Origin of the sequence: Halalkalibacter alkaliphilus (genome assembly GCF_023555415.1) — a bacterium.
Lineage (GTDB): Bacteria > Bacillota > Bacilli > Bacillales > Bacillaceae_D > Halalkalibacter > Halalkalibacter alkaliphilus.
Genome location: NZ_JAKRYL010000013.1, coordinates 1 through 57,671, shown reverse-complemented (window position 1 = coordinate 57,671; position 57,671 = coordinate 1). Strand labels below are relative to the sequence as shown.

Annotated in this window: 52 protein-coding genes, 2 tRNA genes, 1 riboswitch and 2 other annotated features (1 of these 57 running past the window's edge); of the genes, 4 read left to right on the top strand and 50 right to left on the bottom strand. The window is 39.0% G+C overall.

Translation table 11 applies throughout. The features are described from left to right. The 10 genes from MF646_RS13300 to MF646_RS13255 form a co-directional block, all read right to left on the bottom strand. A protein-coding gene (locus MF646_RS13300; RefSeq protein WP_250096994.1) for a hypothetical protein crosses the window boundary here: on the bottom strand, positions 1-832 show its 5' portion. Its footprint begins 824 nt before the window's first position; 832 of the gene's 1,656 nt are visible here — the first part of the coding sequence; the start codon lies at positions 830-832; the stop codon falls past the left edge of the window. Continuing rightward, positions 825-1,391: a hypothetical protein gene (locus tag MF646_RS13295; RefSeq protein ID WP_250096993.1), complete on the bottom strand. Its 567-nt coding sequence runs from the start codon at positions 1,389-1,391 to the stop codon at positions 825-827. The genes MF646_RS13300 and MF646_RS13295 overlap by 8 nt, the downstream gene beginning before the upstream one ends. Positions 1,392-1,412: 21 nt before the next feature. Continuing rightward, on the bottom strand, positions 1,413-2,528 hold the full coding sequence (pilM, locus tag MF646_RS13290) for a type IV pilus biogenesis protein PilM (protein ID WP_250096992.1): 1,116 nt from the start codon (positions 2,526-2,528) through the stop codon (positions 1,413-1,415). A gap of 10 nt (positions 2,529-2,538) precedes the next feature. Continuing rightward, positions 2,539-3,513, bottom strand: coding sequence for a pilus assembly PilX N-terminal domain-containing protein (locus MF646_RS13285; protein ID WP_250096991.1), 975 nt, complete (start codon positions 3,511-3,513; stop codon positions 2,539-2,541). 18 nt (positions 3,514-3,531) lie between these two features. Beyond that, a complete protein-coding gene (locus MF646_RS13280; protein WP_250096990.1) occupies positions 3,532-4,020 on the bottom strand; it encodes a PilW family protein in 489 nt (162 codons plus the stop codon). After that, a complete protein-coding gene (locus MF646_RS13275) occupies positions 4,010-4,486 on the bottom strand; it encodes a type IV pilus modification PilV family protein (RefSeq protein ID WP_250096989.1) in 477 nt (158 codons plus the stop codon). Before MF646_RS13275 ends, MF646_RS13280 begins: the two co-directional genes overlap by 11 nt. A 12-nt stretch (positions 4,487-4,498) precedes the next feature. Continuing rightward, the gene (locus MF646_RS13270) at positions 4,499-5,257 is read right to left on the bottom strand and encodes a prepilin peptidase (protein WP_250096988.1); all 759 of its coding nucleotides are present in this window, start codon (positions 5,255-5,257) and stop codon (positions 4,499-4,501) included. Positions 5,258-5,323: 66 nt separating this feature from the next. Further along, complete coding sequence (locus tag MF646_RS23445) at positions 5,324-5,662, bottom strand: type II secretion system protein (protein ID WP_338035497.1); 339 nt, start codon at positions 5,660-5,662, stop codon at positions 5,324-5,326. Between the two features lie 140 nt (positions 5,663-5,802). After that, positions 5,803-5,886: riboswitch (cyclic di-GMP riboswitch) on the bottom strand. A 225-nt stretch (positions 5,887-6,111) separates the two neighbouring features. Next, positions 6,112-7,407 carry a bifunctional folylpolyglutamate synthase/dihydrofolate synthase gene (locus MF646_RS13260; RefSeq protein ID WP_250096987.1) on the bottom strand — a complete coding sequence of 432 codons (1,296 nt, stop codon included), beginning with the start codon at positions 7,405-7,407 and terminating at the stop codon, positions 6,112-6,114. A gap of 152 nt (positions 7,408-7,559) precedes the next feature. Further along, positions 7,560-10,202: a valine--tRNA ligase gene (locus MF646_RS13255; protein ID WP_250096986.1), complete on the bottom strand. Its 2,643-nt coding sequence runs from the start codon at positions 10,200-10,202 to the stop codon at positions 7,560-7,562. Positions 10,203-10,247: 45 nt separating this feature from the next. Next, positions 10,248-10,483 (bottom strand) — a binding site (T-box leader). A 173-nt stretch (positions 10,484-10,656) separates the two neighbouring features. On the opposite strand from MF646_RS13255, the gene MF646_RS13250 reads away from it, so the two are divergent. Beyond that, complete coding sequence (locus tag MF646_RS13250; RefSeq protein ID WP_250096985.1) at positions 10,657-10,872, top strand: hypothetical protein; 216 nt, start codon at positions 10,657-10,659, stop codon at positions 10,870-10,872. A 118-nt stretch (positions 10,873-10,990) separates the two neighbouring features. Here the strand turns inward: MF646_RS13250 and ysxE are convergent, their stop codons facing one another. The 9 genes from ysxE to hemA form a co-directional block, all read right to left on the bottom strand. After that, positions 10,991-12,019: a spore coat protein YsxE gene (gene ysxE, locus MF646_RS13245; RefSeq protein WP_250096984.1), complete on the bottom strand. Its 1,029-nt coding sequence runs from the start codon at positions 12,017-12,019 to the stop codon at positions 10,991-10,993. After that, positions 12,016-12,927, bottom strand: a complete 912-nt coding sequence (locus MF646_RS13240) for a hypothetical protein (protein ID WP_250096983.1) — start codon at positions 12,925-12,927, stop codon at positions 12,016-12,018. The genes ysxE and MF646_RS13240 overlap by 4 nt, the downstream gene beginning before the upstream one ends. A 16-nt stretch (positions 12,928-12,943) precedes the next feature. After that, positions 12,944-14,164: a stage VI sporulation protein D gene (spoVID, locus tag MF646_RS13235; RefSeq protein WP_250096982.1), complete on the bottom strand. Its 1,221-nt coding sequence runs from the start codon at positions 14,162-14,164 to the stop codon at positions 12,944-12,946. Positions 14,165-14,316: 152 nt separating this feature from the next. After that, positions 14,317-15,603 carry a glutamate-1-semialdehyde 2,1-aminomutase gene (gene hemL / locus MF646_RS13230; protein ID WP_250096981.1) on the bottom strand — a complete coding sequence of 429 codons (1,287 nt, stop codon included), beginning with the start codon at positions 15,601-15,603 and terminating at the stop codon, positions 14,317-14,319. After that, positions 15,603-16,598, bottom strand: coding sequence for a porphobilinogen synthase (gene hemB / locus MF646_RS13225; protein ID WP_250096980.1), 996 nt, complete (start codon positions 16,596-16,598; stop codon positions 15,603-15,605). Before hemB ends, hemL begins: the two co-directional genes overlap by 1 nt. After that, positions 16,595-17,386: a uroporphyrinogen-III synthase gene (locus tag MF646_RS13220; protein WP_250096979.1), complete on the bottom strand. Its 792-nt coding sequence runs from the start codon at positions 17,384-17,386 to the stop codon at positions 16,595-16,597. Before MF646_RS13220 ends, hemB begins: the two co-directional genes overlap by 4 nt. Next, complete coding sequence (hemC, locus tag MF646_RS13215; RefSeq protein WP_250096978.1) at positions 17,383-18,318, bottom strand: hydroxymethylbilane synthase; 936 nt, start codon at positions 18,316-18,318, stop codon at positions 17,383-17,385. Before hemC ends, MF646_RS13220 begins: the two co-directional genes overlap by 4 nt. A 386-nt stretch (positions 18,319-18,704) precedes the next feature. Further along, positions 18,705-19,520 (bottom strand): cytochrome C assembly family protein, encoded by an 816-nt coding sequence (locus tag MF646_RS13210; protein WP_250096977.1) that lies wholly within the window; start codon positions 19,518-19,520, stop codon positions 18,705-18,707. Between the two features lie 18 nt (positions 19,521-19,538). Beyond that, complete coding sequence (gene hemA, locus MF646_RS13205; protein WP_250096976.1) at positions 19,539-20,918, bottom strand: glutamyl-tRNA reductase; 1,380 nt, start codon at positions 20,916-20,918, stop codon at positions 19,539-19,541. A gap of 385 nt (positions 20,919-21,303) precedes the next feature. Here hemA and MF646_RS13200 point away from each other — a divergent pair, with 385 nt between their 5' ends. Next, complete coding sequence (locus tag MF646_RS13200; protein ID WP_250096975.1) at positions 21,304-21,780, top strand: LiaI-LiaF-like domain-containing protein; 477 nt, start codon at positions 21,304-21,306, stop codon at positions 21,778-21,780. 63 nt (positions 21,781-21,843) lie between these two features. Here MF646_RS13200 and MF646_RS13195 read toward each other — a convergent pair whose 3' ends face one another. The 16 genes from MF646_RS13195 to ilvE all read right to left on the bottom strand — a co-directional run bounded on the left by MF646_RS13195 (position 21,844) and on the right by ilvE (position 43,445). After that, a complete protein-coding gene (locus tag MF646_RS13195; RefSeq protein ID WP_250096974.1) occupies positions 21,844-22,698 on the bottom strand; it encodes a manganese catalase family protein in 855 nt (284 codons plus the stop codon). A 145-nt stretch (positions 22,699-22,843) separates the two neighbouring features. Continuing rightward, entirely contained in the window at positions 22,844-23,431 is a 588-nt protein-coding gene (yihA, locus tag MF646_RS13190) for a ribosome biogenesis GTP-binding protein YihA/YsxC (RefSeq protein ID WP_250096973.1), read from the bottom strand. A gap of 1 nt (position 23,432) precedes the next feature. Continuing rightward, positions 23,433-25,754, bottom strand: coding sequence for an endopeptidase La (gene lon, locus MF646_RS13185; RefSeq protein ID WP_250096972.1), 2,322 nt, complete (start codon positions 25,752-25,754; stop codon positions 23,433-23,435). 137 nt (positions 25,755-25,891) lie between these two features. Next, positions 25,892-27,556 (bottom strand): ATP-dependent protease LonB, encoded by a 1,665-nt coding sequence (lonB, locus tag MF646_RS13180; RefSeq protein ID WP_250096971.1) that lies wholly within the window; start codon positions 27,554-27,556, stop codon positions 25,892-25,894. Positions 27,557-27,839: 283 nt separating this feature from the next. Beyond that, on the bottom strand, positions 27,840-29,114 hold the full coding sequence (gene clpX / locus MF646_RS13175; protein ID WP_250096970.1) for an ATP-dependent protease ATP-binding subunit ClpX: 1,275 nt from the start codon (positions 29,112-29,114) through the stop codon (positions 27,840-27,842). Positions 29,115-29,654: 540 nt separating this feature from the next. After that, positions 29,655-30,947: a trigger factor gene (gene tig / locus MF646_RS13170; RefSeq protein WP_250096969.1), complete on the bottom strand. Its 1,293-nt coding sequence runs from the start codon at positions 30,945-30,947 to the stop codon at positions 29,655-29,657. A gap of 125 nt (positions 30,948-31,072) precedes the next feature. Then, positions 31,073-32,131, bottom strand: a complete 1,059-nt coding sequence (locus MF646_RS13165) for a tetratricopeptide repeat protein (RefSeq protein ID WP_250096968.1) — start codon at positions 32,129-32,131, stop codon at positions 31,073-31,075. A 211-nt stretch (positions 32,132-32,342) separates the two neighbouring features. Then, a complete protein-coding gene (gene leuD, locus MF646_RS13160) occupies positions 32,343-32,921 on the bottom strand; it encodes a 3-isopropylmalate dehydratase small subunit (protein WP_250096967.1) in 579 nt (192 codons plus the stop codon). Between the two features lie 13 nt (positions 32,922-32,934). Beyond that, positions 32,935-34,353 (bottom strand): 3-isopropylmalate dehydratase large subunit, encoded by a 1,419-nt coding sequence (leuC, locus tag MF646_RS13155; RefSeq protein WP_250096966.1) that lies wholly within the window; start codon positions 34,351-34,353, stop codon positions 32,935-32,937. Between the two features lie 136 nt (positions 34,354-34,489). Next, the gene (gene leuB / locus MF646_RS13150; protein ID WP_250096965.1) at positions 34,490-35,581 is read right to left on the bottom strand and encodes a 3-isopropylmalate dehydrogenase; all 1,092 of its coding nucleotides are present in this window, start codon (positions 35,579-35,581) and stop codon (positions 34,490-34,492) included. A gap of 13 nt (positions 35,582-35,594) precedes the next feature. Next, entirely contained in the window at positions 35,595-37,145 is a 1,551-nt protein-coding gene (locus MF646_RS13145; RefSeq protein WP_250096964.1) for a 2-isopropylmalate synthase, read from the bottom strand. Continuing rightward, positions 37,132-38,148: a ketol-acid reductoisomerase gene (gene ilvC, locus MF646_RS13140; RefSeq protein ID WP_250096963.1), complete on the bottom strand. Its 1,017-nt coding sequence runs from the start codon at positions 38,146-38,148 to the stop codon at positions 37,132-37,134. The genes MF646_RS13145 and ilvC overlap by 14 nt, the downstream gene beginning before the upstream one ends. Positions 38,149-38,208: 60 nt before the next feature. Next, positions 38,209-38,730: an acetolactate synthase small subunit gene (ilvN, locus tag MF646_RS13135; protein WP_250096962.1), complete on the bottom strand. Its 522-nt coding sequence runs from the start codon at positions 38,728-38,730 to the stop codon at positions 38,209-38,211. After that, positions 38,727-40,454, bottom strand: coding sequence for an acetolactate synthase large subunit (gene ilvB, locus MF646_RS13130; RefSeq protein ID WP_250096961.1), 1,728 nt, complete (start codon positions 40,452-40,454; stop codon positions 38,727-38,729). The genes ilvN and ilvB overlap by 4 nt, the downstream gene beginning before the upstream one ends. Before the next feature lie 127 nt (positions 40,455-40,581). Further along, positions 40,582-40,825, bottom strand: a binding site (T-box leader). Positions 40,826-40,828: 3 nt separating this feature from the next. Next, on the bottom strand, positions 40,829-42,496 hold the full coding sequence (gene ilvD / locus MF646_RS13125) for a dihydroxy-acid dehydratase (RefSeq protein ID WP_250096960.1): 1,668 nt from the start codon (positions 42,494-42,496) through the stop codon (positions 40,829-40,831). A gap of 55 nt (positions 42,497-42,551) precedes the next feature. Continuing rightward, positions 42,552-43,445 carry a branched-chain-amino-acid transaminase gene (ilvE, locus tag MF646_RS13120; RefSeq protein ID WP_250096959.1) on the bottom strand — a complete coding sequence of 298 codons (894 nt, stop codon included), beginning with the start codon at positions 43,443-43,445 and terminating at the stop codon, positions 42,552-42,554. Between the two features lie 300 nt (positions 43,446-43,745). Here ilvE and MF646_RS13115 point away from each other — a divergent pair, with 300 nt between their 5' ends. Continuing rightward, entirely contained in the window at positions 43,746-44,156 is a 411-nt protein-coding gene (locus MF646_RS13115; protein ID WP_250096958.1) for a hypothetical protein, read from the top strand. Positions 44,157-44,189: 33 nt separating this feature from the next. Here MF646_RS13115 and MF646_RS13110 read toward each other — a convergent pair. From MF646_RS13110 to MF646_RS13065, 10 genes are all read right to left on the bottom strand, one after another. Continuing rightward, positions 44,190-44,266, bottom strand: a tRNA-Arg gene (locus tag MF646_RS13110). Positions 44,267-44,270: 4 nt separating this feature from the next. Beyond that, positions 44,271-44,341, bottom strand: a tRNA-Gly gene (locus MF646_RS13105). Positions 44,342-44,532: 191 nt separating this feature from the next. Further along, positions 44,533-45,045 carry a metallophosphoesterase family protein gene (locus MF646_RS13100; protein ID WP_250096957.1) on the bottom strand — a complete coding sequence of 171 codons (513 nt, stop codon included), beginning with the start codon at positions 45,043-45,045 and terminating at the stop codon, positions 44,533-44,535. Between the two features lie 11 nt (positions 45,046-45,056). Further along, on the bottom strand, positions 45,057-45,647 hold the full coding sequence (locus MF646_RS13095; protein WP_250096956.1) for an XTP/dITP diphosphatase: 591 nt from the start codon (positions 45,645-45,647) through the stop codon (positions 45,057-45,059). Between the two features lie 18 nt (positions 45,648-45,665). After that, a complete protein-coding gene (gene rph, locus MF646_RS13090) occupies positions 45,666-46,406 on the bottom strand; it encodes a ribonuclease PH (RefSeq protein ID WP_250096955.1) in 741 nt (246 codons plus the stop codon). Positions 46,407-46,542: 136 nt separating this feature from the next. After that, the gene (locus tag MF646_RS13085; protein ID WP_250096954.1) at positions 46,543-47,628 is read right to left on the bottom strand and encodes a GerMN domain-containing protein; all 1,086 of its coding nucleotides are present in this window, start codon (positions 47,626-47,628) and stop codon (positions 46,543-46,545) included. A 230-nt stretch (positions 47,629-47,858) separates the two neighbouring features. Then, on the bottom strand, positions 47,859-48,653 hold the full coding sequence (gene racE, locus MF646_RS13080; protein ID WP_250096953.1) for a glutamate racemase: 795 nt from the start codon (positions 48,651-48,653) through the stop codon (positions 47,859-47,861). 30 nt (positions 48,654-48,683) lie between these two features. Next, positions 48,684-49,127: a MarR family winged helix-turn-helix transcriptional regulator gene (locus MF646_RS13075; protein WP_250096952.1), complete on the bottom strand. Its 444-nt coding sequence runs from the start codon at positions 49,125-49,127 to the stop codon at positions 48,684-48,686. A gap of 176 nt (positions 49,128-49,303) precedes the next feature. Further along, a complete protein-coding gene (gene ptsP, locus MF646_RS13070; protein ID WP_250096951.1) occupies positions 49,304-51,019 on the bottom strand; it encodes a phosphoenolpyruvate--protein phosphotransferase in 1,716 nt (571 codons plus the stop codon). Continuing rightward, positions 51,019-51,282, bottom strand: coding sequence for a phosphocarrier protein HPr (locus tag MF646_RS13065; RefSeq protein ID WP_250096950.1), 264 nt, complete (start codon positions 51,280-51,282; stop codon positions 51,019-51,021). Before MF646_RS13065 ends, ptsP begins: the two co-directional genes overlap by 1 nt. Positions 51,283-51,832: 550 nt before the next feature. On the opposite strand from MF646_RS13065, the gene MF646_RS13060 reads away from it, so the two are divergent. After that, positions 51,833-52,057 carry a helix-turn-helix domain-containing protein gene (locus MF646_RS13060; RefSeq protein WP_034627048.1) on the top strand — a complete coding sequence of 75 codons (225 nt, stop codon included), beginning with the start codon at positions 51,833-51,835 and terminating at the stop codon, positions 52,055-52,057. A gap of 171 nt (positions 52,058-52,228) precedes the next feature. On the opposite strand, the gene MF646_RS13055 is transcribed toward MF646_RS13060, so the two are convergent. The 5 genes from MF646_RS13055 to MF646_RS13035 form a co-directional block, all read right to left on the bottom strand. Beyond that, positions 52,229-52,675 (bottom strand): acyl-CoA thioesterase, encoded by a 447-nt coding sequence (locus tag MF646_RS13055; RefSeq protein ID WP_250096949.1) that lies wholly within the window; start codon positions 52,673-52,675, stop codon positions 52,229-52,231. 119 nt (positions 52,676-52,794) lie between these two features. Continuing rightward, a complete protein-coding gene (gene sdhB, locus MF646_RS13050; RefSeq protein ID WP_250096948.1) occupies positions 52,795-53,544 on the bottom strand; it encodes a succinate dehydrogenase iron-sulfur subunit in 750 nt (249 codons plus the stop codon). Next, entirely contained in the window at positions 53,541-55,310 is a 1,770-nt protein-coding gene (gene sdhA / locus MF646_RS13045) for a succinate dehydrogenase flavoprotein subunit (protein ID WP_250096947.1), read from the bottom strand. The genes sdhB and sdhA overlap by 4 nt, the downstream gene beginning before the upstream one ends. A 13-nt stretch (positions 55,311-55,323) precedes the next feature. Further along, entirely contained in the window at positions 55,324-55,953 is a 630-nt protein-coding gene (locus MF646_RS13040) for a succinate dehydrogenase cytochrome b558 subunit (protein WP_250096946.1), read from the bottom strand. 295 nt (positions 55,954-56,248) lie between these two features. Then, complete coding sequence (locus tag MF646_RS13035; protein WP_250096945.1) at positions 56,249-57,601, bottom strand: TrkH family potassium uptake protein; 1,353 nt, start codon at positions 57,599-57,601, stop codon at positions 56,249-56,251. Positions 57,602-57,671: the final 70 nt, after the last annotated feature.

The following is a 57,671-nucleotide window of genomic DNA, read 5'->3' as shown; positions in this document are numbered from 1 at the left end:
TTGTATTGTTGTGATTTTTTTCAACACTTTCATTGTCGGTGACAACATCTGTACTACTCTCATTTGACTCACTCGGACTATTTGGTGTATTGCCGTTTGTTTCACCAATCTCATCGGAGTTACCTTCAGCCTGTTTTATATATTGATCTAATTTTTCTTTATCAAATGTATAATCTAATTCAAACTCATTAAGCGTTTCTATATACTCAGCAAAGTCTTCACTGTAAAAAGCTCGTATGGTTACAGTTCCATTGAACGTTTTTACTGAATTTTCACCAACACTTATGTCGTACGTATAATCTTGTAGATGAATTATACGTGGAAGGTTTTCTATTTTCTCAACGAACATGTGAACATCTTTCTCTTCTCCTGTTACATCGACCCTTAATTCAATGTAAGAAACAGTAAGCATATCAACGTCTTTGACGCGAGGTCCTAAGATTTCTAACATATCTTCTGAAAAGATATGACTCCATAAAGACTCCCCACTTTCATTTGGAGAAATCGCGGTCGAAATATTTCTAATAAAAACACCTGTTTCTAATTCTGTACGTTCAAGATCAGCTACCAACTGTTCTACATTCGGCTGTGACGGTACGCTGTTTAGCAACCTTTTTTGATCTTGTAATGTCAATGTTTGTGGCCTTAATTGAGAGATTTGAGCTTCATAATTTGAGATCTCTGTATGGATCAACTGTAACTCTCTTTGCTGAGTAGCTTTTTCCGTTTGTAAAGGACGCACTTGATATATATATAATGAAACAAGTCCTAAAAATAGCAAAATAATTATATATAATACGGGCTTTTGATTTCTATCTAACCATTCACTCATTTACTTCACCTACTAACGTTTGGAGGCTTATCGTAAATTGAGAGGTATACGCTAGGTTACTATCTTCACCAATTACAGTAATTGAATCTAGCTCTGCCCCTGACACAATTTCTTCACCAAATAAACGATTTAAAAAGACAGCTGAATCTCCTTTAGAAAAAGTGGTTACTGTTAGTTGTAAGTCACCATTATTTGTATACATATAATAATCCACAGTTGCACCATGAGGTAATAGAAAATAAATTCGATCTTTTATATCAACTGTCCCTTTATAAACATCATTTAAAAATCTGTCAATAGCCGTATAATGATCCACATAGTTGTACTCCGTTACCCCTGTTGTCATCGAGCTATATTCCAATTCGATTGTATTTCTTACTTGTGTCTGTAATGCAATTTGCTCTTCTAGCGCTTGAACTTGATTACGTGTATCAATGAATGTATATGTGAGAACAATAGCTCCTACAAAGATCGCAGCAAGCCCAGCAACTGGTATAACAGGGAAACTCCCTTCAATTGCTCTTGATCGATCTGGGAGCAAGTCAATGCTAATGTTCACGTCTCTCTCTCCAATCTACGACTATTGCTTCTTCTTTTTATTAGGCTTTTCGTTTGTCCGTAGCGCAAGTCCGATTGCCACACTACACGTATCTAGTAAATCATCGTTGAAATCATCATTCAATATGATGGAACTATAGTCGATTCGTGTAACTTCCATCGGCAACCTTTCTTTTAAGCTATTAAAGACTTTACTAGCATGCTCGCCTGTAATAATAATTCGATCGAACTCACTATCACGCTCTCCAAGCGAATAGCGGTAGAAATTTTGTGCCTTTTGTATCTCATTCATTAAAGCAGTCGTGTAATTATCTTCGTTCCAACTTAATTCGTCCTTTGTAGCAGCTATTTCACGCTCTCCCTCAACTGAATCCATGTGAAAAGACAACACTTCTTCCGCTGATGTTGAAGCATATCCAGTTACCTCTTCAGTTTCAATCGCCATTGTTCTAGAGAAAACAATCAGCTCATTATGGAAGATGTGAATATCTACATTTTCTTCTCCGACATCAATAACCATCTCTGTTCCTCTTAGCCAGCGTGGGTGGACGTTCAATAATAAACGTTGGAGCGCCAACCCCCGAATCTCTGCTGTTAATGTTTTATAACCTGCATCTTCACACGCATCTAATAAATGCTCAGACACGATACGTGAAGTAGCAAAAAACAGAATCTCACTCCTAGGAGTCTGAACGTCTCGATTGTTATATTCCTCTAACGTAAAATCTTCATGCTCTTCTAACTTGTTTCGTACTGGTTGAATCGAACCGGTTTTCACAAAATCGTAAATTGGATCTTCGAAAGGAAGGTGAATACTTTCACCAATTTGAAAACGGATGATTTTAGCCAAATCCTTTTCTTCTAAATCTGGTAGTGTATCAATCTTTCTAATTAATGTGTTTTGTGTAGGAATTGCTATGTGAACATGTCTTGAAGCAAGTTTATTATTATGCAAATAAGATCGAAGTGTATCAGATAATTGATGAATATCCATTGCCGTTCCGCTCATGATCACCTGATCCTCAATGCTCGCTTCATAAATATCTTCTAACACTGGTACATGCTTATCCATTTTCACTGTTGCAAATGTTACTTTCTTGTCACGAAAATCTATGCCAGAATACTTTTTGTTGAACATCAAAAACACCTCAATCTCTCGTTCTTAGTGTCCGATAAGAGACAACTTCCTCGTCATAATCCCATTCTTCACCATACTCAACCGTAACGTGACCAGGACGTACCTTATTGCAATCTAACTTCGTATCATTTAGCAGATCACATGGAATTCCATTGACATCCCCCGTCACCCTTAGCGGATTCCCTGGGAGTAATTCAAAATGTTTAGAGATCACGCCTGTATTAACAACAAGAGTGGGAGTTCCATTTAAATCAATTTCCTTAACGATTAATAACCCATTTACCGTGATCCTATCATTCCCTCGTAACGTTAATTTGTCTACTACATAGACTTCATTTTCTTTAATGGTCAGGGAACTTTGTCTAAGATTGGTATGTCTAAAAACGGTCAAACCCCCAAAATCAGTGTTTTTTGAATTATATTTATTCCAAACACTATCGAATTGCGGTTCTGTTATTTGAATAATATCTTCACTGCCTACTTCTACTTGTTGCCTTTCTGCGTTTAAATTTCCGCCAATAAAGTTAATCGCTGCTCCTTGTCCAAAATACCTACCGACGATTTCTTTATGCTTTGAAGCATGTAATGTTAGTTCACGATGGATTGTTGGCTCTCCCTTCAAACTAGCTGTTACGTGTGCTTTGATCGTTTCTTCCTTTTCGTTATTTTCTAAAAGATTTGATGCTATTCTCATTTCAATTGTTTCTTTTGCGATATCATACTCTCGAAATACTTTCTCTTCTGTTAGAAAATCTTTGAACATATAAAAAGGTTGTGCCTCGTCTTTTTCTACATCATCAAGAAATAAATCAATCGCACCTTCAAGCAGATAGAACTCTCTTTCAACTGAAGCATGTTGAGCAATTGTTTTTTGGCTGTATGTAGTTTGAGTTAACATTGACAGGCCAACTATAGAGAGAAAGACAATCAAAAAAAGAATAAGGATCAACGCAGCCCCTTGCTCATTTTGAATATACGTCTTCATATCATTCTTCCTTTTCGTTTAAAATCGATCGTAGTAAATATTCGTAGTGAGCTCAATGCTTCTTCCTGATTTTGTGATTTGCAATTTCACTTCCACCGGGTTTGAACGACCTGCTTCATAATTTGGGTGATTAAAATAAGTGATATGTTCTGAAAGGACAGGGCCGTTCTCTCCAAGCTTCATCGTTCCAAGACCGTTTACCACTTCATATGTTAGATACACATCAGAACAGCGAGTGCCTTCTACATTTTCTAAAACACACACTAATTCCCATTTATTTTCCGACTGAGCGTTCGTCCAAATCACATTTTTATCGCGCATCTTTTCTGTTACCCTCTCCATAATCAAACGCGCTTCTCTTTGTATATCATTTTGCACTGAAACTTCTCTTTCTGTATTCATAGCTAATGAAACCATCATGACAATTGGGGTTGTGACAGCAACCATAATTACAATAGTGACAAGAAGCTCAATTAACGTTACGCCGCGCTCGTTATTAAGATGCATCTTTCTTCACCACCGTTATTAGTTCAACCTGATTCAACTTCTTAAACATACCACTTTCAGGCCCAGTAGAGATAAGAGAATAATTGGATACCTTTACTGAAACTTCGTTAAAGCTGAGATTAGGCGAATATGGATGGACCGTCACCTCAATGGTATAGTCTCGTGAACTATCCACGTTTTCTCTATAAAGATTAGGTAAGCTATAATCAGCATCTGAGCAAGCTGCAGATCTCCCTTCACTATTCCAACAATACACACCTTCCATATGAAGCCCGCCGTCTGAGTCATTTATCCTAACCTTCTCGATTACAGTCTGTGCAATATAAGCATTTCGTGTATCTTGATCTTGGCTGACCGTACGAGAAAATGTCCCTGTCATAATCGTTAGTAGAGGAACGAGGATGATTCCAGCTATAACAATCGCCACAAGCAATTCAATTAACGTTACACCTTTCTCATCTCTCACCCTACTACCTCCTTACCAAAAGCTTGTATACCAATGCCAAATATCAGATCCAAATAAATAGGCAGCTATCGTGCCAATAAAGATAAAAGGTCCAAAGGCAATCGGTTGTTTCCGTTTCACTACTCCTGTCAGCAACAAAATTCCACCAACAACAGCACCAGCAAATGAAGCAAGCACTAGACTCATCACTGTCAGCCAAGGACCAAGTGCTACTCCAATAGCTGCATAAAGCTTTATATCGCCACCACCCATGCCGCCACGACTGGCAATTGCGATTACTAGTAACAATACAAAACCAACAACCCCACCAGCTAGATAAAACCAAAATGGCTCACTACCAATAAATATTCGACTAATGAGCAATACGCCAAGCATTGGCAATGTCACTATATCTAGAATCAGTTGTTCATGAATATCCGTTAACACGGAAATAACTAACAAAACTGTAAGGATCAAAGCAGGGATCAATTCGAACTCAAACCCAACAAATTTGTAAACAACAAAAATAGATGCAGCTGTTAAGAGCTCTCCAAATGGATATAAAGGCGAGATCCTTACGTTACAATAACGACATTTTCCTTTTAAAAAAAGATAGCTAAAAACTGGTATTAGATCAAAGACTGACAGCTTATGTTTACAATGTGGACAATGAGAAGGAGGGAAAGCAATAGATTCTTTTTTTAATAGACGAATGGCTACGACGTTGAAGAAGCTGCCGAGAAGTAAAGCTATAATAAAGACATAAATATCAAGTAACAACAATCGTATCATTCCTCCCTATCTTCCTATTTTAAAAAAGCTGTCGCTATCAAAAGACCGCGACAGCTTCTTCCAAATTTAGTTTAATTCGACACTTACTATTCCATCTTCATTAATATTAACATCATATTTTTCAGCATCTGGCCAGCTTGAAAGATAATCAGGTATCAAGTGACTAGCACCAATATTACCAAGATTATCAGGAACATCATCGCCAGTTATTATATAACGATTAACAGCATCTTGAATTAATTGTTCTTGCCGCTCTCTAGTACTCTCATCAGCTGCGTCTTGATTACTCACTACCATCGGAATAACAATCGCAGCAATAATCCCTAAAATAACAATAACAACCAATAACTCGATCAGCGTTAAACCCTTTTGATTCTTAAGACGTTTTTGAATAAGCTTTCTCATTCAATTTACTCCCCTTTTTTCAATAAATATATGTCAAAAGCAGGCGGGCCCACCGTACTTTTACGACCTTTTTCAAAATCCAAATCCACCCAATATTAGCTTATTCGGCATAAAAAAAGGCCTCATTTACTTCAAAAAGCAAAATAAAAGGCCGGTTGCACCACTTGCTCTATACGACTTAGGTGCCCACATACAAGTCGTACTTCATCGCGTTCCAAATATGTAATATTGTTAAACTTAGTGTAATTTCATAGTGTTGTAATGTCAATACTATTATCCTATTAAACGGCAATATTCCAGTATTTTCAACAATTTTGTCAATGTTTAGACTAGACTTTTGTCGTGCTTTTCCAAAAAATTCAACAATCCCAAATCCCTCCTCCTTCTTTTTACCTATTCACCCTATAAAAAAAGAACTCACTAGTTTTTTCTAATGAGCTCCTTTCACTCTACTCCTTCAACCACCTATCCCTTACAGAAGAAATAAAGTATAGAGAACCTGCAACAATAAGCATTTCATTCTTTTTTAATGCATGTACTTCCTCTTCTAAAGCTTTCTCCCAATCATCTTCAAAACGCTTATTTGCAACAGTGGCTTGTTCATATAATGACTTGCCAGCAGCTGCTCGAAAGAAATCAAAACTAGTAAATGTAAACGAAGCATTCAATCGTTCAAATGGCTTTAATAAAATGCCCATATCTTTTTCTATCGTTGCCGCAAGCAAAAATCGATATGTTTTTTCGGGATAATGAAGCGTAAGCGTTTTTTCTAGCGACTCCATCCCTTCTTTGTTATGCGCACCATCAATCACGATGAGTGGATTTTCGCTTACTTGTTCAAAACGCCCTATCCAAGTTGTTGCACATAAACCTTTGTGAATCGAAGACATAGGAATATCAAAATGATAATTCTCCACCAATATTTCCAAAGCTCTTATCGCTACTGCTGCATTTTCTCTCTGATGTGGTCCCGACATTTGAATGGTTACATCATTTATTTGGTTATTCATTCTTTCATAATAGAAAACTTGAAATCTTCCTTCAATTCGAATTAAGGTTTCGTTAAAATCAATTCCAAGTTGCGTATAAGGAGCGCCTGTGTTGCGCGAAACATCCCCTATAATCTCCTGAGCCTCTTTTTGAGAGACGCCTGAGACGATTGGAACACCTGGTTTTATAATCCCTGCTTTTTCAGATGTGATTTCCGGAAGTGTTTCTCCTAATATATGCATATGGTCAAACCCGATTGACGTAATCACTGATACTAGTGGCGTAATCACATTTGTCGAATCAAACCTCCCACCTAAACCGACCTCAAGCAATACAATGTCCGGCTTAGCAATCGTAGCAAAGTAATAGAAAGCAATCGTTGTGATGACTTCAAATTCAGTAGGGCTTCCAAGTTCGGTACTCGCTAATTCTTCAACTAACGGTCGAATCTGCCTTCCAGCTTCAACTAGCGCTGCCTCCTCAATAGGAGTTCCGTTAATCGAAATCCGTTCTTCAAAACACTCAATGTACGGGGATGTAAACGTTCCTACTTTATAACCAGCTTGTTCGAGAACATGCCTCATAAAACTGACAGTCGAACCTTTGCCATTCGTTCCACCTATATGAACTGCTTTTATTTTTTGTTCAGGATGTTCAAGACGCTCAAGCATCCACTCCATTCGTTTTAATCCAGGCTTTATTCCAAATGGGAGCAACGAATGGATCCATTCAATCACTTCTGTTCCTGTTTTCACTGTAGACCCCAACCTTCTTTTGAAAAATCTTCTCTCAATAGTACCGTAGAAGCCTATTGAATGAAATACGGATATCATTATTAAAAGAAATATTGATATCACCAAATTAAACTTAAAAGAAAGAAAGCCCAAAGAGCTTTCTTTCTTGTTCATTATGCTTTTAACTCAGCTATTCTTGCTTGCACCGTTTCGCGTTTAGCCATATAGTCAGCTTGCTTTGCTTTTTCTTCTTCAATCACTTTTGCTGGTGCTTTTGCAATAAAGCCTTGGTTTCCTAATTTCTTTTCAACACGTTCTACTTCTTTGTTTAACTTATCCAGTTCTTTTTCTAATCGAGCAATCTCAGCATCTAAATCTAGCAATCCAGCAAGAGGTAAAAATAATTCTACTCCTGAGAGAACTTGTGACATTGACTTTTCAGGCGCCTTCACATCTATTCCTATTTCTAGCTTACTCGGATTACAGAACTTTTCAATATAGCTTTGTCCCCGTGTTAATTTCCCTAAAACCTGATCATCTTTTGCATGAACGAGTAACTCAATTTGCTTGCTCATTGGAACATTTAGCTCCGCTCTTGTATTACGAACAGAACGAATCATTTCCTTAAGCAGTTCCATATCCTCTACGGCCTCTTCGAACATATACGCTTCCTGCTTCTTTGGCCATGCAGCAATGGTAATTGATTCGCCTTTATGCGGCAAATGTTGCCAAATTTCCTCGGTAATAAACGGCATCATTGGATGAAGAAGTCTCATCGTCTGATCTAATACATAGGCTAAAACAGAGCGTGTCGTTTTCTTAGCTGCCTCGTCGTCTCCGTATAAAGGCAACTTCGCCATTTCAATATACCAATCACAGAAATCATCCCAAATGAAGTTATAAAGAAGTCGTCCTACTTCACCGAATTCATACGCATCAATTAAGCGTGTTACATCAGCAATCGTTTCTTGAAGACGAGTAAGGATCCACTTATCCGCAATCGTTTTATCACCACTTAAATCAATTTCGTCATACGTTAATCCTTCCATATTCATTAACGCAAAACGTGAAGCATTCCAGATCTTATTTCCAAAATTCCACGTAGATTCGACCTTTTCCCAGTAAAAACGCAAGTCATTTCCCGGGGAACTACCGGTAGATAAGAAGAATCGCAATGAATCTGCACCGTATTTGTCGATAACATCCATTGGGTCAACACCATTACCAAGTGATTTACTCATCTTGCGTCCTTCTGAGTCACGTACAAGCCCATGAATTAATACATCATCAAATGGGCGTTTGCCTGTAAACTCAAGACCTTGGAAAATCATTCTAGATACCCAGAAGAAAATGATATCATAACCTGTTACTAATACATTTGTAGAATAAAAACGGTCATAGTCGGAAGAAGATTCATCCGGCCAGCCCATAGTCGAGAACGGCCATAGTGCGGAACTGAACCATGTATCTAATACATCTTCGTCCTGCTTCCAATTCTCTTCATCTTCTGGAGCTTCATGACCAACATACACCTCTCCTGTTTCTTTATGATACCAAGCTGGAATACGATGCCCCCACCAAAGCTGTCTTGAAATACACCAATCACGAATATTTTCCATCCAGCGTAAGTATGTTTTCTCAAAGCGTTCAGGAACAAAGTTTACTTTTTCTTCTGATTTTTGAAGGTCAATAGCTGCATCAGCTAATGGCTGCATTTTGACAAACCATTGCGTTGATAAATACGGTTCAACAACCGCGCCACTTCTCTCTGAGTGACCAACAGAATGCATATGTTCTTCTATTTTGAAAAGAATTCCTTCTTCTTGTAAATCCTTCACAAGCTGCTTACGGCACTCAAAGCGGTCTAATCCTTTGTATTTTCCTGCTTTCGCATTCATAGTGCCATCTTCGTTCATGACAAGGATGCGTTCAAGATTGTGCCTATTTCCAATTTCAAAGTCATTTGGATCATGAGCTGGAGTAATTTTTACTGCTCCTGAACCAAATTCAATATCAACATAATCATCAGCAACAATCGGAATTTCACGATTCGTAATAGGAAGAGTTACCGTCTTGCCTATAAGATGTTTATAACGCTCATCTTCTGGGTGAACGGCCACAGCTGTATCACCAAGCATTGTTTCCGGACGCGTTGTTGCAACTTCAATATGTCCGCTGCCATCTGTTAAAGGATAATTCATATGATAGAATGCGCCTTGAACATCTTGATAGATTACCTCAATGTCTGATAGAGCGGTTTTCGTTTGCGGATCCCAGTTAATAATGTATTCTCCACGATAAATTAAGCCTTTTTCATAAAGTTTAACAAATACTTCACGAACTGCTTTTGATAGACCTTCATCAAGGGTAAAGCGCTCACGAGAATAATCTAATGAAAGCCCCATTTTTGACCACTGGTTGCGGATGAACGATGCATACTCCTCTTTCCACTCCCAAGACTTTTCTAGGAATTTTTCTCTTCCTAAGTCATAACGACTAAGTCCCTCTTCTTTTAATTTCCCTTCAACCTTTGCTTGAGTTGCAATCCCCGCATGGTCCATACCTGGTAACCAAAGAGTATCATAGCCTTGCATTCGCTTTACACGCGCGAGAATATCTTGTAACGTTGTATCCCATGCATGACCTAAATGCAATTTCCCAGTTACGTTAGGCGGGGGGATTACAATTGAATACGGTTGTTTCGATTCATCACCTGTCGCCTCAAAGAATTTTCCTTCCTTCCAAAAAGAATACCATTTTGCTTCGGTCTCTTGTGGATTGTATTTTGTTGGCATCGTTAGCTTTTCATCACTCATCATTCTTCCTCCTTAAAATCAAACAAATAAAAAAACCCCCTCCATCCAAAGGACGAAGAGAGTTCACTCGCGGTACCACCTTTGTTTGCAGCACAAAAAAACTTATGTACTACACACTCAACCTGATAACGGTCAGTTGCCGGCTAAACTTACGAATCAAGGATTTTTCAGGATAGCTGCTCCTAGGCGACATTCGAATCATACATCTTAAGAAATCTCTCAGCTATTGATTTCTCTCTCTGAAAGGTTCTGATTCTACTCTTCCTAATCAATGCATTCATTATTGTGGTTATATTTTAGCTCGAATCGAGCTCATTCGTCAATAAAAGCATCGCCTATTTTTTTCTTTAATATACGTTTTTATTGTAATTGGATAGTAACCAAAGAGCTAGCACAACTATCCCCTTGCTGCATACCGTAATAGAAAGGAGTTCATGGAAAGTGAGGTGTTACGATGCGTCGACGTAATTGGCGTTTCCATCATCATCATCACCACCACCATAAAAGCCCACGCTGGTGGTTAAAAGTAAAGGCCATTTTTGCTCAAATTCTTGTTCCTCTCATCTGCTTTCAATTATTACGTACTCTAATCTTACCAACTACCTTTGATATGATTCTGTTAACCATTATGGTCGTGACATATTTTTCAATCACATTACGACTCATATGAAAAAGAGGTTGTCTCATATGGATCTGACCCCCATCGTGACGTACATTATATATACTCTCACTTGTATAGAGCATATATAGTGTATACTCGGGGGCCTGAAACTTAGTTTGAGACAACCTTATGTTTGATCTGTCTGTTGTGCTTGCTGTTCTTGTATGATAATAAGTTTTTGCGTCAGTCGCTGCACTCTGCGCATTGACGTAAGGCGCTTTTCTAATCTTTGAACATGCTCAAATTCTCGCATTGATCCTTTGCTTGCTATATAAGAATCGACTGCAAAAGCTATTGGCTCCGGAAAGTTTAGATAGGCACATATCAAGTGCTTTTCTTCCTCTAACAATGGCAAGTGTCGTTCATAATTCATGAACCATTGAAGGACTTCTTCTTCCACCCAATATGCATACTTGAAACTATATCTGCAAAAACTAGCCAAATCTCTTGATGGGGTATCAATGCCCGCTCGCTCGAAATTGAGTAACAACGGTTCATTTTCCGGAGAAAAAAAGGAGTGTGAACGGTTAACTCTACCGTGACATAAAACGGTTCGATATTTCTCTTTCTCTAAACATTTATCATACCATTTCTTTAAATGGTCCTTTGCAGCTTCGGCCATTTGGTCAAGCATAAAAGCATGTGTTATAAATGTTAATTCAAAAGGTGACATATACGTCTTTTGTTCAGCCTGATCAGCGAATCGTTTTAATTCAAGCTGTCGCATTTCCCAGCGGTGAAGAAGCTGCTGGTATGCTTCTTCTACATTCTCTTTTACAAAAGGCTGAGTTTTTACAGTTAAGCGATGTATAATACCAAGTTGAGACGCTAGCTTTTGCTCTTGTGATTCTTTAGCTGTATATTCATTGGTTTCCATCCATGGCATTAAGTAATACGTATGTGTTCCTGTTGAAATTGTGTACTCTCCATATTTCGTTGGAAGAATGGGGATTGCTTTATTATAGCCAAGTTTTGTTAATTTCCTAAGAGCATGAATGAATCCATCAGCTTGTTGTTTTCCCATCGTTGTCTCTTTTAAAGCATACACACCATGATTAGTTGTTACCTTTTTTATTTTCCCAAAATCTTCAACTGACTGAGGATAAAGATCATAGTAAAAGAGCACAGAATCATAAGGCGATTGTGCTTGAATCATTGAGTTAACACCTTCTTTTTCTTTTCTATGAGTGAGCTAATTACTTGAACAAGCTCCTTTGACCGTTCCCATTCACTCGTTACTTTTTGTAACTCTCCTTCGATTTCCTTATCGGTTACATTTCGTTTCACAACGGCCACAAGTCGGTCTAGTTCATACGCTTTTAAACACTCAATTAGTAATAACATTGCTTGATCTCTTGACACCTTTTCGTGCTCGACGATTGCTGATATTAACCGAGTAGCAGAATCCTTCCCATGTTGATCTAACCATGTTGCTAAAAATTCTCGTAATGAATAATAACCTAGCTCAGGGTGCTGCTTAGTTCCATACCAAATGATAACATCATACACTTTCTTTACCTGATCTGTTGATGAGATCGGGTCCATTAATGGCATTTTCTCTTCCTTCACTTGTTCCTGTAGCATCTTTACTTTCTTCATTCGATGATCGGATTCACGAAGTAGCGAGCGGATAAATGTCCTTTGTTGTTCATTAAAGTAAGACAAATGAGAGTATAGAGAACGAAACATGGGCTCCTTTACATTTTTCGGTTTCATTTCCGTTGTTGAATGAAGGCCATAATGTATCATACAACCGATCATATTTCCGATCTTGTCTTCATTTGATACTACTTGCAATGGTTGATCGACTTCATCGTGAACCGTTACCCAACCATCTTTCCATTCAATTGCTGGCTCTTGCTCCTTATTCCTAATCATCCGGTCGGTTAGCATATATGGCGTGACACTACATTTGTCACGCCACGTTATATGCCAATCAAGGAGGGCTTTATCGGACCAATAGCGCAACCTTTTTCGACCATGGTCTGTCTCTATCAAAGCTTCATTTACAAATTTGACGTTTCGCCATTGATAATTCTCCTTAAGCCAATCCAACAATTCCATGTTGTAACTCCTTTTTTTAAGACTCTGTGCTAACCGGTATATAAAGGATTTGACCTTCTTCTACTTGCTCCCCTTGCAAGCGATTCATTCTTACAATTTGACTTGTGCTAATTGCATACCGATCAGCAATCGTGTCTAATGATTCATTTTCTTGAATAATACACATTCTCCATTTTGAAAATCTCTCTTCTCCTTTGGAGAGCATTTTGGTTAAGTATAGAGCATTTTCTTCACGAGGAGTTGGTGCTTTGCTCTTTGATTCATCCTGTTCTTCTTCCTCAGGACGATCTTCTAAAGCCGGTTGCTCAGCAATCTCTTTTAATGGGTTCAGATTGATTTTTGTTTCTGGTTGTGCTGGTTCCTCTCTAAGTTCTTCAACTACTTCTTCAACTACCTCTTCTACCTCTTCTTCTACTTCTTCAAGCACTGGTTCAGTAGATTCAACCTGCTCTGTTTCTACTTCTTCTACTCGGGCTAATTCAGCTGCAGCATCTGAAGATAATTCTTTGCGTGAGTCATTATGTCTCAATGTAGGTTCCTCCTCTTTCGGTTGCTCATATCTTGATGTTGGAGACCCCGCCATTACAGGTGTTTTTTCTTCAGGTTTGTAAAATTGATTGTGTGGGGTTACTGCAGCTAGTTGTTCAGTTGACTCAGTTTGTGCTGGAACTTCAGGTTCTGGGCGTCTTTTTGCCTCGAACGAGAATGCAGTTGGAACATCCTCTTCTTCAGGTTCATGTTGCTGCGCTGCTGCTTTTTCAATTTCTTTTTCAACACGCTTTTCTACAGTCTCTTGATGTTGTGTCATACCCGAAATGCTTATATCAGCCGTTAGCTGAATGCAGCTTCTTTCTGGTAGATCATAATCAAACGAGTCCACTTCAACATAGACATCATCAAGATTTTGGATTCGACTCAACGGGATTGTCACATCAATTGGGAAAAAATGTTTAATTTGACCAGATCCGTCTGAAGCAATAGTTACATCACCTGCAGAACGAAAGGAAACTTGTTGTTCGAGCGATTGATTGCTATTACTAGAATCATCCTTGCCTGTAGGACGATATTCCCCAATGAGACGTAACCCCCCTCGAATATAGACATGGTGATCTTTTTCTTCAATCACAATTTCAGGCTCTAAAGACATACCTAAAATTTCCTCTACTTCTTGACCTTTATTTAACCAAACCGATTCCTCAATCGAAAATGATAACTTAGACGGGTGTTCTTGTGTCACGTTGCATTCCTCCTCATCGTATTCTCTACCTTCTGCTACGGTCATAGTCAGTACAATATCACTCTATGACAAGTTCTCTGGCATTATGCAAGTTAACGATAAAAAAAGCCTATTCATTACTACAAATCTTAGTAATGAATAGGCTTGTCTCTTTATTTTAATTTTGAAAATGCTACTTCTGCAGCGGCAATCGTTTGATCGATATCCTCTTCTGTATGCTTTGTTGATAGGAACATTCCTTCAAACTGAGATGGAGGAAGAGAAATCCCTTGGTTTAACATCTCTTGGAAATATTTCGTGAAATAATCTAAATTCGATGTTGATGCCCTTTCAAAGTTAATTACTTTCTCATCAGTGAAGAAGAAACCAACCATTGAACCCGCACGGTTAATCGAATGTGGAATTTCATGTTTTTTTGCTACAGCAGATAAGCCATTTGCTAAACGCTCGGCAAGCTGTTCAAAACGAACATAATCGGCTTCCGTTAATTGAGATAATGTTTCATAACCTGCCGTCATGGCGAGTGGATTTCCAGACAACGTTCCTGCTTGATAAATCGGACCACTTGGTGCAATTTGTTCCATAATTTCACGCTTTCCACCATAGGCTCCAACTGGCAAGCCACCACCAATAACTTTTCCAAGACAAGTAAGGTCAGGTGTTACGCCAAGCTTCCCTTGAGCACAATTGTAACCAACACGGAACCCTGTCATAACTTCATCAAAAATAAGAAGGGTACCATTTTCTTCTGTAATCTTACGAAGTTCTTCAAGGAATCCTGGCTCAGGAGGGACAACACCCATGTTACCAGCAACTGGTTCTACGATCACACCAGCAATATCATCACCGAATTCTTTAAACGCATAACGAACACTTTCTAAATCGTTGTAAGGAACTGTTAATGTGTTCTTAGCAACTGATTCAGGTACTCCTGGACTATCCGGTAATCCAAGTGTAGCTACACCAGAACCTGCTTTAATGAGTAATGAATCACCATGACCATGATAACAGCCAACAAATTTTAAAATTTTATTACGACCTGTATAGCCTCTTGCTAAGCGAAGAGCACTCATCGTTGCTTCCGTGCCCGAGTTAACCATTCTCACAACTTCAATTGACGGTACTCTTTCGATTACTAATTCTGCTAGCTTTGTCTCAAGCTCACTTGGAGCACCAAAGCTTGTCCCTTTTTCCGCCACTTCTTTTAAGGAAGCAACAACTTTTTCATCAGCATGCCCTAAAATGAGCGGTCCCCATGATAACACATAGTCAATGTACTCATTACCGTCAATATCATAAATTTTAGAACCGGCTCCACGTTCCATATATACTGGATCCATCTTTACCGATTTAAAAGCACGAACAGGACTGTTTACCCCACCTGGCATTACTGGTTTTGCTTTTGCAAATGCTTCTTTTGACTTTGTATATGTACGCATTACTTTTCTCCCTTCTTATTGATCTGTAACCAACGAACAGCATCTTTCGCATGGTACGTTAAAATTAAATCGGCACCTGCGCGTTTCATGCTTGTGAGCTTCTCTAATACAATTTCTTTCTCATTGATCCAGCCATTTTGACTCGCAGCTTTAACCATTGAATACTCACCACTTACGTTATAAGCAACAACCGGGTAACCAGAAAAGTCTTTTACTTCTCGGATTACATCCAAATAAGAAAGCGCTGGTTTCACAATAAGGAAATCAGCTCCTTCTTCCATATCTGACTCAGCTTCACGAATGGCTTCTAGTCGATTGGCTGGGTCCATTTGATACGTTTTGCGATCTCCAAACTTTGGAGAACTATGGGCAGCATCACGAAACGGACCATAAAACGCAGATGAGTACTTCACGGCATAAGACATGATTGGTATGTCAGTATATCCTGCAGAGTCTAATCCATGTCGAATTGCAGCGACAAAGCCATCCATCATATTAGAAGGGGCAATTATATCGGCTCCTGCTTCAGCTTGAGATACAGCTGTTTTTGCAAGCAGGTCAAGCGTACGATCATTTAATACTTTGCCTTCCTCAATCACTCCACAATGACCATGATCCGTAAACTGACATAAACACGTATCAGCAATAACCGTTAAATCAGGGTGATTTTCTTTAATTTGACGTATCGCTTTTTGAACAATTCCTTGATCATGAAAAGCCGAAGACCCTACATCGTCTTTGGAATTTGGGACACCAAAGACAATAATCGCTGGAATTCCAAGTTCTACTACTTCGTTTACTTCAGTGTCTACTAAATCAAGCGACCATTGATATACTCCTGGCATAGATGGTACTTCATTTTTTTCATTTGCCCCTTCTGTCACAAAGATTGGATAAATAAAATCTTCCTTATGTAAATGAGTTTCTCTTACCATGCTTCGGACACTTGCCGATTGGCGAAGTCTGCGGTGGCGGCGAAATGATAGATCTTTCATGATAACTTTCCTCCTCTTGAATGAATAACAATTTGTTCTACTAAATGTTCAATCGTATATGTATGTGGAACAATCGTTACGTTTAATCCGTTGTTAACTGCAGTACGTGCTGCGATTGGTCCAATGCATGCAACCGTTGGATGAGTATCCTTCTGTTCATGTTTTAGGAGTTTGAATAGTTTTATGTAATGACGAACAGTTGAGGAACTAGTAAAGGTGATATAGTCAAGCTGCTTATGTACTTGTAATACTCTATGTAGCTGCTCTTTTGCTTTTATCGGACAAACTGTTTCATAAACAAACAAATCCGTAACCATTGCCCCCATTTGAGATAATTGATGAACCAAATCAACTCTCCCTAGATTACCTCGAGCTACAATTACCCGCTCCCCTTTTTTAACCTTTCCCATTAGAGCTTCTACTAGCCCTTCAGCAACATATTCCTTTGGGATGACAGTTGCCTTTAAACCGAATCTTTCTAGCATTTCTTCCGTTTTCTCTCCTACAACAGCTATTTTTAATGATGTAAAATTGAGCTTTTGCTCCATGGTTTGAACCTGTTCCATAAAGAAGCGTACTCCATTTGTACTCGTAAAAATAAGCCATTGATAATCCTGTAATTCGTTTAAAACTTTTTGAACTTGATGAAAATTGGTTGATTGAAATTCAATTAGCGGAACTTCAATTGCTTCTCCACCCTGCCTTTCAATCAACCTTGATAAGTCATGTGCTTGTTCCTTTGCTCGTGTAACGAGAACCGTTTTACCAGCTAAAGGTCCACTTTTCATCCTTCATCTAGCTCTTTCTTCACTTGATCAAGTATTGCTTTCGCTCCTTGATCTAGTAGCAACTGAGATGCTAGTTCTCCTACAGTAACTGGATCTGTTCCGCTTACCGTTTCCTTTAACAATACCTTTCCATCAGGTGAACCAACCAAAGCAGTAAGCTGCACTTCATTGCTGTCAGTTATCGTAGCATACCCTGCAATAGGAACTTGGCAGCCACCTTCCATTCGGTTTAAAAAGGTACGCTCAGCTGTTACCGTACGATTTGTATGGTCATTATTAATGTGTTGTAACAGTTCCATTAAATCTTCATCATCTGAGCGACATTCTAATCCAAGAGCCCCTTGTCCAACAGCTGGAACACACAATGTTTCATCCAGATATTCAGTGATTAAGTCTTCTGGAAATCCTAGACGTTTAATCCCAGCTACCGCCAAGATGATTGCATCAAAGTCTTCTTCTTTTAGCTTTCGTAATCTTGTTTCCACATTACCACGAATCCATTTCACTTCTAGATCAGGCCTTGCAGCTAAAATTTGAGCTGAGCGTCTTAAACTACTCGTACCGATAATTGAACCAGCTGGCAAATCAGCTAATTTAACATGATTATTAGAAATGAGTGCATCACGCGGATCTTCACGCTCTGTAATGGCGGCAAGCGCAAAACCTTCTTGCAACACAGAAGGGACATCTTTCATACTATGAACAGCCAAATCGATTTCCCCATCCGCTAATGCTTGTTCAATTTCTTTAACAAATAATCCTTTTCCACCTACTTTAGAAAGGGTCACATCAAGAATTTTATCCCCTTTTGTAACAATTTTCTTCACTTCAAACTCATAAGGTAACCCTGTCTTCTTCAGTTGTTCAATTACCCAATCCGTTTGTACTAGAGCAAGATTGCTCTTCCTTGATCCAATTACAATTTTACGCATAAGATCCTCCTATTTTTTATTTACATTTTGGCCTATTTATTCTTATCTTAAAAGGTTATCAGATAGACTGAAATAGAAAAAGGGTGGTTCGTCCTTTTTCCTGAGTTTGCTCGTACCTCGGTTGCAGTGGCTCCACTCGCCGTGCGCCTTTTGAGAAGATCGCTCAAAAGGCTTAAAACATGACGGCGGCTCCGCTCACTGCTTAGTCTAAATGGAAAAAGGGTAGTTCGTCCTTTTTCCATTGCTTGCTGGTGCCTCAATTGCAGTGGCTTCGCTCGCCGTGCGCCTTTTGAGAAGATCGCTCAAAAGGCTTAAAACATGACGGCGGCTCCGCTCACTGCTTAGTCTAAATGGAAAAAGGGTAGTTCGTCCTTTTTCCATTTAGACTAATACCATATATGGAATGAGGAGTATTGGCCGGATAGGAAATAGTTTATGAGAAGGACTAAAAATCCGGCGATTCCAAGTAGGGCCATGTTGTAGCCTCTTACGAGTTTAACGACTCTTTGGTAGATAAAAACAGCATAAATACCTAATACAATTAAAGAGCTTATTACTTTCGAATCGAAAAATGGAACGTATGCAAGCTGACTATGGGCCCAAATAAATCCTAATATGAGTCCGATTAACAAAAATGGCCAAGCAATCATAACTGCTATGAAAGAAAACGAATCTAATTTTGACAGTGCTCCAAATCGAAGCAATCGCTTACCCCAAACTTTACGCTTTAACATTTGATGCTGAATGGCGTACATGATTTGACATGCAAATGAGAAGGTAAAGGCTGCATAGGAGAGCAGGATGAACGAAATGTGGATGATGAGGAGCTCTGATGCTAAGAGCGCTGAAAGTGATTCAGGAACATCACCATCAGGTGTAAACAAACTAAAGGCCATCATACTAAACCCTATGACATTTGTGAATAAAACAAGAAAGTCTACGCGAAAAAACCAGTTGATAGCCAGCGAAAGTGTAACGACTAACCATGCATAGAAAAACAACCCTTCAAAAGGTGTTAACAACGGGACACGGTCTAGTTCTATAGCTCTTATAACAAAAAAAACCGTTTGAAGTACCCAAACAATAGAAAGCAACCAGAAGGCCATTATATTGACCTTCCGGTTGTGCTGTAAGAAATCAACGAAATAACCAATTAAGCTAATACTGTATAAAACAATCGTAATAGGATAAATCCAATTCATACGTTTGTCCCTTCTTCCCTATGAACGGACAACTGCTGTACGTTGTCTTGATACGTTTACGTATTCTTGTTTTTGATTTTCCCATTGATTCTCGGCTTTTTCAATTCGAAGCTCTTCTTCTTGTGAAGCTAATTCATCTTCTAGTGCAAAGATCTTCGTAAATAGTTCCAATGCTGCATCCGCATCAGGCTCAGCAGCTAGCTCTTTCACTCTTGTTACTGGATCACGTAAAAGTTGATTCACAATACTTTTCGTATGCTTACGTAACACTTTTATTTCGCGCTCTGATAAGTTTGGAAGCTTTCTTTCTATACTTTCCATCGTTTCAGCTTGTACAGCAAGTGCTTTTGTTCGAAGTGCTGAAATAATTGGTACGACACCAAGCGTATTCAGCCATTGCTTAAACTCATCGATCTCTGCCTCTACCATAATTTCTATCTTCTCTGCTTCACGCTTACGTTCAGCTAAATTAGCTTCCACAATATTTTGTAAGTCATCAATATCATATAGATATACGTCATCAAAATCAGCTATCGCTGGATCTAGATCACGCGGGACAGCAATATCCACCATAAAAAGCGGACGCCCCTTACGTTTTTTCATAGAGCCTTGCATCATTTCTTTCGTCACAACAAAGTCTCGAGCACCAGTTGAACTAATCAACACATCTGCTTCTGCTAATGTTTGCTGAAGCTCTTCAAAAGGACGCGCTTGTCCGAGAAAACGAGCTGCGAGTTCAACCGCTTTAGCTTCCGTACGATTAATGACTGTAATTTTCTTTGCTCCGTTTGCATGCAGGTGCTTTGCAGTAAGTTCACTCATTTTCCCAGCACCTAAAATCACAACATGCTTTCCTGAAAAATCCCCGAAAATATTCTTTCCAAGCTCTACAGCTGCATAGCTGACAGACACAGCGTGTGCTCCAATTTCAGTACCTGTATGAGCTTTTTTTGCAAGTGTTACAGCTTGTTTGAACAGTTGATTAAAGATCGTTCCAGTTGCCTGGTGTTCTTGCGCTAATAAGAAACTATCTCTCACTTGTCCTAAAATTTGAGTTTCTCCAAGGATCATTGAATCTAACCCACAGGAAACACGGAACAGGTGCTCAATTGCATGATGATCTTCCCGAATATCTAAAAAGGGGATGAACTCGTCTTTAGGTAAGTCAAACCACTCTGCTAGAAACGCTTTCGTGAAGTGACGGCCAGTATGCAATTGATCAGCCACAACATATACTTCTGTCCGGTTACAGGTAGAGATAATCGTACATTCAAGAATGCTTTTCATCTTTCGTAACTGTGCTAATGCATTCGGTAGCTCTCCTTCTTGGAACGAGAACTTTTCTCTTAATTCGACAGGAGCTGTTTTGTAATTAAATCCGACAACAAGAATATGCATCCTGACGTTCACCCCCATTTTTAATATCCGCTCATATCTCTTTATATCTATTATAAAAGTTATTTTATTCGTAAACATCATACTGGATTGACCCTACCAGTATAACTCAGTACATTATAACATGTCTAATGTAGGAGTCCAAAAAAAATTGTGAACAGATCATGAAGCATATGCTATCATGATGGTATTGTTGCAACGTATTGGTTACTAAGCCAAACTCTACCTTATCGATTATTGTATCCAATTTATTTAATATGTATGAATAAATGTCTATAATTGTGAAATATAGAACAGTACTGATTCACTTAAAAGAAGGCAATTTATGACTACGAAATCCCTGTCTTAAAGAGTGCATTAAAAAGGCACTTATGAAAGGAGAAGACAAATGAAGACACAGCGTATCTTCCCTGGTGTCCTACTTATAGGTGTCGGTTGCTATTATTTGCTTCAGCAAATCTCTATACCTTTTGACCAACAGCTTTTAAGTTGGCCCTCTATATTACTTGTTTTAGGCCTTGCTCTATTATTACAAGCTTACATAGGCCGTGAATACTCGATGATTTTTCCAGGGGTTATTTTATTTGGGTTGGCTATTCACTTTCACTTTCAATCATTGGCAAACTGGTGGCCGAACCATTGGGGGGTTTATACGAGTATTGTCGGTCTAGCCTTCATTCTTTCTGCTAGAAAGCAGAAACAAGAAGGGATGCTTATAGGCATACTACTAATTATCTTTTCCCTCCTTAGCTTCGCCTCTATCAATCCATTTAGTTGGTTATACGATGCCTATTCCTTCCTTAGTTCGTTGTGGCCTATTTTCCTTATTGCCGTTGGAGTTTTTTTACTTTTGAAGAGAAAATAATGACTTTTTGTTATCAACGTAAAAAAAAACACTAATTTGCTAGTGTTTTTTTACGTTGTTCCTTTATGAGTTCAAATCACGTAACCCTGGGCTGTGCTCATTTGGCATGCCTGGCAGATCTGGTACTGGGTGACCTTGTGGTGGAGGCGTTACCTGCAACTGGCCACCATTTCTACTTGGCGTTTCCCCTTGGAAGACCTCTCCCATTCTTGTTTCATCAAGTCTAAAGTTAAATTGAGCGTTATGAAAACCCATTTCAACATATTTCCTACATTCAGGATACTTGTTAATATCATAATTTGGAACTGGGAAGAGCTTGGCCCAGTCGACTCCTAGCGTTTCTAAAGCTTTCGCAAACGCATTTTGGTGTGCGTTATCACGTACAATCAAAAAGGCTAGAGTTTCTCTAAAAGCTTTATTTGAACTCATTTCATAAATTCTCGACTTTTGCAAAACACCTGTCGATTCTAGAACTACATTATCAAGAAGATCGCTTATTAGGTTTCCATGACTGTATACATAAGCACCAGTCCACGGGTTCCCTGCTGCATCAACAGGTAGAGAGGCTTGTGCCCCCATAATAAAATGATGTGGATTGGCATCCTTGATCGCATCCTCAAGTGGTGCACCACTTAGTCCTTCTGCTCCTACTGCATCTTCGCCAGATCCATTTAAAAGCTGATTAATCGTTGATTGAACTAATTCAACATGACTTAATTCCTCTAAAAACACCCCGCGAATTAGGTCTCGATATTGCTTTGCTTTCCCTCGAAAATTTGCACTTTGAAATGAAAACTGCATTAATGTTCTCATTTCACCAAAACGTCCACCCAGTGCCTCTTGTAACACTTTTGCTGCTACCGGGTCGGGCTTATCTGGAACAATCATGTTAATAAGGTCTTCTTTATAAAAGTACAAAATAAGTTCCTCCTTTTTCCTGACTATATTAAAAACAGTAATAATATCTGTTAAAAAGGCTTTTCTCATGCAAAGAATAGAAAAAAGAGGTTCCTAAGGATCAAATCAACCTTTTGGAACCTCTTTTGCTCTTTGTTTTCTCCCATTATTGCGATATATAGTGCTGAATCGTTTTCCACACTTGTTCTTTTCCTTGTGCCGTTTCAGAAGAAAAAAGTAGTAATGGGTCTGACTCAATTTTTTCTAAATCATTTCTTATCACTTTCAGGTGCTTCTCCCATTTTCCTTTTGGAATCTTATCGCTTTTTGTTGCAACGACAATGACGGGAATATCAAAGTGTTTAAGCCAATTATACATCATTTTATCATCTGCAGATGGTGGATGACGTAGGTCCACTATAAGTACAACCGCTTTTAATTGTTCACGATCCTGTAAGTACGTTTCAATCATCCGCCCCCAGGCTTCTCGCTCAGGCTTTGGGACTTTCGCAAATCCATAGCCAGGTACATCGACAAAATAAAGCATTTCATTGATCTCATAAAAGTTTAACGTTTGCGTCTTCCCTGGTCGTTGCGACGTGCGTGCCAACCCTTTTCGGTTGATCATTTTATTTATAAATGATGATTTACCAACATTTGATCTCCCAGACAAGGCGATCTCAGGAAGACGAGATGTTGGATATTGCTCTGGTTTTACTGCCACATGGGCTAATTCTGATTTTGTTACTTTCATTCTACTCTCCTAACGCGTGCTTTAAGACTTCATCTAGGTGAGATACAAGAATGAACTGTAAGTCTTTTCGCACGCTCTCTGGTACATCTTCTAAATCTTTTTCGTTATCTTTAGGGATTAAGATTGTTTTTAGTCCTGCACGGTGAGCACTCATCGATTTTTCTTTTAAGCCACCGATTGGAAGGACACGCCCTCGGAGTGTAATTTCTCCAGTCATTCCAACTTCTTTTTTCACTTTTCGTCCTGTTAGTGCTGATACAAGTGCTGTAGCCATTGTGATCCCTGCAGAAGGACCATCTTTTGGTGTTGCCCCTTCAGGAACATGAATGTGAATATCATTTTTTTCGTTGAACTCAGGGTCAATATTCAACTCAGCTGAACGTGAGCGAATATAACTAAATGCGGCTTGAGCCGACTCTTTCATTACATCACCAAGCTTACCAGTTAACGTTAGTTTCCCTTTTCCAGGTGCTACTGACACTTCTATGGATAACGTATCGCCACCCACTGTCGTGTAAGCGAGCCCAGTTGCTGCTCCAACTTGATCTTCCTCTTCTGCTATCCCGTAGCGGAATCTTGGTTTTCCAAGCATTTCTTCTACTGTATTTGCAGTAAGAATGACTTTTTTCTTTTCAGCGGTTACTATCTTCTTCGCAGTTTTTCGGCAGAGGGTTGCGAGCTGGCGTTCAAGATTACGGACCCCCGCTTCACGGGTATAGTAACGAACCACTTTTTGAATCGCTTCATCCTTCATCTGCAGCATTCCCTTACTAAGTCCATGATCCTTCATTTGCTTAGGTAGTAAGTAATCCTTCGCAATGTGAATTTTCTCAAGCTCTGTATAACCAGCTAGGGAGATAATTTCCATTCGGTCTAAAAGCGGACCCGGAATCGTACCGATATTATTCGCTGTAGTAATGAACATAACTTTAGAAAGATTATAAGGCTCTTCAATATAATGATCACTAAACGTATTATTTTGTTCCGGATCAAGCACTTCAAGTAGAGCAGAGGACGGATCCCCTCTAAAATCATTGGCCATTTTATCAATTTCATCTAAAAGGAACACTGGATTTATTGAACCCGCTTTTTTCATCCCTTGAATTAAACGTCCAGGCATTGCCCCGACATAAGTTCTGCGATGACCACGAATTTCCGCTTCATCACGAACCCCACCAAGGGAGATACGGACAAACTTTCGATTTAATGAACGCGCAATTGAACGCGCTAAGGATGTTTTTCCAACTCCAGGAGGACCAGCTAAACAAAGGATTGGTCCTTTTAACTCACGAGTCAGTTGTTGAACGGCTAGGTATTCCAGAACACGTTCTTTCACTTTTTCAAGCCCATAATGATCTTCATCTAAAATCTCTTCTGCTCGGACCACATCTAATTGATCTTCGGTTTCATACGTCCAAGGGAGTTGAATAAGCCAATCTAAATAATTACGTAGTACAGAACTCTCTGCCGAATTTGCCGGCATTTTTTCATAACGATCTAGCTCTTTAAAAAATTTCTCCTTCACGGAATCAGGCATTTCTACTTCTTTAGCCTTCGCGCGTAATGTTGAAACTTCTCCTGTACGACCTTCTTTATCGCCCAGTTCTTTCTGGATCGCCTTCATCTGTTCACGTAAATAATATTCTTTTTGTGTCTTTTCCATTGACTTTTTGACACGTTGGCTAATCTTTTTTTCTAAACCGAGTACTTCTTGTTCATTGTTAAGAATTTCAATTAATTTAAGTAAGCGAGCCTTAATTGAATGCATTTCAAGCAGCTCTTGCTTTTGAGCTAATTTTAACGGTAAATTAGCTGCAATGACATCAGCAAACGGTCCTGCTTCATGAATATCTTTCACGGAAGCTAAAGTTTCAGCTGAAACTTTTTTTGAAACCTTTGTGTACTGTTCAAACATTGATAATAGGTTTCTCATTAATGCTTGTATTTCTGGTGTGAGAAAAGCATCTTCCTCAACAATAAGTTCAGCCTCTACTTGTAAGAATTCATCCTTTTGAATAAACTGATCAATTTTTGCACGTTGCAAACCTTCAACGTGAATTCGAACTGTTCCATTCGGAAGTTTTAGAAGGCTCTTCACCTTAGCCAATGTACCAATATGATAAATTTCATCTTCTGTTGGGTCATCTATTGATATTTCTTTCTGAGTTGCGAGTAAAATTTGATGGTCTTTCTCCATCACTTGTTCTAACGCCTGAACGGATTTCGGTCTTCCAACATCTAGGTGAAGAACCATTGCTGGAAAAACTAGCAATCCGCGTAACGGTAGAAGCGGAATTTGTCGCCTGCCATTTGATTCGACCATCCGCATACACCTCCATCTCCAATACATCCTATTTCCAGACCAAATCCTTTCCAAATTTCACCTTGGTATGATTTGGTGTTTTTACTAAATGGTTTGAATGATTCAATTTTATCTTATCGCTATATGTTTGTCTAATATTAGACAGGAGCAATGGAAGTGGTTAGATCGGTACTTGCTGGTACAACTTCTTCTTCTTCTTGTTCAATGGCCAGATCAAGCACTTCGTCTAAGTGCTCCACAGCGACTACTTCAACTCCCGTAATCTGCTGCAAAATGGCTTGTTCATTTTCTTTTGGAATGATCACCATTTCTGCACCTGCTAGTTTCGCTGCTTCCACCTTTGCAACAACCCCTCCAATTGGCTTCACTTTTCCATGAATTCCAAGCTCACCAGTCATAGCAATAGTATTCTTTACTTTCTCTCCCCGAATGGCAGAATAGATTCCTGTTGCAATCGCTGTGCCTGCAGATGGGCCATCTACTGGGCCCCCACCAGGGAAATTCACATGGATATCATAATCCTGTGTTGGAATTCCCATACGTCTTAAAACCGTAACGACATTTTCAACCGATCCTTTTGCCATACTCTTTCTTCTAATTGAACGCATTTGGTTACCAGTACTTTCTTCTTCTGCAATTCCTGTTATATTCACAGTTCCTTTACCCGGATTTTCTAGGACATTCACTTCGATTTCTAATAATGCCCCTAAATTTGGCCCATAGACAGCAAGCCCATTCACAAGTCCAATTGCTGAGTTACTATGGATCTTCCTTTCCGGTCTAGGAGCAATTTGACTCGCATGAAGTACCCACTCCACATCTGCGACAGTCAGTTCGTTTCGATTTTCAGATGTTGCAATCCCTGCTGCAATTTGAACAATGTTTACCGCTTCTCTTCCATTTGTTGCATATTTGGCAATTCGTTCGATCGCTCCATCTTCCGCATCAAAATTAATCTTTTTCGCTGCTTTTTCAGCAATCTGAATAATTTCTTTTGGTTTTAATGCACGGAAATACACTTCTAAACAACGAGAGCGAATCGCAGGCGGTAATTCGTCTGGAGTTCTTGTAGTCGCCCCTACAAGCCTAAAATCTGCAGGTAATCCTTTTTGAAAAATTTCATGAATATGTCGTGGGATTTGCTGATTTTCTTCACTATAGTATGCACTTTCAAGAAACACCTTGCGATCTTCTAACACTTTTAATAACTTATTCAATTGAATCGAATGAAGTTCACCAATTTCATCAATAAAAAGCATACCACCATGTGCTTTAGTAACCGCCCCATGTTTCGGTTGCGGAATTCCAGCTTGTCCCATTGCGCCTGCCCCCTGATAAATTGGATCATGGACAGATCCGATAAGTGGATCTGCAATCCCTCTTTCATCAAAGCGAGCAGTCGTCCCATCAAGCTCAACAAATACAGCATCCTGTTTAAATGGAGAGCCGGCATTTTTTTTGGCTTCTTCTAATACAAGTCTTGCTGCAGCAGTCTTTCCGACACCTGGTGGTCCGTAAATAATGACATGTTGAGGATTCGGTCCACACAATGCGGCGCGCAATGAACGAATGCCTTCTTCTTGCCCAACTATATCTTCAAATGAAATCGGACGAACTTTCTCAGATAAAGGCTCACTAAGTGAGATAGAACGCATTTTTCGTAGCTCTTCCATCTCCTTGCGTGATTCACGGTCTATAGAGACCTTTTGATTACGTTGACTTTTTAATAAATTCCAAAAGTAGACACCTATGATAACCCCAAAAAATAATTGGATCACCAAAGCAATTCCTGTCCAGTTCATGATGAAACCTCCCAGAAGTAGTCGTTTTGTTTCCCTTAGTATGACCGGGAAAAACAACACTAATCAAAGAAAGTTTTGAGAATGATTGGAGAAATTCAACAAGACCTATTCAAAATAAAGCCACTGAAAATGGGAAAATCAACTGTTCCCTACTCAAATTCTGCTTTTTTGATGTAACTGTTATTTTTTAATCTTAATTACTTTTTTGTTTTTTTATCCAATTTTGTACAACATACTTTCTCCGCACAAAAAGCGGATCCGCAAAATCGGATCCGCTTTAAATTTAAGCACTCTCTTTTGGTTCTGTTTTTGGCAACGTAATTTCCTCGCCATCAGCAGTGAGCAACGTTGGTAAGTCGTTTTCTGTAACACATTTCTCATGAATGATACATTTTACGATATCTTCACGTGACGGTAGATCAAACATAACATCAAGCATAAGTGTTTCAATAATTGATCGTAATCCACGAGCACCCGTTTTACGCTCAATAGCTTTATTGGCAATTTCACGTAGGGCTTGTTCTGTAAACTCAAGCTCCACATCGTCTAACTCCAATAGCTTTTTGTATTGTTTTACCAATGCATTTTTCGGTTGTGTTAAAATCTCTACTAATGCATCTACATCCAGTGGCTCTAAGCTTGAGATTACTGGCAGACGCCCGATGAATTCCGGTATTAAACCAAAACGCAGCAAATCTTCTGGCAACACTTTTCCTAAGTATTCTCCAGGCTTAAGATCTTCTTGTTTCACATCGGAACCAAAACCAATTACTTTTTTACCAAGACGACGCTTAATAATTTGCTCGATTCCATCAAACGCGCCACCACAAATAAATAGAACATTTGTCGTATCAATTTGAATAAATTCTTGGTGCGGATGCTTACGTCCACCTTGTGGAGGAACACTTGCACTTGTTCCCTCAAGAATTTTCAGAAGCGCTTGTTGAACCCCTTCACCAGAAACATCGCGTGTAATCGATGGATTTTCGGATTTACGTGCAACTTTATCAATCTCATCAATATAGATGATTCCTTTTTCAGCTTTTTCTACATCATAATCAGCAGCTTGAATTAATTTAAGAAGAATATTCTCAACGTCTTCCCCTACATAACCAGCTTCTGTTAATGATGTTGCATCTGCAATTGCAAACGGGACATTTAAAATTCGAGCCAATGTTTGTGCAAGTAATGTTTTCCCGCTACCTGTTGGCCCAATCATACAAATATTACTTTTTGATAATTCAACATCATCAGAACGAGAAAGTGAATTAACACGCTTATAGTGGTTATATACTGCAACCGACAGTGATTTCTTAGCACGATCCTGTCCAATGACGTAATCATTTAAAATTTGCCTAATTTCATTTGGTTTCGGGATCTCTTGAAATTCAACTTCTTCTTCTGTTCCTAGTTCTTCTTCAACGATTTCCGTACAAAGTTCAATACATTCATCACATATATACACGCCTGGTCCGGCAACTAACTTTCGAACTTGGTCTTGTGTTTTTCCACAAAAAGAACACTTAAGTTGTCCTTTTTCTTCATTAAACTTAAACATTCAATCATCACCCCTTAGAAAATATTGTACCATCCTCAAGTAACTCTGCCTTAATACTGGCTTTTTTTATGAATGGACACGACAATACAATAACTACGAACAGATAGTAACTGAAGACTATTTAATCGTATCGTCATTGTATCACATAAACGATAAGAACCACTAAAGATAACCCTTATGGCCTGTAGAATGCACCAACATCGACTCGTAATGAATTTGACCAATAGGTTCTCGCTTCACACCTCCATGTCCTTTGAATTAACGGAATTTCTATGTACTTTTGACTAGACATAGAAGACGAGCAATCAAGTATGATTACTTCATTTTATGTATGGATTGATTATACATTCAAGATTAAGTAAGAAAAATCCTTTTTCTTGTACAAATTTCATTACAGTACAATTTTTGTGCGTGCCCATCCTTATACTAAGCTTGTTCAATTCCTGCAAACTCCATACATACAGCCAAAGCAAGGAAAAAACAAGGTACGAAAAATCGCACCTTGTTTTTTAAAATTAATCTACATTCATAATCAAATTCTTACGCTTTTTTACTGTTTTCGACAAGAAATTCAACAGCTTTTTGGATTTTTAGATCGCCTTTGATTCCTTCAAGACCACCTTGTGCTGCAAAAATATTTTTAATCTCTTCAGCAGAACGTTGGTACATTTCTGCCATTTTTTCAATTTCTTTATCTACATCTTCATCAGTAGCTTCAAGATTTTCTGCAGCTGCAATTGCTTCAAGTGTAAGATTTACACGAACACGCTTCTCGGCATCTGTCTTGAACTGCTCACGCATTGCATTCTCATCTTGTCCAGAGAATTGGAAGTACATTTCAAGATTCATACCTTGAGCTTGAAGACGTTGCTCAAACTCTTGAAGCATACGATCTACTTCAGTAGTAACCATTGCTTCAGGAATATCAATTGTTGCATTGTCAGCAGCTTTTTGCACTAATGTATCGCGAACTGCATGTTCTGCTTGATGATCTTTATCCTTTTGTAGCTTGTCTTTTAGTTGAGTCTTAAGCTCTTCTAACGTTTCTACTTCTTCGTTTGCATCTTTTGCAAACTCATCATCAAGTGCTGGTAATTCCTTACGCTTGATGTCATGGATTTTCACTTTGAATGTTGCTGGTTTACCAGCTAGGTTTTCTGCATGGTACTCTTCAGGGAATGTTACTTCTACGTCTTTTTCTTCTCCAGCTTTTAAACCAACTAGTTGTTCTTCAAAACCTGGGATAAATTGACCAGAACCTATTTCTAAAGAGTAGTTATCAGCTTGTCCACCTTCAAATGCCTCACCATCAACGAAGCCTTCGAAATCAAATACAGCTGTATCACCATTTTCAATTGCTCCATCTTCAACGACAACAAGCTCAGCTTGACGCTCTTGAAGCTGCTTAAGTTCAGCATCTACATCTTCGTCTGTTACTGTTGTGTCTTGCTCTTCTACTTCAAGACCTTTGTATTCACCAAGCTCAACCTCTGGTTTCACAGTTACTTTAGCTGTAAATACAAGAGTAGCTCCTTTTTCCATCGTTTCAATGTCGATTTCAGGACGATCAACTGGCTCGATTCCAGCTTCTGCAACTGCACCAGCATATGCTTCTGGAAGTAAAATATCAAGAGCATCTTGGTAAAGTGATTCTACACCATATTGCTTTTCAAATAATGAACGAGGTACCTTACCTTTACGGAATCCTGGTACATTAACCTTTTTTACAACCTTTTTAAATGCTTGATCAAGTGCTGCATCCACTTTTTCAGCTGCTACATCAACTGTAAGGACGCCTTCATTTCCTTCTAACTTTTCCCATTTTGTAGTCATTTACTTTCCCTCCAACTTATACACATCTCGTTTTTTTCAAACGATAGATTTCTTCTATTATCTTTGACAACCACTCTAGTATAACATAACGTCAGTTCATTTCAAATAGTTGATCCAAGCCCAGTCTACGTTTCGTCGTTCTTATTAATAAGATAACTTGTATCAATTTGATAGACAGACGATTCTAGTTCTTTTACTTCTTTTACTTTCTCCATAAATAACTTATTTTTAAATTGATAGCGCTCTATTAAATCTTCGAGATTTTCTTCTATACCGATTCGTTCACAAGCGCAATAATGGAAGACATCCCCCCAGAACTTAACATCTTCTGGCTCTGGTAAGAAAGGATAGATTGACCAAAGGTAAGTCCAGCTAAGTTGCTTTGTAATCTCATATAAAAGTGGGTCGTTATGTTCGAGCTCATCACTAAGATATCTAAGTATTTTTTCGTAAAAAGCCTGTTGAACGTCATTGTTCATATCTCTTGGAACAATATGTTTTTCTCTACCTTGTTTCTTTATATGTATGATTTCTTCACATTCTTTTTCCTCTAATGTCTTCAGTGCAATGCTTTGCAAGACATAATCACGATCTTCACCTTTTAAGTATTCAACAATTGCCCTTGTTGCATCTTTATTATCGATCTCTCTTAAATGTTGAAGCGCTTTAGACTGAAGTTCCAATGAATCAGAATGAAGCATTTCTACTAACTCTAGCGGAAGCGATTCATCCTTTATTTCTACTTGATTCAACCATTCTTGGTCTCCTACCATCTGTCTACTAAAATGGAGCAATTGATAAAATGACTCGGCAAATTGAGGCGGAAATTGATTTTCAGATAGAACAGCATCTAAAATGTCGACTACTTCTTGATATTTTCCTAACTGAACCAGCAAAGAGATATGTACTTGTAAATTTTCGTAATAATCTCCGATGCCTTCTTTAAGTAGACTATTTGTATGTTCTACAGCCTCTTCTAGCCGTCCTAGCTCAACTAAACTTAACATTTTTCCAAATAGTACTTGTGGATTTTCGGGCTCATGCTCCTCTGCTGATAAAAAAAAGTCATATGCAGATTGCCCATCTTTATCCTTTAAAGCGTCCATTCCTTTTTCAATTAAGCGCTTTACGAGGCCAGGGTATAATATTACTTTCTTATCTTTTTTATGTATTCGTTTATCCACTAGAGAACCGCCTCACTCTATATCATGAGTTTACGTGAGTTTAAAAATGAATCATGGTAATTGTTGAATTGTCGTTCACGCTATTACCTAAGTTTATCAGTTCCCCCCCTCCATTACAATGAATCGCATTAAGAAAAGCCGCACACGCTTTTTTCTTACATGCAAAAAGGGCAATTCTATCTCGCCAATGGCGTTAGAATCACCCTTTTACTTACGCTTTTTGTTCAAATGCTTCTATTTGCTTCTCATACTTAAGAGTTAATCCGATCTCATCCCAACCATTCAGAAGCATTTCTTTCCAATAAGGATCAATTTCAAAAGAAGCTTCAAATCCTTCTCCACTAATCGTTTGTTCTTCTAAACTAATGCTTAGCTCCATAGATTCATTTGCTCCTTTTTGTAAAAGCTGCTGAACCTTTTTCTCGTCTAGTCTTATTGGTAACATGCCGTTCTTCACACAGTTATTATAGAAGATATCAGCAAAGCTAGGGGCAATGATCACCTTAAATCCATAATCATGAAGAGCCCACGGTGCATGCTCACGTGAGGAGCCACATCCGAAATTATGTGCGGCAACTAAAATGCTTGCACCTTGGTTGTGCTCTTGGTTTAATTCAAATTTAGGATCTGGGCTGCCATCAGCTAAAAAGCGCCAATCATAAAATAAAAATTGACCAAAACCTGTTCTTTCCACACGCTTTAGAAATTGTTTTGGTATGATTTGATCTGTATCTACGTTTACTCTGTCCATTGTTGCAACGATGCCTTTATGATTTACAATCGGTTCCATTGTTGTCCCTCCCTTACTGCGCTACTTGTTGTTTTTTCCACTGACGAACATCAACGAAATGTCCGGCTATTGCTGCTGCTGCTGCCATTTCAGGACTAACTAAATGCGTACGTGCCCCTTTTCCTTGACGTCCTTCAAAGTTCCGGTTAGATGTTGACGCACAACGCTCTCCTTCTGGAACAACATCAGGGTTCATGCTTAAGCACATGCTACATCCAGAGCTACGCCATTCAAAGCCAGCCTCTGTAAAGATTTGATCTAACCCTTCCTCTTCAGCTCGCTGCTTAACCTTTTGCGATCCAGGAACAACAAGGGCTCTTACATGTTCAGCAACTTTTTTCCCTTTAATAACACTTGCAGCTGCTCTAAGATCGCTTAAGCGTGAATTCGTACAGGAGCCAATAAATACATGTTGGATTTCAATTTCTGAAATTGGCGTACCAGGTGATAGTTCCATATAGTTTAATGCTTGTTGAATGGCACGTTGATCCGTTTCTGTCTTTCCATCCGAAGGTGAAGGGACTAGCTTTGATACTCCTACACCTTGTGCAGGATTTGTTCCCCATGTTACCATCGGTTCAATTTCAGAAGCATCAATCGTTACAACTTGATCATACGTAGCGCCTTCATCCGTCGCTAACTGCTTCCATTGTTCTACTAACTCATTAAAAGCAGATCCAGATGGAATGTACTCACGGCCTTGTAAATAGTCAAAAGTCACTTGATCTGGACTAATTAAACCTGCTTTCGCTCCAGCTTCAATCGACATGTTACAAATTGTCATTCGTTCTTCCATCGTCATACCACGTATTGCATCACCAGTAAATTCAATTACAGATCCTGTACCGATGTCAACTCCAAATTTAGCAATAATTGCTAAAATCACATCTTTTGCTGAGAGTTCTGAAGATAACTTGCCAGTTACACGAACCTCTAGCGTCTTTGGACGAGACTGCCATAATGTTTGTGTAGCAAGAACATGCTCTACCTCACTCGTTCCAATCCCAAAAGCAAGTGCTCCGAATGCACCATGTGTTGAAGTATGACTATCTCCACAAACGATCGTTTTACCTGGCTGTGTTAAACCAAGTTCAGGTCCAATGACATGAACAATTCCATTTTCAGGATGATCTAAGTCCGCTAGATCAATGTCGAATTCTTTGCAGTTTGTTTCAAGTGTTTCCATTTGAGTTCTTGCAATTTGATCCGTTATGTCATAGCGGTTAACCGTTGGGACATTATGATCCATCGTCGCAAACGTTAAATCAGGTCGTCTGACTTTACGATTAGCCAATCTTAACCCTTCAAATGCTTGAGGTGACGTCACTTCATGAACCATGTGCAAATCGATATAGAGGAGACTCGGCTTTCCTTCTTCTTGAATTACTTCATGTGATTCCCAAATTTTCTCAATGATCGTTTTAGGCGCCATATTCGCTCCTCCTCGTTGTTAATAATTTAGTAGACTAATAGGATGACATAGGAAACACCTATCACTGCAGTCTACTATTCTAGTAGACTGAGACCTAGGCTTACGTTCCCATTACGTCATCCCTTTGGTTTCAATTTTATGAGATGACTGCTTTCTTAGCTAAAGCATCAATTACTTGATTCGTCATTTCTTCTGTTGATAAAGCATTGCTTGCATCATTTGTTAAGTCAGCTGTCCGGTGTCCTGCTTCTAGTACGTCATTTATAGCTTCAGCCAATGCATTGGCCTCATCCTTCATCTCAAATGCGTACGTTAGCATCATTACGACAGAGGAAAGTGTTGCTAATGGATTAGCAATCCCTTTTCCTGCAATATCTGGAGCCGAGCCGTGAATTGGCTCAAATAGACCTGGACCGTCTTGACTTAAACTAGCAGACGGCAACATCCCTAATGATCCAGTAATCATTGACGCCTCGTCACTTAAAATATCACCAAACATATTTTCTGTCACAATAACATCAAATTGTCTTGGATTACGTACTAATTGCATAGCTGCATTGTCCACAAGCATATGACTATACTTAACATCAGGATATTCCTTTGCTACTTCGTCAACGACTTCACGCCATAAACGACTTGATTCAAGTACATTTGCTTTATCAACTGACGTTAGAGATCCGCCACGAATTTCAGCAAATTCAAACCCTTTTCTTACAATGCGCTCGATCTCTTTTCGTGAATAAACGAGAGTATCAACCGCAAGTTGCTCTTCACCTTCACCACGGCGTTCACGAGGTTCGCCAAAGTACAGGCCTCCTGTTAGCTCTCTCACTATAACAAGATCGACACCTTGAATGACATCATCTTTAAGTGGGGAAGCCTCTGCTAATGCATCATAAATAGTGACAGGACGAAGGTTAGCAAAAAGATCCAGCTCTTTTCTAAGCCCTAGTAAACCTTTCTCAGGACGCTGGTCCCCAGGAAGAGTATCCCATTTAGGACCACCTACTGCCCCAAGCAACACTGCATCACTTTTTTTACAAACCGATAAAGTCTCAGCTGGGAGAGGTGTACCTGTCTTATCTATCGCTGCCCCTCCAAGATCAGCAAACGTAAACTCAAATTCATGTTGATACATTTTTCCGATTTCTGAAAGTACTTTTGTTGCAGCTTCACAAACTTCTGGACCGATCCCATCACCAGGGAGAATCGCAATGTTCTTTTTCATTTCTTTTCCTCCCCTATACGTTTAATGGATTAGTACGTTGTTGTTCATTAAATTGTTTTCGATTAATTGTTCGGTTAACTGCGTTAATATACGCTTTAGCTGACGCTTCGAGAACATCGTGTGCCGTACCTCTGCCAGATGACTCCATTCCATCATATTTCACCGTTACATACACTTCTGCTAACGAGTCACGTCCAGCAGTTGTTGATTGAATTCGGTAGTCCATAAGCAAGACCTCTTCATCAATAACACGCTCTAGTGTATTGTAAATTGCTTCAACACTACCAGAACCCGTTGCCGCTTCTTGAACCGTTTCACCCGTCGGCAACTTCATCGTAATCGTAGCTGTCGGAATATTTGTTGTTCCGTAGTTTACTTGTAACGTTTCTAATTCATAATGAGCGACCGCAGCCCCAACTGTTGCTTCAGTCATAAGAGCAAATAGATCTTCTTCAGTAATATCTTTCTTCTTATCTGCTAGATCTTTAAAAGCAGCAAATGTCTTCTGAAGCTGCTCATCTGTACCATTAAAGCCAAGCTCCAACAGTTTTTCTTTAAATGCATGGCGACCTGAATGCTTACCAAGTACCATTCGATTTGAAGAAACTCCTACAAGCTCAGGAGTAATAATTTCATAAGTTTCTTTATTTTTCAACACACCGTCTTGGTGAATACCAGATTCATGAGCAAATGCATTGGCACCTACAACAGCTTTGTTGTTTGGTACAACCATCCCTGTTAACTTACTTACTAGGGAGCTCGTGCGTTTAATTTCTTTTAAAACAAGCCCTGTATCAGCTTTATAGTGATCTTGACGAATGTTTAAAGCAACTGCAATTTCTTCAAGTGCTGCATTTCCAGCCCTTTCTCCAATTCCATTAACCGTACATTCGACTTGGCCAGCACCGTTTTGAATCGCTGCTAGTGAGTTCGCAACCGCCATTCCAAGGTCATCATGGTTATGTGTAGAAAGAATCGCACGATCGATGTTAGGTACATTCTCTGTGACATAACGGAACATTTGACCAATCTCATAAGGAGTCGTGTAACCGACAGTGTCAGGTAGATTAATAACTGTTGCTCCTGCATCAATCACTTCACGAATAATTTTAGCAAGAAACGGCAGCTCAGTTCGGCTTGCATCTTCAGCAGACCACTGAACTTGAGGAAACGTCTTCTTCGCTTTTTTAACAGCTGCTACTGCATTTTCAATGACTTGATCAGGCGTCATTTTCAGTTTATATTCCATGTGAATCGGTGATGTTGCTATAAACACATGGATTCTTGGTTCTGCACTATCTTTAAGTGCTTCCCAAGTTGTCTCAATGTCACGCTCGAGCGAACGGGAGAGCCCTGTAATTGAACTGCCCTTAATCGTTTGAGCAATAGCTCTTACGGAAGCAAAATCTCCTTGAGAGGAGGCTGGAAACCCAGCCTCAATGATATCTACTCCCAAACGTTCAAGTTGCTTTGCAATCTCAAGTTTCTCTTGAAAGTTTAAGTTAACTCCTGCTGATTGTTCTCCGTCCCTTAGCGTGGTATCGAAGACATTAATTTTTCGCACTACCAACCACTCCTTTAGATTTTACGAATGGCATCATTTCACGAAGCTCGCGACCAACCACTTCAATTGGGTGTTGGCTTTCTGCTCTTGTGATCGCCGTAAATTCAGGACGATTTGCTTGGTTTTCAAGAATCCATCCTTTTGCAAATTTACCAGTTTGGATATCTGTTAGAATGCTCTTCATTGCTTTCTTCGTTTCATCAGTTACAACTTGAGGACCAGCTACATAATCTCCCCATTGTGCTGTATCAGAGATAGAGTAACGCATTCCTTCAAGTCCACCTTCATACATAAGGTCAACGATTAATTTTAATTCATGTAAGCACTCAAAGTATGCAACTTCAGGTTGGTAGCCTGCTTCTACTAATGTCTCAAAACCAGCTTTAACAAGCGCTGCTGTTCCACCGCAAAGTACTGCTTGCTCACCGAATAGATCCGTTTCAGTTTCTTCTTGGAATGTTGTTTCAAGAACACCGGCACGCGCTGATCCGATTTGCTTTGCGTAAGCTAGTGCAATATCTTTTGCTTGACCTGTTGCATCTTGGAAAACAGCAATTAATCCTGGTACTCCTGCTCCATCAACGAATGTACGGCGCACAAGATGACCTGGTCCTTTTGGTGCTGCTAAAAATACATCAACATCTGCTGGTGGAACAATTTGGTTGAAATGAACGTTAAATCCATGAGCGAATGCTAATGCTTTTCCTGCATGTAATTCTGGCTCAATTTCGTTTTTGTAAACTGTTGGTTGATGCTCATCAGGAAGCAAGATCATGATAACGTCAGCTTGAGCTGCTGCTTCTCTAACAGGGAATACTTCAAAACCATCACTTACTGCTTGATCCCATGACTTTCCTGGGCGAAGACCAATGATTACATCTACTCCATTTTCACGAGCATTTTGTGCATGTGCATGACCTTGAGAACCATATCCTACGATTGCTACCTTTTTCCCACTTAATACTGCTTCGTTAACGTCTCCATTGTAATATACCTTTGCCATAATAAATCTCTCCTCTTGTTTTAATTAGTTTTTTTATGTTGAATTTATGAATTCACTAGTTTAATTAATAAGTGTTAATCGATATGGATCATGTGTAGGCTTTTTCGTACTTCGATTAAATGCTGTAATTCCTGTACGAGCAATTTCCTTTATGCCATAAGGACGAAGCAAATCAATAAAAGCTTCTACCTTAGAATGATCACCTGTAATTTGAATCGTCATTGATTCTCGACCAACATCTATAATGGTTGCTCTAAATGGATTAACAAGTGCAGCTACTTCTCCACGTTGTTGCGGTGTAGCTACAATTTTAACCAATGCTAACTCGCGAGCCACAATGGACTCATCGGTTATATCTTTCACTTTTAGAACATCGACTTGCTTATTCAGTTGCTTAATGACTTGTTCTACATTTTCCATGCTATCGGCAGCAACAACAAATGTCATTCTTGAGATGGATGGGTTTTCTGTTACACCAACAGTAATGCTTTCGATGTTGTAATGCCTACGAGCGAACAGACCAGTGATTCTGTTTAGCACACCTGAAGTGTTATTTACAAGGGCTGTGATCGTACGTTTCATTGTGGCTTAACCCCCTCCATTTGATGTTGTCCTTTCCCTGGTGCGATCATCGGATACACATTTTCCTCTTTGGCTACACGTACATCCAGTAACACCGGCCCAGGATGAGCAATCATTTCCTCTAAAGCACCTTTCAAATCAGATAGCTGTTCGATTTTCATTCCTTTAATGTCATATGCCTCTGCAAGCTTGACAAAATTCGGTTGAATCGGGAACAGTGAGTTAGAATAACGCTCTCCATGGAATAGCTGCTGCCATTGTCTCACCATTCCTAGAGATGCATTGTTTACAATGACAATCTTCACTGGCATATTTAACTCTTGTAAAATGGACATTTCCTGTGCTGTCATTTGGAAACCTGCATCTCCAATCACAGCAATTACAGGTGTTTCAGGTTCTGCAAATTGCGCTCCAATCGCTGCTGGAAAACCAAATCCCATTGTTCCAAGACCACCTGATGTTACCCAGCGGTTTGGCTTATTGAAACGATAGAATTGTGCTGACCACATTTGATGTTGACCAACATCTGTCGTTACAATAGCTTCACCATTTGTCACTTCATGAATCAATTCAATTAGATTTTGCGGTTTAATGACTTCTCCATCTTCTTTATACCAAAGCGGGTACTCGGATTTTCTTTCTTTTTGGGTATCAAGCCACTCCTTCGTATCTCCAGGCGTCCCCTGTTCTTCCAATAACATTCTTATAGCTTCCTTAGCATCTCCAACAACTGGAATTTCAGTTTTGATGTTTTTGCCAATTTCTGCTGGATCAATATCAATGTGAACGACACGAGCATTTGGTGCAAAGTGTGCCAGATTCCCTGTTAATCGATCATCAAATCTTGCACCAATGCTAATCAGTAAGTCGGACTCATATATGGCCATATTTGCAGTATAGGTTCCGTGCATTCCTGCCATTCCGAGGCATAATTCATGATCCCCAGGAAAACTACCTAGTCCAAGCAATGTATTTACAACAGGAATTTGCATTTTTTCAACATATTCAAACAATTCGCTAGACGCTTTCCCATGTAAAACCCCAGCTCCAGCCAAGATAACAGGCTTCTTCGCTTCGGTTACTGCTTCAACTACTTTTCGAATTTGCAGTCGATTTGGTACAACAGTTGGCTGATAACCAGGAATATTCACTTCTTTGCTATAATCAAACATTCCAGTAGCAAGAGAAACATCTTTTGGCAAATCTATTAACACTGGACCAGGACGTCCTGTTGTTGCAATATGGAAAGCCTCTTTAATGATTCTTGGAAATTCTTCAACAGACCGAACTTGGTAATTATGCTTTGTAATTGGCATCGTGATCCCAATCATGTCAGCTTCTTGAAACGCATCTGTTCCAATTACCGTTGTTGCTACTTGACCAGTAATAACGACAAGCGGCAAAGAGTCAATCATTGCATCTGCAATTCCTGTGACAACGTTTGTCGCTCCTGGTCCAGATGTAACAATACAGACACCCGGTTTACCAGATACCCTCGCATATCCTTCAGCAGCATGAATTGCTCCTTGTTCATGCCTTGCTAGAACATGATGGATACCCGTTTTATAGATTTCATCATATGTTGGTAAAATAGCTCCTCCAGGATAGCCAAAAATAACATCAACGCCCTCTTTTGCCAAAGCTTCAATTAGCATACTTGAACCAGAAAGTTGTTTAGGTTCTTCACTTGTTTGTTGTTCTTTCTTTTTCACGTTCGTACTCATTTTTCATGCCTCCTTACAAAGATTCTCTCGTAAACGACCCCAATATCTTAACAATACAAAGTGAACAACTAAAAAATTTAAAATAAAAAAATCTTCCCACCCCATATAAGCTACTAATCCAATAGCTAGAAGGGGCGAAAAGATTTTTCTTTCCACGGTACCACCCTTATTCATTAAATAGAATCATGCTCTATTTAATCTTGTTGTTTTGATAACGAGTGCTGTGTACACCCGATCAATCTTAATAGAAAAAATCGTTCAGATTGATACTCTGAGGCGAGCTTCGTCAAAGGCAACAACACCGCATCTCAGCACCACGGCTCTCTGTTGAAGTTGCATCATTGAGTACTTTTCCTCTTCTTCGTTTTCACCTATTATATTTTCATAACTCCGCCGGTATTGGCTGAAGTAACCAATTTTGCATATCTTGCAAGGTAACCCTTTTTCACTTTTGGTTCAGGTTCAACCCAACCTTCTTTACGCTTAGCATGTTCTTCATCGGATACTAACCATTCAATTGTTCTATTAGGAAGATCAATTCGAATGCGATCACCATTTTCAACGAATGCGATTGGACCGCCATCTGCTGCTTCTGGAGAAATATGCCCGATGGAAATACCTCTTGATGCTCCTGAGAAACGTCCATCCGTGATTAACGCAACTTTTGTTCCGAGACCTCTTCCAGCGATAGCTGACGTTGGTGCTAACATCTCAGGCATTCCAGGTCCGCCTTTTGGTCCTTCATATCGAATGACTACGACATGGCCTTCACGAACAAGCCCTTCATCGATTCCTTTTTGAGCTTCTTCTTGAGAGTTAAATACAATTGCCTCTCCATCAAATACTTTGATAGAAGGATCAACTGCCCCTACTTTAATTACGGCTCCATCTGGTGCTATATTGCCATATAATACAGAAAGTCCACCAACAGGGCTGTAAGGATTATCTTTACGACGAATGACATCATCGTTAGTAATTTCTGCATCTTTTACATTTTCATACAAGCTTTTTCCAGTAATCGTAATTCGATCTGGGTGTATTGCTCCCTCAATGTTACAAAGTTCTTTAATAATTGCACTAACTCCACCGGCATGATGTACATCATCCATCGAGTAATCCGAAGCTGGACTGATTTTTGATAAATAAGGGACTCGTTCAGCTACCTTGTTAATTCGATTAAGGTCATAATCGATTTCTGCTTCGTTAGCGATTGCTAATGTATGAAGAACAGTATTCGTTGACCCACCCATTGCCATATCAAGAGCAAATGCATCATCAATCGTTTCTTCAGTAATGATATCTCTAGGTCTAATATCTTTTTCAATTAAATTCATTAAATGTTTTGCAGCATCCTTGATCAATTGGTGACGATCATTCGATGTAGCAACAATTGTCCCATTTCCTGGTAAAGCTACTCCGAGCATTTCCATTAATGAGTTCATTGAATTAGCTGTAAACATTCCTGAGCAAGATCCACATGTTGGACATGCTGTTTGTTCTATTTCTAGTAACTCTTCTCTTGTCATATTACCTGACGCAAATGCACCTACGCCTTCGAAAACAGATACTAACGATAAGTTCTGCCCATCTTTTGTTTTACCAGCTTCCATTGGTCCACCTGATACGAAAACAGATGGGACATTTGTTCTTACTGATGCCATTAACATCCCCGGCGTGATTTTATCACAGTTCGGAATATAAAATACTCCATCAAACCAGTGAGCATTAATAACTGTTTCTGCTGCATCACATATAATTTCACGACTTGGGAGCGAATATCTCATGCCAATGTGCCCCATAGCAATTCCATCATCTACACCAATTGTATTAAATTCAAATGGAATGCCTCCTGCTTCACGAATCGCTTGCTTTGCCACTTCTGCAAATTTGTTTAAGTGCATATGTCCTGGAATGATATCAATGTATGAATTACATACACCAATGAATGGTTTATCCATTTCATCTTCTTTTACACCAGCTGCTCGAAGTAAACTTCGATGAGGCGCACGATCAATCCCCTTTTTAATCATATTACTTCTCATTACTACCCGCTCCCTATTTCAATCGATGTCTCTTTCTCTCAACTCTAGCTCAACTTTATCTCAAGGTTTCTGAATAAACCTTTTCTCCTTCTATTACAACTCTTTCTCTAAATGCTTCCAATAATCTCTTCGTTTCTTTTCCAGGCTTGCCTTCACCAATGACGCGACCATCTACCTTAACAACAGCGATCACTTCTGCTGCTGTTCCAGTTAAAAATACTTCATCAGCAACATACACGTCGTGTCTAGTAAAAGGTTCCTCTTTTACTGTATAACCAAGATCCTTCGCAAACTCTATAATGGCATTTCTCGTTATCCCTTCAAGAGCTCCTACATAACCTGGAGGTGTTAAAAGTTCTGTTCCTTTAACAATGAAAACATTATCTGCGGAACCTTCAGCAACATAGCCTTGGTCGTTCAACATTAACGCTTCGCTTACCCCAGCCAAACTCGCTTCAATTTTAACGAGAATATTATTCAAATAGTTCAGTGATTTCACTTTAGGACTTAAAACATCTGGACGATTTCTCCGGGTTGCTACAGTAACAATTTCTAAGCCAGATTCATATAATTCCTTTGGAAAAAGAGCTAACTCTTCTGCGATTATAATTACTTGAGGCCGTGCACATGATGATGGATCTAACCCCAAATTCCCAACTCCTCTTGAAATGACAAGTCGAATGTACGCATTACTTAGTTGATTCTTTTGTAATGTCTGAACGACTAGTTGTTTCATTTCCTCTTTTGAATGTGGAATGGAAAGCATAATCGATTTTGCTGAATTATATAGTCTGTCAAGATGTTCCTGCAGCCTAAAAACATTACCTTCATATACACGAATGCCCTCAAAGACGCCATCGCCATATAAAAATCCGTGATCATATACTGAAATTTTCGCTTCGTGTTTTTCGACGAAGTCTCCGTTTAAATAAATCCATTGCTCACTCATGACGTATACTCTCCTCGTGTATCATGTACATTTGCATAAAGTTCGCCCACAAACATAACATTTATCTCTCTAGAGCGGACATTTGTTTTTTTATATAGTGTTGTTTGAGATTTATCATACGCTCATTCCTCACTATGGTCAACCATTTTTTTAAAATAATTTGACTATTTTGATTAGTCGTTTTTATTGAATGCGCTTACACCTTTGTTATTACTAGATTTCAAAAATTATATTTCCATTCATACCTATTCAAGGCATATTCCAAATACTTACGGACATCCTATACTTGGGTGATAAAATATGTTAAAAAAATACAAAAATTACATTCGTGTAACAAAGAAATTTCCGTACATCCGTTTTCAAAAACGAAAACGTGCCTCTCTCGTGTTAGTAGAAGAATTAGGAAAGATTTGTAATACTGAGGGAGAAAAATTGCTCTATCATCAATTGAGAGCTAAAATGTATTATCCTACTCCACATTATTGGATCGAGAACATCTGTGCAAACTTGGCACTTGTTCCATACAAGCTTGCATTAATTGAATTACGACCAGGATTAAACGAAAAAAAGATTGTTCGTCAGTTAAAAAAACGTGGATGGCGTGTTCTTTTTTATGATACCGATCAATTATTAGAAAATGAACAACTTTATGTAAATCAGGTACTCCAGCAAGCCCCAACACAAACAAAAAACGTCTCCACCTCATCATAGGTGGAGACGTTGAACTTTATTATGTAATATAAATGGCGTCCCAGGAGAGATTCGAACTCCCGACCGACGGCTTAGAAGGCCGTTGCTCTATCCTGCTGAGCTACTGGGACAAAAAGCGGGTGATGAGAATCGAACTCACGACATCAGCTTGGAAGGCTGAGGTTTTACCACTAAACTACACCCGCACAGTGTATCAATATGAAATTCATTTTGTAATCATCCGCATATTTTATTGTTCGTTGTCGTTATTACCTTGCGGCGACATATATTAATATAACGCAATCTAAAAAGAATGTCAACAATTCCTCAGAATAAATTTTAAAAATTATTCTCTCTCTACAAAATCGCTATTTCGTAGAGAGAGATAAATCCTCTTTTAGTTTAACTCAAAATGATAAACCATGTCTTCAACAACATTTCCGTTATAATCAAAATACGTTACAGTAGCATTACTCTTATTATACTCACATATGCAATACGTTTTCTCTTCTCTATTTCTTGGAAGTCGAATGCTGCCTGGATTTATGTAGATTACTCCGTTTTCCATAAAAGCACCCGCTACATGTGAATGACCGTAGCAAGCAATTTGAGCACCTTTTTCTTCCGCTCGATAACTTAAAGGAACATGAGTCATTTTCACATTGTAAAGATGACCATGAGTAACATATATTGTCACACCTTGAACCGTTTCCTTGAGATCATCGGGAAAACTTGAACCAAAATCACAGTTGCCCTTCACTACTTTAACTCCCTTAAGTGCAGAATGCCCACCTTCAAGCTCAGAATCACCACAGTGAATCAGAATATCAACTTCTTCTCTATGTCGATTAACAACTTTCTCAAGCTCACTTTCCCAGCCATGACTATCACTAATAATGAAAGCTTTCATTGTTCCCCTCCTCACGAGCTCCATTCTTCTTTATGAGCTAGCAATTGTTTTAAAGCATTCGCTCTATGACTACGTTTATTTTTCTCTTCAGCAGTCAACTGTGCCATCGTCTTTTCAAGGTCAGGAACGTAAAAAATGGGATCATAGCCAAATCCATTGGTTCCACGTGCTTCATTCGATATAATCCCCTCACACGTGCCTTCATAAATTTTCGTTTCTTGATTTGGACTAGCCACAGCAATCAAACAGATAAATCGAGCCGTTCGATCTTCACTAGGTATATCCTTTAATTCCCTTAATACTTTTTCCATATTATCAATATCATTTTTACTAGGTCCTGCATACCGAGCTGAATATACACCAGGTCGTCCATCAAGTGCATCGACTTGCAAACCTGAATCATCAGCAATAACCATTCGATTTAAATAAGTTGCTAACGTTTCTGCTTTCTTCGCTGCATTCTCAGCAAATGTCATTCCGTCTTCGACTATGTCGGGAATAGTCGGATAGTCTAATAAAGAACGAACCTCTAAGCCTTCAAATAATTGCTTAAACTCAGCTATTTTCCCCTTGTTCTGCGTAGCAATAACAATCTCTTTCATTTGCAATTCCAACTTTCTTCACGATTTCATTCTTGCAGCAATGTCACCTAGAGCCTCTTTTTGTTTCAAGATAAGAGCATCGATTCCTATCTCTGCTAAGTCAAGAAGTTTATTTAATTGAGGTCGTGAGAACGTTGCTTCTTCACCAGTACCTTGAAGCTCAACAAATTCATGTTTGCCTGTCATAACAACATTCATATCTACTTCTGCGGATGCATCTTCGACGTAACATAAATCTAGAAGCTCTCCTTTCTTCGACTCTACTCCAACTGATATTGCTGCTAAATAGTCTTGAATTGGCCAATCTTTTATTTTCCCTTTAGACATTACTTTATCCATCGCTAAAGCTAATGCAACAAAAGCACCCGTTATAGAAGCAGTTCTCGTTCCCCCATCAGCTTGGATAACATCGCAATCAATCCAGACCGTCCTCTCACCTATCTTCTCTAAATTTATTACAGAACGTAAAGAACGCCCTATCAATCGTTGTATTTCCATCGTTCTTCCCGATACTTTTCCTTTGGAAGACTCTCGGATATTTCTTGTTTCCGTTGCACGTGGAAGCATAGCATATTCTGCCGCAATCCACCCTTTTCCTTGCCCTCTTAAGAAAGGCGGAACTCGGTCCTCAACCGTTGCTGTACAAATGACTCGCGTGTCTCCCATTGATATTAAGACAGAACCTTCTGGATGTTTCACAAAATTGGTCTCAATAGAAACCTCTCTTATCTGATCCGATGCACGTCCGTCAACTCTCATTTTGTTACCCCCTAATTGGCATTGTATGTTCATTGTAAACTTTTTTATGTAAGGATAAAAAGGAGGAAGCATTACGCCCCTCCTTAGTAATTATTTATAATTATAAAGAAAATTATTAAGAGAGTCCAATCAAGCCTTAGTAACTTCCTGTATTCACAAGGCTTGGCCTTGAAACAGGCTCTGCAACGTCCCCTGACTCTGTTAACACATTTGCTTCACCATTTACTTGAACAGCTACTTTTTCGATTCCTTTTTGTTCTGTTAAAGTAAGTGCTAGCATGTTTAACACTTCAGAAGAAACAGCTGTTGATTGGTTCTGAGAAAGAAGTGATTCATTAAAATTCAACGTAACTGTTCCATTTTCATACGTCGGTTCATCTAACAGAGCTACCTCTTGACGGAAATCTGTTAACAGCTGTGATTCATTTGAAGGCCCTTTTAGAAGCTCTTCAACAGCTGCTGTCAAGGATTCCGTCCCTGAAGCTACTCGTCTTGTAACTGGAACATAGTACGTGTTCTCACCATTTTGGGCTAAGAAGTAAAGGGTTACCCCTTTACTATTAACCACATCTGTTACAGAACCCGTTTCTAGGTTAATCCCGTTAGCACGGCTAACCCCTTCACCTATCGGCGTTCCACCGACCGGCATTGTATCTTGTTTATACCCATTAATATTAATTTGAACACTATCCACATTTTCAAATTGTGTTAAAGTCCATGTTATAGCTTCAAGAATTTGTTTTTCTTGATTAGGGTCATAATCTTTAAATTCATTCGAAAAGTCAGCCACAGCAATCCCATCTTCTTTAAGGTTAACACTTATTTCCGTCCCTGCTGGAAGAACAGCACGGAACCCGTTTGGTAACAATTCTGTTACAGGACCTCCATCAACTAAATACTCAAGTGATTGTTTTAGGACACTTTCTGTTTTTGGCAACTCAAGAGTTTGCGGAACAACAAGTCCATTTGAATCTATTAAGTATAATTCACGTTGGACAGAATCTGTTGTCGCTTCATCTCCTGTTCCTTCTTCTCCATCTCCCTCTTCAACTGGAGCCTCTTCCGGATCTTCTTCTAATCCTAATGATTCATTTTCTTCTACGTAATTCGTTGGTGGTGTATCCATTTCATTGGCCGCTTCATTCGAACCAAACGAACAAGCTGACATTGTTAACATTGTAAGTGCAAGAATGGGAACCCCTTTTCGTAAAACTTTGCGCATTGTTTTCCCTCCTAAGATAGTTTGTACTACATGTATACGAGCCTTAAAAAATAATAGACCACCTTTATCTATTTTTTTGTTCCAATTTTTCTTTGGTATTTATACGCAACACAAAAAGGGGTTTCTCAAAAGGTCTGTTTTTGACCTTTAAGAACCCCCTAAAGTAATAGTCGCTACATTGTTAAAAGCCGAGGCCACCTCTGTTCCCGACTTTTATCCAGCCACTTGAGTTACAATAGAATTGTTTTTACACATTCCACATTCATTTCTAACCACTGGTCAGCTAAACTCTTAAAGCGTTCAGGATCACCTGTTGTAAAAAAACGATGGGATGGTTGTCTGTCTTTCGTATAAAGAAGATTGTTATGGTAGAGAAGACTACTAACTTCTCGGGCAGTCTCGTCACCAGACGAAATTAATTGAATATCTCTACCTACTCTCTTCCCAATCACACCCTTTAACAGCGGATAGTGAGTGCACCCTAAAATAAGCGTATCAAAATGTAAATGATCAAGCGGCTTTAGTGCTTCATCTACAATTCGCTCCGCTTCCGGTCCTTCAAAAATCCCTCTTTCCACTAATGGAACGAATGGCGGGCAAGCAAGGCTCTCCACTTTCACTTCACTGTTAATAGCTTTTAAAGCTTTCGCATAAGCTTGACTACGAATCGTCCCAGTTGTTCCTATGATAGCCACATGATCCCTCTTCGTTACTTTAAGTGCACTAATAGCTCCTGGATGAACAACACCAACAACAGGAATAGAGAGTTCCCTTTTCACTTCTTCGAGAACAACTGCTGTGGCTGTATTACAAGCAATGACCAACATTTTCATCTTTTCTTCTAATAATTGGTCAATCATTTCCCATGTAAACTTTCTTACTTCCTCTTCTGATCTAGGTCCATATGGACAACGCGCAGAGTCGCCGATATAAACAATTTCCTCTTTTGGAAGCTGCCTCATAATCTCTTTCGCAACTGTCAGACCGCCTAAACCCGAATCGATTACTCCTATTGGTCTATCCAACAACTTCCCCTCATTCTCCTCGATGCTAAGTTACGGGTTCATTCTTGTCGCTTTCATTTCCTCATGAAGAACATGTAAACTCTTTTCAAGGAAGTCTACTTCGTCCTGTGAAAAGTCCGTTAGAATTCCTTCCAAATAATCTTGACGTTTCTTAATAACTTCCTCAATGATCGTACGACCTTTATCTAATAAATGAATCCGGACTACGCGTCGGTCATTTTTATCTTTCACTCGTTCCACTAACTCATTTTTTTCCATTCTATCTACTAAATCTGTCGTTGTACTACATGCTAAATACATTTTAGTAGACAGTTCACCTATCGTCATATCACCATATTCATTTAACCATTGCAACGCTACAAACTGCGGTGGGGTTATGGGGAATTGCGTTAGGATTTCTCGCCCCTTTTGTTTTACCATTTCTGCTACTCTTCGTAATGATCGTTCTATCTGTTCGATTTGGCGATGATCCACCTGTACGCACCTCCAATAATAACTAGTACCTTTCCTTAATTGTCCCCTGTTTCACTAGGAAAAGCAAGCGGTATATGTGACAATTCCTTGCAAACATTGACTCTCACTAAAAAGTAAAAACTACTACCATTTTCGAATAAAAAGAAGAGGTTGACCAATATGTCAACCTCATCTTCTTAATCCAAGTACGCTTTGCGAACTCTTTCTTCTACTTCATCTGCTGTATCTAAATAAATCATCTCATTTGCAAATGCTGCAAGTTCTTCTTTCGAAAGAGATAACATTTGGTTACGAGCTGGTAAAATGGACGTAGCACTCATACTAAATTCATCTAAACCAAGACCTAGTAGAAGTGGAATCGCAACTTCATCCCCAGCCATTTCTCCACACATTCCTGCCCACTTGCCTTCTTTATGAGCAGCATCAACGACCATCTTTACCAGTCGTAAAATAGCCGGATGATATGGTTGGTATAAATAAGAAACGCGCTCATTCATTCTATCAGCAGCCATTGTATATTGAATTAAATCATTCGTACCGATACTAAAGAAATCAACTTCTTTAGCAAATAAGTCTGCTGCAACTGCCGTTGAAGGAATTTCAACCATCATACCAATTTCGATTGAATCTGAAACAGCAACTCCATTCGCAACTAATTTCTCCTTTTCTTCAAGAAGCATTGCTTTTGCTTGACGGAATTCATCTAGTGTAGCAATCATCGGGAACATGATTTTCAAATTACCAAAGGCACTTGCTCTAAGAAGAGCACGCAATTGAGTACTGAAGATTTCTTTTTCTTCTAAACAAAGACGAATGGCACGGAAACCTAAAAATGGATTCATCTCTTTTGGAAGATCTAAGTATGGTAGTTCTTTATCTCCACCAATATCTAATGTACGAATGACAACTGGCTTGCCTTCCATACGTTCAACCACTTCTTTATACGCCTCAAATTGTTCTTCCTCAGATGGAAGCTCCGTTCGACCCATATAAAGAAACTCTGTACGATAAAGGCCGATTCCTTCAGCCCCATTGTTAATAACACCTTCTAAATCCTTAGGTGTTCCAATATTTGCTGCTAGTTCAACATGCTGACCGTCTTTTGTCGTTGTTTGCTCATTTACAAGTTTCGCCCATTCTGCTTTTTGCTTCGCAAAATCATCACGTTTTTTCGTATATGTCGCAACTTCTTCATCAGAAGGCTCTACAATTACAACACCTTCTAACCCATCAACAATAACAGTCATACCCGTTTTGATTTGTGCCGTTACTTCTTTTGTTCCAACTACTGCTGGAATTTCTAATGATCTAGACATAATAGCTGAATGAGAAGTACGTCCACCAATATCAGTAGCAAATCCCTTAATAAATACTGGGTTTAATTGCGCTGTATCAGACGGCGTTAAGTCTTCAGCAATAATTATCGTTTCTTCTGAAATTGTTGCTAACGACTGAACTTCAATTCCAAGCAAGTGGCCAAGTACGCGCTTGGAAACGTCACGAATATCCGCTGCTCGTTCCTTCATATATTCATTATCCATATTTTCAAACATAGTAATGAACATTGATGAAACTTCATTCATGGCATATTCTGCGTTTTGTTTTTCACCTGTAATCTTCGCTTTTACTGCATCAACAAGCTCAGGGTCACTAAGAACAAGTAGATGAGCAGCAAAAATTTCAGCTTTATCAGGTCCAAGCTCTTTTTCTGTTTTATCTTTAATAACAGCAAGCTCTTCTTTTGACTTAGAAAGTGCATCTTCAAGACGCTTAACTTCACTGGCTGGATCTTGAATTTCTTTTAATTCAATTGTCATATCAGGCTCTTCATGTACGAAAGCCTTCGCAATCGCTACACCAGAAGAAGCAGCGATACCAGTAAGTGTTTGCATTATTCCCCTAATCCTTCCTTAATAACATCTTCAATTGCTTGAAGAGCTTCATCTGCATCAGAGCCTTCAGCCTTTACTGTAACTTCTGCACCTTTACCAACACCTAATGACATAACACCCATGATTGATTTCAAGTTTACTGATTTCCCTTTGAACTCAAGAGTAATATCTGAAGAGTATTGTCCTGCCTTGTTTACTAATTGAGTTGCTGGACGTGCGTGAATTCCCGTATCTGCTGTAATTAAAAATGTTTTTTCTGCCATAATCATCTACCTCTTTCTTTTCATTAGAATTTTAATTAAGAAAAAGAGATCTTTTTCTTTTTTCCATATACTTATTGTCTTCTACATTTGCACATTTAAACGAAACTTACGAAAGATACCTAAAAAGGCATAAGTAAAGAAAGGAATATGTAGATCACAATAAGAGAGTACGCTTATAGAGTACCCTAACTGAGTCCCATATACACTTCAATACTTATGCCTGATCGAATCAGTAACACGTATTAAATGCACAATTTGGAAGTAATACAATATAGTATTTTATAATGTATGCTTTCTTAAAGCCATAATTAGTATAGCATACAGATGTAACCCATTTCAATATATTTACTTGAAATAAAGTAGAACCTTGTCGAAAATTCGCTAAAAGATAAAAAAGCAAAAAATAACTATAAAAAAGGCTAAAGTTAATGTCGAAAATAAAACACGTAGTTCGCCTCGCACACATATACTATCGAGACTAAAACCCTTCATTGGTGGGAATTTAGTCCCCACTATTCGCTCTCAGCCCGAGCAAGAAGGAGTGAACTCATTGAAAGGAGCAGAATTCGGACCTAAACCCTTACTTACGAAAAGGGAACGCGAAGTTTTCGAATTACTTGTCCAAGACAAAACAACGAGAGATATCGCACAAGAGCTTTTCATAAGTGAGAAAACCGTACGAAATCACATCTCTAATACGATGCAAAAGTTGGGAGTAAAGGGGCGCTCTCAAGCAGTTATTGAGTTAGTACGACTAGGAGAACTTGAAATATAGGTACGCTACATTCACAGGCTCATCCGTTATTTCGTTGGATCGCTTACGTTTTAGTCGTCTCATATTTTACTGAGATTGTCTTATAAGGATCTGTCCCCTATAAGCATATTATCTAGGGTTTGCTTATGGGGGACATAACGTATTTTAGACAATCTCTTCTTCTGTTTTTATTTATTCAGCTAGAAGCTTTCGTGTCTCTTCATCAAAAGCAGCGCCGCGACCTGTTTCTTTACTTATCTGTACAATCGTTCCCCTTCCAGTTAGACAAATATCCCCTTGCGAAGTTACGGCTACATAGTGCAAATCAACAGATGATGTTCCAAGCCTTTGAACTTTCACTCCAACTTGTAACTGCTCATCAAAGGGGACTTGCTTATGAAAATCACATTGAAGATCGGCTACTACAATAATCTGAGAATAGGATGCTTTAGACCACTTTTGCATCAAACCTAACTCTTTAAACAAAGCTATCCGTGCATCTTCAAAATAAACAAAAGCATTTGTATTATTTAAATGACCAAACGCATCTGTTTCTGAAAATCTAACCTGTACAGGTATATAAAATTCAAAAGAGTTTTTCCAGCTTACTATATCTTGAATGTAAGACGGTGCTCTCAATTCAACCACAACCTTTTCTTATACTTGATACATTTTTTATAAAAGCTCAAAAGTAATTGCTTCTATACCTTAAGAAAGGTCTAATCTCTTACCTATAAAGAGATTAGACCTTTTTTTAATTAAGAACCAAAGAAATTTTTAAATGACTGTAACGTTGTTGAGCGGTTTAATGCAGCAATCGATGTTGTTAACGGAATGCCTTTTGGACACGCCTGCACACAGTTTTGAGAGTTTCCACAGTTCGCAAGCCCACCGTCTCCCATAATCGTTTCTAAACGCTCTTCTTTATTCATTTCACCAGTTGGATGAGCGTTAAATAATCGAACTTGAGATAATGGTGCCGGTCCAATGAAATCAGATTTGCTATTTACGTTAGGACACGCCTCCAAACACACACCACATGTCATACATTTTGAAAGCTCATATGCCCATTGACGCTTTGTTTCAGCCATACGCGGCCCTGGTCCAAGGTCATATGTTCCATCAATCGGAATCCATGCTTTCACTTTCTTAAGAGAGTCAAACATTCGACTGCGGTCAACCATTAAGTCACGAACAACCGGGAACGTCTTCATTGGTTCAAGACGAATTGGTTGCTCAAGCTGGTCGACTAAAGCCGTACAAGATTGACGAGGCTTGCCATTAATCACCATTGAACACGCACCACAAACCTCTTCTAAACAGTTCATATCCCAAGCAATTGGTGTCGTCTCTTTTCCACTAGACGTTACAGGGTTACGACGAAACTCCATGAGGGCTGAGATGACATTCATGTTCTGACGATAAGGTACTTCAAACTCCTCTACATAAGGAGCACTGTTCGGGTCATCTTGACGTGTTACTTTAAATTTAATTGTTTTTTCACTCATGATTTAGCAGCTCCTTGCTTCTTTTGTGAGTAGTCACGTTTACGAGGCTTAATAAGCGACGTATCAACTTCTTCCCATGAAAAGTCAGGACCATTTTTCGCAGGGTTAAATGTTGCCTTTGTTGTCTTCAAGAACTCTTCATCATTACGTTCAGGGAACTCCGGCTTATAATGAGCCCCGCGGCTCTCATTACGGTTGTATGCACCAAGTGTAATAACACGAGCTAAGCTTAACATTCCGTCTAATTGACGTGTAAATGATGCACCTTGGTTGCTCCATTTAGCTGTATCGTTGATGTTAATATTCTTATAACGCTCCATTAACTCTTGGATCTTCTCGTCTGTTTTTAATAGCTTCTCATTGTAACGAACAACGGTTACGTTGTCAGTCATCCATTCACCAAGTTCTTTATGAAGAATGTAGGCATTTTCTTTTCCATCCATCTTCATAATGTCATCAAATGCTTGTTGCTCTTTCTTCACTTCATTTTCAAATAAAGAAGAAGGCATCGAATCAGCCGTTTTATCTAGGCCGTTCATGTATTCAACAGCTTTCGGCCCCGCTACCATACCACCGTAAATAGCTGATAGAAGCGAGTTAGCACCTAAGCGGTTTCCACCATGTTGAGAATAATCACACTCACCAGCTGCGAATAACCCAGGAATGTTTGTCATTTGATCATAATCAATCCACATACCACCCATAGAGTAGTGAACAGCCGGGAAGATCTTCATAGGTACTTTACGAGGATCATCACCCATGAATTTCTCATAAATTTCAATAATTCCTCCAAGTTTGATATCAAGCTCTTTCGGATCTTTATGAGAAAGGTCAAGATAAACCATGTTCTCACCATTAATTCCAAGCTTTTGCTCAACACACACATCAAAGATTTCACGTGTTGCAATATCACGAGGAACTAGGTTACCGTATGCCGGATATTTTTCTTCAAGGAAGTACCAAGGCTTCCCGTCTTTATACGTCCAAACTCGCCCACCTTCTCCACGAGCAGATTCACTCATTAGACGAAGCTTATCATCACCAGGGATCGCTGTTGGATGAATTTGAATGAACTCACCATTTGCATAATGTACTCCTTGTTGATAAAGCTTTGCAGCTGCATAACCTGTATTGATAACAGAATTTGTAGATTTACCGAAGATAATCCCTGGACCACCAGTAGCCATAATGACGGCATCACCTTGGAAACTACGAATCTCGGATGATTTCAAATCCTGAGCAGTAATCCCGCGACAGGTTCCTTCATCATCAACGACAGCTGAGAGGAATTCCCATCCTTCATACTTCGTTACTAATCCACTAACTTCATGTCTACGAACTTGCTCATCAAGTGCGTACAATAATTGCTGACCTGTTGTTGCACCCGCAAATGCTGTGCGGTGATGTTGCGTTCCACCGAAACGACGGAAGTCTAGCAAACCTTCAGGAGTACGGTTAAACATAACTCCCATACGGTCCATTAAGTGAATAATTCCAGGTGCTGCTTCTGTCATCGCTTTTACCGGAGGTTGGTTTGCTAAGAAGTCTCCACCATATACAGTATCATCAAAGTGTTCCCATGGAGAGTCTCCTTCACCTTTCGTGTTAACCGCACCATTAATTCCACCTTGTGCACAAACTGAGTGTGAACGTTTTACCGGAACTAATGAGAAGAGATCTACGGGTACCCCTTTTTCTGCTGCTTTAATTGTTGCCATCAGACCAGCTAGTCCGCCTCCGACAACAATAATTCTACCTTTACTCATATTGACCCACTCCTTAAATGTTTGCTAAGTCTGGATTAATGAATGCTAGAATTGCTCTAATTCCAACAAACGTTAATGCGAAGAAAATACCCATTGTTACATATGTTGCAATTTGTTGTGAACGTGGTGTTACTGTAATCCCCCAAGATACTGCGAATGACCAAAGACCATTAGCAAAGTGGAACGTTGCTGCAATAACCCCAACAATATAAAATACGATCATAAAAGGATTGCTAAAAATATTAGCCATCATATCAAAGTTTACTTCTGCACCAAACGCAGCAGCTACTCTAGTTTCCCATACATGCCAAGTGATCCAGATTACTAGAAATACTCCAGTCCAACGCTGAATACGGAACATCCAGTTACGGAAGAACCCATATCTAGCTGTATTATTTTTTGCTTGAAATGCAATGTATAACCCATATATTGCATGATAAAGCAATGGAATAAAAATTAAAAAGATTTCTAAAAGATAACGAAATGGTAAGTTTTCCATGAAATGAGCTGCCTGGTTAAAAGCACTTGCACCTCGTGTTGCAAAATGGTTAATTACAAAGTGTTGAACTAGAAATAGTCCAACTGGAATCACGCCAAGTAATGAATGTAGCTTACGATTAAAAAATTCCCGGTTGCCAGCCATACCTTTTCCCCCCACAAATGATTTTGTTCCTACCAAACTTGTAAATCGATGATTTTTTTCTATCCTTGTATAGCATATTGAAACAAGCAAACAAAATATGATAGATTGCAAGCATCAATATTATGAAACTTTTAGCAAGTTTCTGTGAAAAAAATCTGACAAATTTATTGTACTCCCATCAGATAACATCGTCAAGAAAACGTATACAACTCTTTTTAGATCCTAAGAGAGCAAAAAGCCCTGTACGTAGGGCTTTTTAACAAAAATACCATTATTTCCAGTTTATCTACTAAATTTACCCGATAATAATTCTTTCTGTTGGATATTTAAAGTGTGTTTTCGTTTCACGTTTTCGAACAGAGAACAGAAAAGCGATTAATCCGACTCGACCTATAAACATCAATATAATTAGAACAGATTGACTTGCTATAGATAAGTCAGGAGTTATCCCCATTGATAATCCACATGTTCCAAACGCCGATGCTGTTTCAAAAATGATAGCAAGCAAAGTGACATTTGGGTTTCTTGACTCAAAAGCAGTAATAAGCGTAACTGCTGCAAATAATAAAACAAGGAAAACAGATAAGACAATAAAAGCCTTTTGTTTGTCTTCAGGATGAATTTCACGCCCAAAAACTTTTACATCTTCTTTCCCAAGTGCGAAACTGCGAATTGTCAAAAACATTACAGCGATCGTGGTAGTTCGAATTCCCCCACCTACACTGGACGGACTCGCTCCAATAATCATTAAGCCAGAAATAAAAAGCAAAGTTGCTGGATTTAATTCCGAGATATCCATTGTGGCAAGACCACCACTTCTGGAGGTTGCTGAATTAAACACAGAATAAAACAATTGTTGATGCCACTCAAGACCTACATAATAATGGCCACTTTCAAGCGCCCATATACCAATTACCCCTAAAACAAAAACTGCAAAATAAGTAGTAGTTGTTATTTTTGTAAATAAACTAAACTTGAAATTCTCATCTTTTCTTGAAAAGTACTCTTTTATTTCAAGTAGTACTGGAAATCCTATAGCTCCTCCAAAAATGAGCAATATTGTTACAAATTGAACGTAGTAATCATTTGCAAACGGAATTAATGATTCTCCCGTTACATCAAACCCTGCGTTCGTAAAAGCGCTGAGCGATGCAAACGCCCCTTGATAGTAGGCTTGTCCGATCGTATCAAAATACCTAATATAATATGTACCAAGAATTAGGGCGCCTATTGCTTCAATAATTAAAGCTACGATTAATATCCCTCTCATTAAATTAACGAGTCCTGAAAAATTGATCTGGTTTTGGTCAACCATTATTAGCATACGCTGAGCAAAATTAATTTTTCGACCAAATAACATCCAGACGAAAGTTCCCATCGTCATAATACCAATTCCACCAAGTTGAATAGCCATAGCTAAAAAAATAATTCCAATGTAGCTATACGTTTCCGAAACATTTACAACCGTTAACCCAGTCACACTTACGGCACTCACAGAAGTAAACAAAGCTTCAGAGTATGTTAAAGTTACACCAGGCTGATGAGAAATTGGTAAATATAATAGAAGACTGAATATCACCATTGCAACAATATATGAAATAATGATGATCCTAAAAGGTGATAAAAATTGATTCAACCCTGATTTCATTTCTAATGTACCTCCGATTCATTCGCGGTTAAGTATACCATTTAAAGAGGTGAAAGAAAAAGGACGGGTT

Coding starts and splice junctions, on each gene's coding strand:
- rph (WP_250096955.1), bottom strand. CDS start 46,406: ATGAGAGTTGACGGACGTGCATCGGATCAGATAAGAGAGGTTTCTATT.
- MF646_RS13095 (WP_250096956.1), bottom strand. CDS start 45,647: ATGAAAGAGATTGTTATTGCTACGCAGAACAAGGGGAAAATAGCTGAG.
- MF646_RS23445 (WP_338035497.1), bottom strand. CDS start 5,662: ATGAGAAAGCTTATTCAAAAACGTCTTAAGAATCAAAAGGGTTTAACG.
- MF646_RS13255 (WP_250096986.1), bottom strand. CDS start 10,202: ATGAGTGATGAAAAGCTAACGATGCCAACAAAATACAATCCACAAGAG.
- MF646_RS13240 (WP_250096983.1), bottom strand. CDS start 12,927: ATGGAATTGTTGGATTGGCTTAAGGAGAATTATCAATGGCGAAACGTC.
- leuB (WP_250096965.1), bottom strand. CDS start 35,581: ATGAAAAAGAACATTGCGATTCTCCCTGGTGATGGGATCGGTCCAGAA.
- ilvD (WP_250096960.1), bottom strand. CDS start 42,496: ATGAGAAGTAATATGATTAAAAAGGGGATTGATCGTGCGCCTCATCGA.
- MF646_RS13200 (WP_250096975.1), top strand. CDS start 21,304: ATGAAGACACAGCGTATCTTCCCTGGTGTCCTACTTATAGGTGTCGGT.
- tig (WP_250096969.1), bottom strand. CDS start 30,947: ATGACTACAAAATGGGAAAAGTTAGAAGGAAATGAAGGCGTCCTTACA.
- ysxE (WP_250096984.1), bottom strand. CDS start 12,019: ATGATTCAAGCACAATCGCCTTATGATTCTGTGCTCTTTTACTATGAT.
- sdhB (WP_250096948.1), bottom strand. CDS start 53,544: ATGAGTGAAAAAACAATTAAATTTAAAGTAACACGTCAAGATGACCCG.
- ptsP (WP_250096951.1), bottom strand. CDS start 51,019: ATGCAAACACTTACTGGTATCGCTGCTTCTTCTGGTGTAGCGATTGCG.
- MF646_RS13280 (WP_250096990.1), bottom strand. CDS start 4,020: ATGCATCTTAATAACGAGCGCGGCGTAACGTTAATTGAGCTTCTTGTC.
- MF646_RS13035 (WP_250096945.1), bottom strand. CDS start 57,601: ATGAAATCAGGGTTGAATCAATTTTTATCACCTTTTAGGATCATCATT.
- lonB (WP_250096971.1), bottom strand. CDS start 27,556: ATGAACTGGACAGGAATTGCTTTGGTGATCCAATTATTTTTTGGGGTT.
- pilM (WP_250096992.1), bottom strand. CDS start 2,528: ATGTTCAACAAAAAGTATTCTGGCATAGATTTTCGTGACAAGAAAGTA.
- leuD (WP_250096967.1), bottom strand. CDS start 32,921: ATGGAACCGATTGTAAATCATAAAGGCATCGTTGCAACAATGGACAGA.
- hemL (WP_250096981.1), bottom strand. CDS start 15,603: ATGCGTACATATACAAAGTCAAAAGAAGCATTTGCAAAAGCAAAACCA.
- lon (WP_250096972.1), bottom strand. CDS start 25,754: ATGGTCGAATCAAATGGCAGGCGACAAATTCCGCTTCTACCGTTACGC.
- hemA (WP_250096976.1), bottom strand. CDS start 20,918: ATGCATATTCTTGTTGTCGGATTTAATTACAAAACAGCTCCTGTCGAA.
- hemC (WP_250096978.1), bottom strand. CDS start 18,318: ATGCGTAAAATTGTAATTGGATCAAGGAAGAGCAATCTTGCTCTAGTA.
- MF646_RS13115 (WP_250096958.1), top strand. CDS start 43,746: ATGTTAAAAAAATACAAAAATTACATTCGTGTAACAAAGAAATTTCCG.
- MF646_RS13270 (WP_250096988.1), bottom strand. CDS start 5,257: ATGATACGATTGTTGTTACTTGATATTTATGTCTTTATTATAGCTTTA.
- clpX (WP_250096970.1), bottom strand. CDS start 29,114: ATGTTTAAGTTTAATGAAGAAAAAGGACAACTTAAGTGTTCTTTTTGT.
- MF646_RS13085 (WP_250096954.1), bottom strand. CDS start 47,628: ATGCGCAAAGTTTTACGAAAAGGGGTTCCCATTCTTGCACTTACAATG.
- ilvC (WP_250096963.1), bottom strand. CDS start 38,148: ATGGCAAAGGTATATTACAATGGAGACGTTAACGAAGCAGTATTAAGT.
- MF646_RS13220 (WP_250096979.1), bottom strand. CDS start 17,386: ATGAAAAGTGGACCTTTAGCTGGTAAAACGGTTCTCGTTACACGAGCA.
- MF646_RS13040 (WP_250096946.1), bottom strand. CDS start 55,953: ATGGCTGGCAACCGGGAATTTTTTAATCGTAAGCTACATTCATTACTT.
- ilvB (WP_250096961.1), bottom strand. CDS start 40,454: ATGAGTACGAACGTGAAAAAGAAAGAACAACAAACAAGTGAAGAACCT.
- ilvN (WP_250096962.1), bottom strand. CDS start 38,730: ATGAAACGTACGATCACAGCCCTTGTAAATAACACTTCAGGTGTGCTA.
- MF646_RS13250 (WP_250096985.1), top strand. CDS start 10,657: ATGCGTCGACGTAATTGGCGTTTCCATCATCATCATCACCACCACCAT.
- yihA (WP_250096973.1), bottom strand. CDS start 23,431: ATGAAAGTAACAAAATCAGAATTAGCCCATGTGGCAGTAAAACCAGAG.
- MF646_RS13285 (WP_250096991.1), bottom strand. CDS start 3,513: ATGAAGACGTATATTCAAAATGAGCAAGGGGCTGCGTTGATCCTTATT.
- MF646_RS13100 (WP_250096957.1), bottom strand. CDS start 45,045: ATGAAAGCTTTCATTATTAGTGATAGTCATGGCTGGGAAAGTGAGCTT.
- leuC (WP_250096966.1), bottom strand. CDS start 34,353: ATGGCGCCTAAAACGATCATTGAGAAAATTTGGGAATCACATGAAGTA.
- MF646_RS13210 (WP_250096977.1), bottom strand. CDS start 19,520: ATGAATTGGATTTATCCTATTACGATTGTTTTATACAGTATTAGCTTA.
- sdhA (WP_250096947.1), bottom strand. CDS start 55,310: ATGAGTAAAGGTAGAATTATTGTTGTCGGAGGCGGACTAGCTGGTCTG.
- ilvE (WP_250096959.1), bottom strand. CDS start 43,445: ATGAGTGAGCAATGGATTTATTTAAACGGAGACTTCGTCGAAAAACAC.
- MF646_RS13065 (WP_250096950.1), bottom strand. CDS start 51,282: ATGGCAGAAAAAACATTTTTAATTACAGCAGATACGGGAATTCACGCA.
- hemB (WP_250096980.1), bottom strand. CDS start 16,598: ATGAAAGATCTATCATTTCGCCGCCACCGCAGACTTCGCCAATCGGCA.